Origin of the sequence: Simiduia aestuariiviva (assembly GCF_014192475.1) — a bacterium.
Classification (GTDB): domain Bacteria; phylum Pseudomonadota; class Gammaproteobacteria; order Pseudomonadales; family Cellvibrionaceae; genus Simiduia; species Simiduia aestuariiviva.
Genome location: NZ_JACHXZ010000001.1, coordinates 56,204 through 113,874, shown reverse-complemented (window position 1 = coordinate 113,874; position 57,671 = coordinate 56,204). Strand labels below are relative to the sequence as shown.

General features: G+C 54.2%; 50 protein-coding genes (2 of these 50 running past the window's edge). 30 read left to right on the top strand and 20 right to left on the bottom strand.

Features of this window, described 5'->3' with window-relative positions; translation table 11 throughout:
* The 3 genes in view from ahcY to FHS30_RS00510 are tightly spaced (at most 54 nt apart) and all read left to right on the top strand, a layout consistent with a single transcriptional unit that may run on beyond the window.
* A protein-coding gene (gene ahcY, locus FHS30_RS00520) for an adenosylhomocysteinase (RefSeq protein ID WP_183907276.1) crosses the window boundary here: on the top strand, positions 1-573 show its end. It extends 852 nt beyond the left edge of the window; 573 of the gene's 1,425 nt are visible here — the last part of the coding sequence; its start codon lies off the left edge, out of view; it ends in the stop codon at positions 571-573.
* A gap of 54 nt (positions 574-627) precedes the next feature.
* On the top strand, positions 628-1,467 hold the full coding sequence (metF, locus tag FHS30_RS00515; protein WP_183907275.1) for a methylenetetrahydrofolate reductase [NAD(P)H]: 840 nt from the start codon (positions 628-630) through the stop codon (positions 1,465-1,467).
* Positions 1,468-1,470: 3 nt separating this feature from the next.
* Positions 1,471-2,196 (top strand): 16S rRNA (uracil(1498)-N(3))-methyltransferase, encoded by a 726-nt coding sequence (locus tag FHS30_RS00510; RefSeq protein ID WP_183907274.1) that lies wholly within the window; start codon positions 1,471-1,473, stop codon positions 2,194-2,196.
* Positions 2,197-2,229: 33 nt separating this feature from the next.
* Here the strand turns inward: FHS30_RS00510 and FHS30_RS00505 are convergent, their stop codons facing one another.
* The 9 genes from FHS30_RS00505 to pilG form a co-directional block, all read right to left on the bottom strand.
* The gene (locus FHS30_RS00505) at positions 2,230-2,697 is read right to left on the bottom strand and encodes a hypothetical protein (RefSeq protein ID WP_183907273.1); all 468 of its coding nucleotides are present in this window, start codon (positions 2,695-2,697) and stop codon (positions 2,230-2,232) included.
* Positions 2,698-2,760: 63 nt separating this feature from the next.
* Positions 2,761-3,252 carry a chemotaxis protein CheW gene (locus FHS30_RS00500; RefSeq protein WP_183907272.1) on the bottom strand — a complete coding sequence of 164 codons (492 nt, stop codon included), beginning with the start codon at positions 3,250-3,252 and terminating at the stop codon, positions 2,761-2,763.
* Positions 3,253-3,428: 176 nt separating this feature from the next.
* Positions 3,429-4,331 carry a chemotaxis protein CheB gene (locus tag FHS30_RS00495; protein ID WP_183907271.1) on the bottom strand — a complete coding sequence of 301 codons (903 nt, stop codon included), beginning with the start codon at positions 4,329-4,331 and terminating at the stop codon, positions 3,429-3,431.
* Between the two features lie 27 nt (positions 4,332-4,358).
* Positions 4,359-10,697 carry a hybrid sensor histidine kinase/response regulator gene (locus tag FHS30_RS00490; RefSeq protein ID WP_183907270.1) on the bottom strand — a complete coding sequence of 2,113 codons (6,339 nt, stop codon included), beginning with the start codon at positions 10,695-10,697 and terminating at the stop codon, positions 4,359-4,361.
* A gap of 19 nt (positions 10,698-10,716) precedes the next feature.
* A complete protein-coding gene (locus FHS30_RS00485; RefSeq protein ID WP_183907269.1) occupies positions 10,717-11,583 on the bottom strand; it encodes a CheR family methyltransferase in 867 nt (288 codons plus the stop codon).
* A gap of 18 nt (positions 11,584-11,601) precedes the next feature.
* Positions 11,602-13,782 (bottom strand): methyl-accepting chemotaxis protein, encoded by a 2,181-nt coding sequence (locus FHS30_RS00480; RefSeq protein ID WP_183907268.1) that lies wholly within the window; start codon positions 13,780-13,782, stop codon positions 11,602-11,604.
* 69 nt (positions 13,783-13,851) lie between these two features.
* Positions 13,852-14,406 carry a chemotaxis protein CheW gene (locus tag FHS30_RS00475; protein ID WP_183907267.1) on the bottom strand — a complete coding sequence of 185 codons (555 nt, stop codon included), beginning with the start codon at positions 14,404-14,406 and terminating at the stop codon, positions 13,852-13,854.
* Positions 14,407-14,437: 31 nt separating this feature from the next.
* Positions 14,438-14,800, bottom strand: a complete 363-nt coding sequence (gene pilH / locus FHS30_RS00470; protein ID WP_183907266.1) for a twitching motility response regulator PilH — start codon at positions 14,798-14,800, stop codon at positions 14,438-14,440.
* Between the two features lie 62 nt (positions 14,801-14,862).
* Positions 14,863-15,258: a twitching motility response regulator PilG gene (gene pilG, locus FHS30_RS00465; protein ID WP_183907265.1), complete on the bottom strand. Its 396-nt coding sequence runs from the start codon at positions 15,256-15,258 to the stop codon at positions 14,863-14,865.
* Between the two features lie 313 nt (positions 15,259-15,571).
* On the opposite strand from pilG, the gene gshB reads away from it, so the two are divergent.
* From gshB to ruvX, 4 genes are read left to right on the top strand one after another with little or no spacing between them, the layout of a single operon-like run.
* Positions 15,572-16,537, top strand: coding sequence for a glutathione synthase (gene gshB / locus FHS30_RS00460; RefSeq protein ID WP_183907264.1), 966 nt, complete (start codon positions 15,572-15,574; stop codon positions 16,535-16,537).
* A 3-nt stretch (positions 16,538-16,540) separates the two neighbouring features.
* The gene (locus FHS30_RS00455; protein ID WP_183907263.1) at positions 16,541-17,452 is read left to right on the top strand and encodes an energy transducer TonB; all 912 of its coding nucleotides are present in this window, start codon (positions 16,541-16,543) and stop codon (positions 17,450-17,452) included.
* 47 nt (positions 17,453-17,499) lie between these two features.
* Complete coding sequence (locus FHS30_RS00450) at positions 17,500-18,093, top strand: YqgE/AlgH family protein (protein ID WP_183907262.1); 594 nt, start codon at positions 17,500-17,502, stop codon at positions 18,091-18,093.
* Between the two features lie 21 nt (positions 18,094-18,114).
* Positions 18,115-18,537, top strand: coding sequence for a Holliday junction resolvase RuvX (gene ruvX, locus FHS30_RS00445; protein ID WP_183907261.1), 423 nt, complete (start codon positions 18,115-18,117; stop codon positions 18,535-18,537).
* 16 nt (positions 18,538-18,553) lie between these two features.
* Here the strand turns inward: ruvX and FHS30_RS00440 are convergent, their stop codons facing one another.
* On the bottom strand, positions 18,554-19,696 hold the full coding sequence (locus tag FHS30_RS00440; RefSeq protein ID WP_183907260.1) for a PilT/PilU family type 4a pilus ATPase: 1,143 nt from the start codon (positions 19,694-19,696) through the stop codon (positions 18,554-18,556).
* Positions 19,697-19,708: 12 nt separating this feature from the next.
* Positions 19,709-20,743 (bottom strand): type IV pilus twitching motility protein PilT, encoded by a 1,035-nt coding sequence (locus tag FHS30_RS00435; protein ID WP_183907259.1) that lies wholly within the window; start codon positions 20,741-20,743, stop codon positions 19,709-19,711.
* A gap of 121 nt (positions 20,744-20,864) precedes the next feature.
* Here FHS30_RS00435 and FHS30_RS00430 point away from each other — a divergent pair, with 121 nt between their 5' ends.
* The 3 genes from FHS30_RS00430 (at position 20,865) to FHS30_RS00420 (ending at position 23,038) form a co-directional block, all read left to right on the top strand.
* Positions 20,865-21,584 carry a YggS family pyridoxal phosphate-dependent enzyme gene (locus tag FHS30_RS00430; protein WP_183907258.1) on the top strand — a complete coding sequence of 240 codons (720 nt, stop codon included), beginning with the start codon at positions 20,865-20,867 and terminating at the stop codon, positions 21,582-21,584.
* Positions 21,585-21,627: 43 nt separating this feature from the next.
* Positions 21,628-22,443, top strand: a complete 816-nt coding sequence (gene proC / locus FHS30_RS00425; protein ID WP_183907257.1) for a pyrroline-5-carboxylate reductase — start codon at positions 21,628-21,630, stop codon at positions 22,441-22,443.
* Between the two features lie 64 nt (positions 22,444-22,507).
* The gene (locus tag FHS30_RS00420; protein WP_221197139.1) at positions 22,508-23,038 is read left to right on the top strand and encodes a YggT family protein; all 531 of its coding nucleotides are present in this window, start codon (positions 22,508-22,510) and stop codon (positions 23,036-23,038) included.
* Between the two features lie 116 nt (positions 23,039-23,154).
* Here the strand turns inward: FHS30_RS00420 and FHS30_RS00415 are convergent, their stop codons facing one another.
* Complete coding sequence (locus tag FHS30_RS00415) at positions 23,155-24,120, bottom strand: calcium/sodium antiporter (RefSeq protein WP_183907255.1); 966 nt, start codon at positions 24,118-24,120, stop codon at positions 23,155-23,157.
* Positions 24,121-24,370: 250 nt separating this feature from the next.
* Here FHS30_RS00415 and FHS30_RS00410 point away from each other — a divergent pair, with 250 nt between their 5' ends.
* The 8 genes from FHS30_RS00410 (at position 24,371) to FHS30_RS00375 (ending at position 33,738) form a co-directional block, all read left to right on the top strand.
* Positions 24,371-26,356, top strand: a complete 1,986-nt coding sequence (locus FHS30_RS00410; protein ID WP_183907254.1) for a dynamin family protein — start codon at positions 24,371-24,373, stop codon at positions 26,354-26,356.
* 89 nt (positions 26,357-26,445) lie between these two features.
* The gene (gene metX, locus FHS30_RS00405) at positions 26,446-27,597 is read left to right on the top strand and encodes a homoserine O-succinyltransferase MetX (protein WP_183907253.1); all 1,152 of its coding nucleotides are present in this window, start codon (positions 26,446-26,448) and stop codon (positions 27,595-27,597) included.
* Entirely contained in the window at positions 27,594-28,187 is a 594-nt protein-coding gene (gene metW / locus FHS30_RS00400) for a methionine biosynthesis protein MetW (protein ID WP_183907252.1), read from the top strand. Before metX ends, metW begins: the two co-directional genes overlap by 4 nt.
* 2 nt (positions 28,188-28,189) lie before the next feature.
* A complete protein-coding gene (locus tag FHS30_RS00395) occupies positions 28,190-28,669 on the top strand; it encodes a DUF4426 domain-containing protein (RefSeq protein ID WP_183907251.1) in 480 nt (159 codons plus the stop codon).
* Positions 28,653-29,249 carry an RdgB/HAM1 family non-canonical purine NTP pyrophosphatase gene (rdgB, locus tag FHS30_RS00390; RefSeq protein ID WP_183907250.1) on the top strand — a complete coding sequence of 199 codons (597 nt, stop codon included), beginning with the start codon at positions 28,653-28,655 and terminating at the stop codon, positions 29,247-29,249. The genes FHS30_RS00395 and rdgB overlap by 17 nt, the downstream gene beginning before the upstream one ends.
* Positions 29,250-29,274: 25 nt before the next feature.
* On the top strand, positions 29,275-30,078 hold the full coding sequence (locus FHS30_RS00385; protein WP_183907249.1) for an SPFH domain-containing protein: 804 nt from the start codon (positions 29,275-29,277) through the stop codon (positions 30,076-30,078).
* Positions 30,075-31,247 carry a radical SAM family heme chaperone HemW gene (hemW, locus tag FHS30_RS00380; RefSeq protein WP_343048892.1) on the top strand — a complete coding sequence of 391 codons (1,173 nt, stop codon included), beginning with the start codon at positions 30,075-30,077 and terminating at the stop codon, positions 31,245-31,247. Before FHS30_RS00385 ends, hemW begins: the two co-directional genes overlap by 4 nt.
* A gap of 94 nt (positions 31,248-31,341) precedes the next feature.
* A complete protein-coding gene (locus FHS30_RS00375) occupies positions 31,342-33,738 on the top strand; it encodes a response regulator (protein WP_183907248.1) in 2,397 nt (798 codons plus the stop codon).
* A gap of 58 nt (positions 33,739-33,796) precedes the next feature.
* On the opposite strand, the gene FHS30_RS00370 is transcribed toward FHS30_RS00375, so the two are convergent.
* Entirely contained in the window at positions 33,797-35,908 is a 2,112-nt protein-coding gene (locus FHS30_RS00370; protein WP_183907247.1) for an FAD-dependent oxidoreductase, read from the bottom strand.
* Positions 35,909-36,050: 142 nt separating this feature from the next.
* Here FHS30_RS00370 and ppk1 point away from each other — a divergent pair, with 142 nt between their 5' ends.
* From ppk1 to FHS30_RS00340, 6 genes are all read left to right on the top strand, one after another.
* Positions 36,051-38,126, top strand: coding sequence for a polyphosphate kinase 1 (ppk1, locus tag FHS30_RS00365; protein WP_183907246.1), 2,076 nt, complete (start codon positions 36,051-36,053; stop codon positions 38,124-38,126).
* A 157-nt stretch (positions 38,127-38,283) separates the two neighbouring features.
* Positions 38,284-38,610: a thioredoxin TrxA gene (gene trxA / locus FHS30_RS00360; protein ID WP_183907245.1), complete on the top strand. Its 327-nt coding sequence runs from the start codon at positions 38,284-38,286 to the stop codon at positions 38,608-38,610.
* A gap of 462 nt (positions 38,611-39,072) precedes the next feature.
* The gene (gene rho, locus FHS30_RS00355) at positions 39,073-40,332 is read left to right on the top strand and encodes a transcription termination factor Rho (protein ID WP_183907244.1); all 1,260 of its coding nucleotides are present in this window, start codon (positions 39,073-39,075) and stop codon (positions 40,330-40,332) included.
* 67 nt (positions 40,333-40,399) lie between these two features.
* Positions 40,400-41,215: a mechanosensitive ion channel family protein gene (locus tag FHS30_RS00350; protein ID WP_183907243.1), complete on the top strand. Its 816-nt coding sequence runs from the start codon at positions 40,400-40,402 to the stop codon at positions 41,213-41,215.
* A 50-nt stretch (positions 41,216-41,265) separates the two neighbouring features.
* Positions 41,266-42,741: a 4-hydroxy-3-polyprenylbenzoate decarboxylase gene (ubiD, locus tag FHS30_RS00345; protein ID WP_183907242.1), complete on the top strand. Its 1,476-nt coding sequence runs from the start codon at positions 41,266-41,268 to the stop codon at positions 42,739-42,741.
* Positions 42,742-42,744: 3 nt separating this feature from the next.
* The gene (locus FHS30_RS00340; protein WP_183907241.1) at positions 42,745-44,937 is read left to right on the top strand and encodes a patatin-like phospholipase family protein; all 2,193 of its coding nucleotides are present in this window, start codon (positions 42,745-42,747) and stop codon (positions 44,935-44,937) included.
* On the opposite strand, the gene FHS30_RS00335 is transcribed toward FHS30_RS00340, so the two are convergent.
* Entirely contained in the window at positions 44,934-46,352 is a 1,419-nt protein-coding gene (locus FHS30_RS00335) for a high affinity choline transporter 1 (RefSeq protein ID WP_183907240.1), read from the bottom strand. The two genes, FHS30_RS00340 and FHS30_RS00335, sit on opposite strands and share 4 nt — an antisense overlap.
* A 213-nt stretch (positions 46,353-46,565) precedes the next feature.
* Here FHS30_RS00335 and FHS30_RS17250 point away from each other — a divergent pair, with 213 nt between their 5' ends.
* On the top strand, positions 46,566-47,840 hold the full coding sequence (locus tag FHS30_RS17250) for a TonB family protein (protein ID WP_183907239.1): 1,275 nt from the start codon (positions 46,566-46,568) through the stop codon (positions 47,838-47,840).
* 308 nt (positions 47,841-48,148) lie between these two features.
* Here the strand turns inward: FHS30_RS17250 and FHS30_RS00325 are convergent, their stop codons facing one another.
* From FHS30_RS00325 to FHS30_RS00315, 3 genes are all read right to left on the bottom strand, one after another.
* Complete coding sequence (locus FHS30_RS00325) at positions 48,149-48,658, bottom strand: hypothetical protein (protein WP_183907238.1); 510 nt, start codon at positions 48,656-48,658, stop codon at positions 48,149-48,151.
* 169 nt (positions 48,659-48,827) lie between these two features.
* On the bottom strand, positions 48,828-49,145 hold the full coding sequence (locus tag FHS30_RS00320) for a hypothetical protein (protein ID WP_183907237.1): 318 nt from the start codon (positions 49,143-49,145) through the stop codon (positions 48,828-48,830).
* Between the two features lie 139 nt (positions 49,146-49,284).
* Complete coding sequence (locus tag FHS30_RS00315; RefSeq protein ID WP_183907236.1) at positions 49,285-50,205, bottom strand: cation diffusion facilitator family transporter; 921 nt, start codon at positions 50,203-50,205, stop codon at positions 49,285-49,287.
* 648 nt (positions 50,206-50,853) lie between these two features.
* Between FHS30_RS00315 and FHS30_RS00310 the strand changes: the two genes are divergently transcribed.
* The 3 genes from FHS30_RS00310 (at position 50,854) to FHS30_RS17425 (ending at position 53,589) form a co-directional block, all read left to right on the top strand.
* Positions 50,854-51,387, top strand: a complete 534-nt coding sequence (locus FHS30_RS00310; RefSeq protein ID WP_183907235.1) for a hypothetical protein — start codon at positions 50,854-50,856, stop codon at positions 51,385-51,387.
* 499 nt (positions 51,388-51,886) lie between these two features.
* A complete protein-coding gene (locus FHS30_RS00305) occupies positions 51,887-52,183 on the top strand; it encodes a hypothetical protein (RefSeq protein WP_183907234.1) in 297 nt (98 codons plus the stop codon).
* A 974-nt stretch (positions 52,184-53,157) separates the two neighbouring features.
* Positions 53,158-53,589 carry a DUF3592 domain-containing protein gene (locus tag FHS30_RS17425; protein ID WP_183907233.1) on the top strand — a complete coding sequence of 144 codons (432 nt, stop codon included), beginning with the start codon at positions 53,158-53,160 and terminating at the stop codon, positions 53,587-53,589.
* 436 nt (positions 53,590-54,025) lie between these two features.
* Here the strand turns inward: FHS30_RS17425 and FHS30_RS00295 are convergent, their stop codons facing one another.
* Entirely contained in the window at positions 54,026-55,015 is a 990-nt protein-coding gene (locus tag FHS30_RS00295; protein ID WP_183907232.1) for a transposase, read from the bottom strand.
* 139 nt (positions 55,016-55,154) lie between these two features.
* On the opposite strand from FHS30_RS00295, the gene FHS30_RS00290 reads away from it, so the two are divergent.
* Positions 55,155-55,631 (top strand): GNAT family N-acetyltransferase, encoded by a 477-nt coding sequence (locus FHS30_RS00290; RefSeq protein WP_183907231.1) that lies wholly within the window; start codon positions 55,155-55,157, stop codon positions 55,629-55,631.
* A gap of 233 nt (positions 55,632-55,864) precedes the next feature.
* Positions 55,865-56,332 (top strand): OsmC family protein, encoded by a 468-nt coding sequence (locus FHS30_RS00285; protein ID WP_183907230.1) that lies wholly within the window; start codon positions 55,865-55,867, stop codon positions 56,330-56,332.
* Positions 56,333-56,404: 72 nt separating this feature from the next.
* Here the strand turns inward: FHS30_RS00285 and FHS30_RS00280 are convergent, their stop codons facing one another.
* Together FHS30_RS00280 and FHS30_RS00275 are read right to left on the bottom strand one after the other, a co-directional pair.
* Positions 56,405-56,725 (bottom strand): hypothetical protein, encoded by a 321-nt coding sequence (locus tag FHS30_RS00280; protein WP_183907229.1) that lies wholly within the window; start codon positions 56,723-56,725, stop codon positions 56,405-56,407.
* A 36-nt stretch (positions 56,726-56,761) separates the two neighbouring features.
* On the bottom strand, positions 56,762-57,671 hold the 3' portion of the coding sequence (locus FHS30_RS00275) for a patatin-like phospholipase family protein (protein ID WP_183907228.1). The gene runs 1,037 nt beyond the window's last position; the window shows 910 of its 1,947 coding nt (coding positions 1,038-1,947); its start codon lies beyond the right edge, outside the window; its stop codon occupies positions 56,762-56,764.

The following is a 57,671-nucleotide window of genomic DNA, read 5'->3' as shown; positions in this document are numbered from 1 at the left end:
GGTCGTTTGTCAGACATCGACACGCAACTCATGTCGAATACAGATTTAATTGTCACCACCACCGGCAACGTCAACGTGTGCGACAGCGCCATGCTGCAATCGCTTAAATCCAGCGCAGTGGTGTGCAACATCGGCCACTTCGATAACGAAATTGACACCGCATTCATGCGCAAAACCTGGCACTGGGAAGAAGTTAAGCCACAGGTTCACAAAATCTACCGCGCCGCCACAAAAGAGGCCGCCCACGGCGATCACCTGATTCTTTTGTCGGAGGGTCGTCTAGTGAACTTGGGCAACGCCACCGGTCACCCCTCGCGAATTATGGATGGCTCTTTCGCCAACCAAGTACTCGCACAAATGTATTTGTATGAGAAAAAATTCGCCGAGCTGTCCGCCTCCGATAAAGCACAAAATATCTACGTAAAAGTGTTGCCTAAAAAGCTGGATGAAGAAGTGGCCAAGGATATGGTGGAAGGTTTTGGCGGTGTCATCACCAAGCTCACCGACACCCAAGCCAAGTATATCGGCGTCAAAGTCGAAGGCCCCTATAAACCAGAAAGCTATAAATACTAAACAGAAAAGGCGGCAGGGGCCTGCCGCCATTTTCGAGTCACAGGAATTAACACCATGAGCGATGAACTTCGCATCAGCTTCGAATTTTTCCCACCAAAAACGCCAGAAGGCAAAAACAAACTCTATAAGGTGCGCGAAGAACTTCAGCAATTTAACCCGGACTTTTTCTCGGTCACTTACGGTGCCGGCGGCACCACCCGCGACACCACACGCGGTGTAGTGAAGTCATTAATTGAGCAGGGTATAGATGCCGCCCCCCACCTCTCCTTCGGGGGCGATGACGAAGAAACAGTTGCCAGCCTGTTAAGCGATTATCAGCAAATAGGCGTCAAGCGGATCGTGGCCCTGCGCGGCGATCTGCCCTCGGGCATGGGCGGTCACTCGCAGCTGGTGTACGCCAATGAATTAGTGGCCTTTATCCGCGATCGGTTCGGCGATCAATTTCACTTGGAGGTCGCGGCCTACCCAGAAGTGCATCCTGAAGCAAAAAGTTACAGTGACGACATCAAGTTCCTCAAAGGGAAATTTGATGCCGGCGCCAACAGCGCCATCACCCAATACTTTTTCAACCCAGACGCCTACTTCCACTTTATCGATCAATGCCAGCAAGCGGGCATAGACGCGCCGATTTACCCCGGCATTATGCCCATCATCAACTACCGAAATTTGGCGCGCTTTTCCGACAGCTGCGGGGCGGAAATTCCACGCTGGCTGCGCAAGCGGCTGGAAAGTTTTGGCGATGATGTGGAATCACTGCAGGCCTTTGGCGTGGATTTGGTTTCTGAACTCTGTGAAACCTTGCTAGAAAACGGCGCACCGGGCTTGCATTTCTACACCATGAATCAAACCCAACCCACCGCAAAAATTTTACGCAACTTAAATGGCGACGACTAACCCATGCGCATCCCACGCCTGTTTGTTGACCAACCCCTCGCGAGTGGACAGATCGTCGATTTAGATCCCGCTGCTAGCCGCTACCTGGGTAGCGTGTTGCGCATGGAGACCGGCCGACCACTGATTGTGTTTAACGGCCAGGGTGGTGAGTATCTCGCCACCATTCACACCGCCAGTAAAAAGCAGGTCAGCATTGGCGTTGGCAAGTTCAACCCCGAAAATCGTGAATCACCGCTGCATATAGCGCTGGGTATCGGTCTCTCCAAGGGCGACAGGTTTGATTTGGTGGTACAAAAAGCCACTGAGCTCGGTGTTAATCACATCACCCCGCTGCTCACCAGCCGCGCGGAAGTAAAGCTCAACAAGGAGCGTGCGGAAAAGAAACTCGCACACTGGCGACAAATCGCAATCTCGGCAAGCGAGCAATGCCAACGCAATATTCCACCCACAATAGCGGCACCCCAGAAGCTCCAGGAATGGCTAGATAATCGAACAGAAGACCTCAGGCTGGTATTGCACCACCGCAGCGATAGGCTCCTAGCGCAGCACCTCAAGCCCAGTTCTGTGGCGTTGGTTATCGGGCCGGAGGGCGGCCTTGATGACGACGAGATTCAATTAGCGCTTAAGGTTGATTTTAAACAATTGACGCTGGGGCCCAGGGTGTTTCGAACGGAAACCGCGCCAATGGTGGCACTGAGTTTACTGCAGTACCAGTGGGGAGATTTTTAGTTACTCAACTAAGCGCTAAACACCAGAGTATCTTTAGCTCAGCCAAGACAAGGCTCCGTAGCAGAGTATTGACACAACAACGTATAGGCCATTAACGCTTCTGGTGTCGTAACCATGCAAAACAGCCAGCATTGCCTGCCTCAGCAAAAATGTGTACATCACGTAATAGGTGATCGGCACCAAGTGCCTAGAAAATCCGTAATCGGAAAACTGTTTATCGAACACTGATAGAAAAAGTTCGATTTCTAGAAAAACACCCCAAATCCCAAGTGCAACATTTACCACGATCCAGCCAATAACATCTATGCCAAATAGCGCGCGATAAAAAATAAGGTACCCGTAAATAGCAAAACCTTGAAATAAATACAACTCAATAACGCTGTCGGTCCAATAGGCGAAGTAGACACCTAGCGAACCAAATACCAACATGTGAAGCAGAAAAAAGCCGTAGACAATCTTAGGGTGGTTTGCCAACAGCTCGGGGCCCGTCAATCTGGACATGAGGTTTCCCGCGATGCAGCATTAACAGCGCATCTTGCCGGTAAAAATTTGTCGGGGAACGGACTAGATTTTTCCGCCATTGCGGCGAAAGTCTAGAATCACTTGCTCCATGGCCGCCACATCGGGAATGGCGCAAATTTCACCTTCGAGATCGACGCGAATACGCTCGAAAGGTTTTAACGCCACATTGGTTACTTCGTGAATGGAGGCCTCTTGCACGCGACTCAAGCGGGGAATACCGTACGTAGGCACCGCAAAAAATGGCAGGTCTTCACTGACACCGGTATTGTTAAATACGGCAAAACGGGATTTTTGACCGACATCACCCACCGCTTCTCCGCGCAACACTTCCAGTGATACCACAGGCACAGATTGCTTGCGCCATTCAATAGTGCCCAACAGCCAATCGGGGCTATCTTGTACCGGCGCGGGCCGATGGTAGGACACTATCTCGGCAATGGAGACCGTAGGTGCCAACATAAAATGCTCGCTCATGGGCAATATGAGACTTGGGATATCCAATGCACGTTGTTCGAGCGCTGCTTTTGCTTTCATATGCCTACCTAGTTTGTCATCGCGTGACCCACTAACACACTCTGTGGGACTCGGGCGCACTGCACCCTTGAATCATTTGTTGGGCCCATTTTTCAACGAGCCAAGCGTTTTTCGTAAATCGCTACAGTTTACCGCGCCCGCACACAATACTGCCCTGGCGGTCGCCTATAAAACTGTCAATATTTGGCAGCAATGTGTGCCGCCAACTCTACTGCAATGGCCTGAGGGTCGCCCACGTAAGTGACCGTACCCGTAGCAACCGCTTCGTCGGGCATGCTAGATACCGTGCAAGAATTTGCCTCTTGAGCCCAAATTTTTCCGCCCTGCTGTTTCATCAATTTCAACGCAGCGCTGCCATCATTGCCCATGCCCGAAAATACAATGGCTCCCGATCGCTCGCCATAAACCGAGGCCACATTTGCTATCACTTGATTGATGGCCGGCTGATAGGGGCCGGGCCAGGCATCATTGTGTACAACTAAGGTCCCGTTGGTTTGCACTTCCGCGCGCTGATCGGGCCGCACGATTAGTACGCTGTTTGCAGCCAGTGGTGAACCATGTGCAGCAAGCACTGCAGGATAGGCCGAGCCCTTGCTAATCACCTGCGCCAGCGTGACATCAAAACCGCCGTTAATGTGCTGGGCATAGACAAATGCAATATCGAGGCCCTCAGGCAAGGCCTGCAAAAATGCTTTTACCGCAGCGGGGCCGCCGGTCGAAGCCGCCAACACCCAAACCTCTTTGGGCTTTAACGGCTGAGGGCCCAAATTTATGACGCCGGCCAACTGTTGTAGCTTTATGCTCAACCGGCGCTGCCAGCCGTCTCGGGATTGGGCAGCGCCTTCTTCAAAAATTACCGGCACATCTAAATCGGCAAGCCACTGTGAAAACGCATCGTTCTCAATTGCAGTATCAGCCACAATCAACCAAGCATCTGCCTCTACCTCGGGCAAGGAGCCCATTTGCTGGCCACTGACAGTGGCCGCCAAACAGCATCCGTTTTGAGTGATTAACGCTTGATAATGTGAAATTTGCGCTGCGTCTTCCAGCATCAAACCCACGCGTAATAACTCACTCAAAATCCATCATCCTTGATTGCAATCACATTATTCCTGGTCTTCACCGCTCAACTCTCGGATGTTGGCCAACAGTGCATCCTCTTGGTAGGGCTTACCCATGTACTTATTCACGCCTAGGCCAAATGCTCGCTCGCGGTGCTTGTCACCGGTTCTAGACGTAATCATGATGATAGGAATGCCTTTCAACCGGCTGCTAGAGCGAATATTTTTCGCCACTTCGAAGCCGTCCATGCGAGGCATTTCGATATCCAACAACATCACATCTGGAATCGTATCTTGCAAAACACGCAAGGCATCGGCGCCATCTTTTGCGGTAATAACGTTATAGCCTTCGCGCTCCAGGAAGCGCGTGGTGACTTTACGCACGGTAACCGAGTCATCCACAACCATGACTAGGCGCGAGGTATCTTCTTCAACCTGTGCACTTGGCGCATCCAAAAGTTGCGCCTGGCCCAAGCTTAACAACGCCGCTTCCTTACGAATCATGGCGTGCAGGTCAAGGATCACTACCACTGAGCCGTCACCCATAACCGTGGCGCCCGACAAGCCTTGCACGGCACTGAATTGTTGCCCCAGAGTTTTAACCACAATTTCGCGGCTACCCATCAAGGTATCGACTTGTAACGCCACGGCGTGTTCTGAACTGCGCACCAATATGACCGGCAGAGGCAAGGCATGGCCCTCGAGCTTCGGCCGCAAATCCCGGTTCAACATATTGCCCAAATAACGCACGCGGTAGTTTTCACCGGCGTATTCGAAACGGGCATCAGCGTCCTGGTAGTAGTGCTCTAATTCGAAGGGGCTGACGCGCACAATACCTTCAATGGTATTCAATGGAATGGCGTAGCGATCCTCTCCAATCATCACCATCAAGGCGCGGTTAACGGATACCGTAAACGGCAGCCGGATAATAAACTCTGTGCCCTCGCCGTAGCGAGAGTCGATAAACATGGCGCCACCCAGCTGCTTGATCTCTGAATGCACCACGTCCATGCCTACACCGCGGCCTGAAATCTGGGTAACCTTTTCAGCCGTTGAAAAGCCGGCCGACAAGATAAACTGCATGATTTCTTGATCAGATAAGCGTGCATCGGCAGCCATTAGACCGCGCTCAATGGCCTTGGCCTTAACGCGCTCTAAATTAATTCCGCGGCCATCGTCCACTAGACGCAAAACCACATCGCCACCTTCGCGACCTAGGCTCAAACCAATTGTGCCTTCGGCAGGTTTGCCGGCTGCGAGGCGAGTTTCGGCATCTTCGATCCCGTGGTCCACGGCGTTGCGCAGCATGTGCTCCAGCGGCGCAACCATACGCTCCAACACCGAGCGATCCATTTCGCCTTCGGCGTTGTCCAGCTCAAAATTGACTTGGCGATTTAATTCACCTGAAACCTGACGCACGATACGACGCAAACGCGGCACCAACCGTGAGAAGGGCACCATGCGCGAGCGCATCAAGCCTTCCTGTAGATCGGTGTTAATGCGCGACTGCTGCAACAACAAGGTTTCCGCATCGCGGGTCTTGTCGTTCAAGGTGCTCTTGAGGTCGAGCAAATCCGAGGCAGATTCTATGAGTGAGCGGGACAATTGCTGCAGTTGCGAATAGCGATCCATTTCCAGCGGATCGAAGTCCTCTGCATCACCCAATTGCTCTTGACGGAAAATAACCTGCGCTTCCGTTTCAATATCGAGGCGGCGCAACTGTTCCTGCAAGCGATTAATGGTGGCTTCCATCTCATCGATGGCAAAACCGATTTCACTTACCTGCTCTTCCATGCGCCCACGGGAGATAGAGGTTTCACCGGCGAGGTTAACCAGCTCCTCCATTAAATCTGCAGAAATCTTTACCACTTCCTGCGGCTGATTGCGCTTGACCGCTAACTGCGCGGCTGGGCGGGCCGGCCCCTTATCGGCAATGGTTTTGCCCGCAACGGAGGGCGCTGGTGCACGCGGATTAAACGGGATGACGTCAGCCGAGGTATAGGATTTCTCCGCGGGCGCGGCGGGAGCAGCGGGCTTTGACACAGCGGCGGGCCGCTCGGGCTCTGCCGCTGACGGTTCGTTTGCCGCCTCAGATGTCGATTCCGGTGAAATCTCCGTCGCGTCGTTTTCTGCAGCTGCCTCACCATCGACCGCCTGCAAACCGGCTTGAGCGGATTGCTCAATGGCGCGCATTGCTTCAGCGAGGCCTTCCGGTTCGTAGCTGCTCACTGCTTGACGAACTTTTTCAGTGCCGTTCAATAAAAGATCTTGGTAGCGATGCATCACCTCAAACAGGCTATCGTCTACCGCCACCCGATCATTTTCACGATTGATCAAGTAGGTTTCAAAGTCGTGCGAAATGTCACCAAGGCCCTTGAGTCCTGCCAAGCGTGCGCCACCCTTGAGGGTGTGCAAAATACGCTTGAGCTCTTCGAGGTGCGCGCCATCATTCCAATCGTCAGACCAGCCGTTAATGGCGTGATCCACTTCTTCCAGCAATTCGTCGGCTTCTTCCAAGAAGATTTCAAAAATCTCTGGGTCAATTTCCTCTGCCGCAATCGCCTCAGGTTCTTCAGCAATAACGGGGGCAGCGGGGGCCTCAGCAACTGGTTCAGAAACAGGGGCTTCGGCTTCGGCTTCGGCTTCGGCTTCGGCTTCGGCTTCGGCTTCGGCTTCGGCTTCGGCTTCGGCTTCAAAAGTTTCTTGCTCGGCGAAATTTTCGTCGAGATCTATCGACGCTAAATCGTCATCCGCTGCACTGGGTGATTGCGAGCTATCTTCAACGACAAATGCATCATCTTCGTCGTCGTCACGGGCAACCTCTGTGACGTCCGGCAGGGTCAATTCAACGTCCTGCTCCAACTCATCCACGTCTTGTACAACATCCGGCGTAGGCTGAGGTTCGGCATCGGCAACTTCAAAGTCCGCTTCAGCTTCGGGCAAGGTAAATAAAATATCTTCGGCAGATTCAGGCGGCTGTTCATCCGCCGGTTCCACGCCTTCCGCTTCAAAGGGCGCAAGTGCAACCAGCGCAGCCATGACGTCATCGGCCACGGGGAGTATATTTTGCCCAGCTGCGACGGCGTCTACCATGTCTAACAGCGATTCATGCCCGCGGTGTAGCGTTGTGTATCCGGCATCATCCAATGTGAGCTGACCATCTCGCATGGTTTCGTAAACAACCTTTAGCTGCCCACTTAAACCACTCATCTGCACCAGGTTAGCGTGCTCGGCACCCTTCTCTAGATTGGCTAGCTCCGAGTGCAATGCACTTAACTGGCTTTGATCGATGTCCGATTTCTGCCACTGGCTTAACATGTCGTCGGCATCAAGCAGGAGGTTCATTTCCTCTGCCATGAAAATGGACAACAACTCGGGGTCTACTTTCTTTTTGCCCTGGGCCTCAGCCTCTTGCTGACGAATCAGCGGCGCAACTGAACGCTCTTTTAACTCCGCTACACGAGCAACAAATTGCTGTAATCGTGGAATTTCGACGGTGCGTCCGGCTTCGATATCAGCCAGCGCTTCACGGGTATAAGTCACCGCATCGCGCAGCAATTGCAAAATATCTTCGTCGATGTTGACCTGATATGAACGCAACTCTTTGACAAAACGTTCCAGAGGCGTAGCCATTTCAGCAATGGGCACAACGTCCGCCATGTGCGCGCTACCCTTGAGTGTGTGCAGAGCGCGCTGCATGGTTTCGCTCGGCGGCGTGTATAGCGGCGCCATTTCCTGCATTTCTTGAATAAACGATTCAAGTGCCTCTAAGTGCGTACTGGCTTCCGAACCAAAAATTTCCCAGAGCATGGTATCGGGTTCGGAATCGTCTTCTTCCGGCGCATCATCCGCATCAAGCGCACTGTGGTCTTCAGATTCAGCGCTCGATGCGCCTTCTACGCCAGCCAATAATTCTGCCGGAATATTGCCTTTCGATAGATCCTCTGCCCACGCTTGGTATTGATCGATCGTAGCCTTGTCAGGTATCGGCTGTTTATCTCGAAATGCATGGATCATAGAAGGCAACTTGCCAACGACCCGTTCGATCATATCTACGTGAATGCTATTGGGCTCAATGCTGCCGTCGATCACGCGATTCAGCATATTTTCGATTGACCACGCCAACTCACCAATGGCCATGGCCTTCACCATGCGCCCAGAGCCTTTCAATGTGTGAAATGCTCGACGGAATTCCGTGAGCGATTCCTCGTCATTGAAATCCTCTTTCCACCGGGGAAAGAATTCATTGATGGTCTCGGTAACTTCTTCAGCCTCTTCGATGAAAATCTCGAGAATTTCTTCGTCGATTTCTTCCTCTGGCTCTTCCTCTGCGACAGGTTCCGGCGCGGCTTCTGGCGCACTGGCAGGCGCAACTTCAGCCTCAACCGGCGGGTCTTCATTGGCAGCGTTATCGTCTGCGTCAGCGGTGGGCACTACTGAGGACACATCGCCGTCGAGGTTTTCGCTGAGCGACTCAAGCTCACTGGCATCTTCAACAACGTCCGACGTTGTTTCTTGCTCCGGCTCCTGCTCTGCCGCCGCTAGGTCGTCGGCCTGGACGGGTTCTGCTGCCCGATCCTGAACATCCGCTTCGGCGTTGTCGGGCACCGGAACATTCATGTCGACATCTTCAACGTCGACCATTTTCTTCAGTACCGACTCGGCATCAGAGCGAATCTCCGCGCCAGTTTTTGGTCTGCTGCTGGCAACGGCGTAGCCCAGCGCTTCCACGCTTTCTTCCGCGACACTCAGCAGGAGATCATCCTCCTCTTCCATGTCGCCACCGAGTCGCTCGAGGTAGTACTCCACGCTGGTAATAGCGTCCGCTAAAATATCAAGCGTGGACCACTCAGGGGGATGCTCAACACCGACCAATTTTTCTTCAACGAAACGCGCACAGGCCCCAATAATGCGCGCGGGTCTAGCCAGCGGCACCATATCCAAACCACCGCGAATTTCCCGCAGTAAATTCGGCACGTTGCCTAAATGTGATTGATCCCATTGGGACGCGATGTACTCAATAACCGCATCTTTGGCCTGCTCTAAGCCATTGCGACATTCGCGCAAAACTTGCTCTTGCGCTTCATTTAAATTGATATCTTGAACGGCACCCTTTCCATCGGAGGCACCCAGATTGCGGACTAAGCCCTGCAAACCGTTTTCGATGTCGATGATTTCGCCGGCAACACCCATGAGAACGTCGGCGGTAAGAGATTCTGGCGTTGCTTCAGCGTGCTCCAACACGGTTGCCTGAGCCAGCACCTGCTGACGCAAACTGCCTATGCCCAGCACTGCCATGGTGTCAGCAACACGCTGTAAAACCGGCAAGGCTTCGCGCACATGGGCACCGGAATCTTCGCCCGATAAACACATATCGAGCGCGTGCTTAACAATATCTAATTCATCACCGATTGCGGATACAACCGAGCGCATGGCTTCGCCGTCCGGCCCGGACAGTAAATCATCCTCGCCCAGATCTTCTACATTGTCTTTCGGTAGCGCCTCGGCCAGCCGGTAATTTTCTTTGAGTCGCGAAATGATCGGCGTAGACACTTCAGCGCGTGCTATGTAGTACAACAAGTTTTTTAACAACTCGTGTTGCGTACCCGCCTTCAGCGCTTTCAGCCCATACACGGCCAGCACTTTAATTTCGCGATCTAATTGACGCAGTAAATTTTTAACTGAAACGCTGGCTTCGATAGCATCGCTTTGCAACCCCTCAACCAAACCCAGCGCAATTTCCCAGAGCGGTTGACGCGGCGTCCCCTGCGTTAATTTGTGCAGCCGAGTAAAAACTTTTTGGAGGTATGCCAAACTTTCATCAGACTTAACACCGCGAATATAGCTTGCCGCAGCCACCTGAAACATCTGGCGAAGTTTCGTGACCATCTCTGCAAATTGCTTGGCATCTTGCGCAGCTGCAATGGGTTGGCCGGTTATTTTTTTCGCGGCCGACATGTCGGGGGTAAATAGCTGGGTTTCAGTCAGTAAACTTTGGCCGCGCACCGCGCGCAAGTCGTTTAAGAGTGGCAGCACCATGGCGGGCTGATCTTTACGACTGCTTTTTACGTGTTCGAGGTAAAGCGGTAGTTGCAAGATGGCGCGCATCAGCACCTCTTGCCCCTCGGGCTCATTTTTGACCGAGCCATTCATGAGCGCCTGGGCCAGCTGCTCCATCTCTTCGGCCATAAGTGCAGCGCCGTAGAACTCCACCATTTTTAAGGAGCCGTGTACCTGATGGATATGCGTCAGACAAAAGCGAATGCGCGTGGCATCCTTGGCGTTTTCCACATAGGCCTCGAGCGCCTGACGTGCTTCTTTCAGCGTTTCGCCAATTTCGCCAATGACCCAATCCAGGGCTGCAAAGTTACGGTTGTCTCCCAAGGGACCGTCCTCTTGTTATTTAGCTCTTGGCGGCGCCAGGAGCTGAGCGTTGATAGGCTTGAATTTCTTCACCGCCTACACGCTTCATTTTAGGGTGATTCCAATCGGTGATTTCGCCCAGTCCTACAATGAGAACGCCATTGGGCTTAAGTCGATCTACCAAATGATTCAAAATTTCTCGTCGCCGCCAACGGCGAAAATAAATCAGTACGTTTTGACAAAAAATCACATCCATGGGCACGGCTGGCATCTTGCCTAACTCCAGCACATTGCCGTGGGTGAAACACACCCGATCTCGTATTTTTTCAACCACCTGCAAATGCTGACCCGCGGGGCAAAAATAGCGCGCTCGCTCCTGCGGCGTTGCATGATCCACTTTGCGCGCGGGGTAGATTCCGGCGCGGGCCTTGTGCAGCGATGGCAAACTTATGTCGGTCGCCGTCACGCCAAAGTAAGGGTCGATAGCGGCCAATTCAAAACAATCGTTCACCGCCATGGCCAATGCATAAGGCTCTTCGCCAGTGGCGCAACCCACACTCCACACATCAAAGCTATCATCAAGCGCTTGGTTATCGATGCGCGATTGAACCAAGCGGCGAACATATTCGATGGACGGGCGATGGCGAAAAAAACTGGTTTCTTTTACCACCAATCGATCAACTAAGACCGACCACTCAACCATGCCCTGCAAACCTTCACGCACCTGATTCATGTAGGTGTTGTAGTCACCACACTCAAGTTCGCGCATGCGGCCTGCAATTTGGGTTTGCAAGAAGACACGCTGATGCGGGGCAATTTGTATGCCCGTACGATCTTCCAGCAGTTTGCTCCACTGCTGGAATTCGGTATCCGTTAGTTCGGGCAGCGCCCGTAACGACCACACCACGCTACGGCTACTCGCTTATCAGGCTCGATTCGGCTCATCTTCGTCTTCTAGACTACTGAGTTCAGCATTGAACTCACCATCTAGATCGAAGCTAACCTCTTCCTCGAGTTCTTCTATGCCGTCGCCCATGTCTTCAACGGTGTCATCCAGTGTCAGCGTGTCTTCACCGTAATTATCGTCCAGCTCTTCTGGCAGCTTGAAGCCCGCTACCGACTCCCGCAGATCGAGGGCCATTTCGGCCAGCGTACCAATCGATTGTGCGGTAGCCGATGTACCCGCGGAGGTTTGCGAGGTAATTTCTTGAATCACGTTCATCGTATTCGAGATGTGACCGGCCGATGAGGCCTGCTGACGTGCAGCGTTCGAAATGTTTTGAATCAATTCTGCAAGTGAGGACGATACGTTTTCAATTTCTTCCAGTGCCACACCCGCATCCTGTGCAAGGCGAGCTCCACGTACCACTTCGGCCGTGGTTTGTTCCATCGAGATTACCGCCTCGTTGGTATCGTTCTGAATCGTTTTAACCAGCGCCTCAATCTGCTTAGTTGCCGCCGCAGAACGTTCCGCAAGACGCTGTACCTCATCCGCTACCACCGCAAAGCCTCGACCTGCGTCACCGGCCATCGAGGCCTGAATCGCAGCGTTAAGTGCAAGAATGTTGGTTTGGTCAGCAATGTCGTTAATCAACGATACGATGTCACCAATTTCCTGTGACGATTCACCCAATCGCTTAATACGCTTCGAGGTGTCTTGAATCTGTTCGCGAATGGTATCCATCCCGTGGATGGTGTTCTGTACCACTTTTGCACCATTGCTCGCGATCGATACCGATCGCTCCGCAACCGCGGCCGATTCGGCGGCGTTGGCAGATACCTGGTCAATGGTCACGGCCATCTCATTTACCGCGGCCGATGCACCGGCAATTTCTTGCGCCTGGTGCTCAGAGGCCTCGGCCAGATGCAGTGCAGTTTGCTGGGTTTCCTGAGCGGCCGACGATACGTTCACAGCCGTTTCGTTGATTCGAGAAACCAACACCCTCAATTGGTCGATGGTGAAGTTAATGGAGTCAGCGATCGCACCCGTGAAGTCTTCGGTTACCGTCGCGGTGGTGGTCAGGTCACCGTCGGCGAGGTCAGCCAGTTCATCAAGCAGTCGCAAAATTGCGTTCTGGTTTCGCTCGTTGGTTTCTTCCTCAACCAGCAGTCGCTGGCGAGTGCCCTGGGCCCATTGGGCACCAATTAATACAATGGCCAACAAACCGATGGCACCGAGCACGGCGATGGTCAAGTTGTTGGGCTGGCGATTGCCGGCATTTTCCACAATCTTGTCTGACAGCGTGGTCAGGGCCTCGAGCAAGCGAGGTGAGTCATCCAAGATTTGGTTGGTGGCCTGACGGGCTTTAAACAGCGCAGGCGACGCTTCAAAGATTTCGCGGATGGAGCTGTTCACGAATTCGAACAGCTCAGAAATTTCGTTCAAGCTGCTCACAGCTTCAGGCTCAGTAACCCGTGAGATGCTCATGGCGAGGTCGCCACCTTTCATGCCCGACAGTACCTTACCGAACAAGTTTGCATCGAGGTTGAACTGGTCTGCCGCCTGGTCGGCATCGCCACCACCGCGCAACATTTTATCCACGTTTCGCCCGATACGCTCCGCACGCCAGGACTGCATCTGCGCAACCGACACTTGGTCGGCGGGAGCGCCGCTCTCCAGCAGGATTTCAACAATGTTGTTGTGTTCTGCCTGCAGTTCAGGCAGCGATTCATTCAGCGTGATCGCTACATCGTTTAGAAAGATAATGGTGTCTTTGTTGGTCACAATGCTGTTGGCATTGTTCTTCACGTTTTGGAAGATGGCATCGAAGCCCGCAAATTCTTCCGCCAGCGCGGTGCGCGTATCGATGTCGGAAGCGCGCAAACGTCCCCAAAGGCTGTCCATCTCGGCGATCACCTTCGCCAATTCGGGGAAGGCCTCCTCGTTGCCGGACGTCGATTCACGAGCCAGCGACGTCACCCGGAAAGACAGGGCTCGCAATTCAGCGGTAAGCTGCAGATAGCCTTGATCTTTGGCGGTGTTTTGTTGCACCAAGTAAAAGCTCACACCCATCAGCACCAGCACTACCAACAGTGCGGCTGCCAAAGCTGCCATCACTGGGTTGCCGCGCATGGATGCGACCAGGCCTCTTGTTTCGTTCTTCATGCTACGCTCCTGACCAACGTTGCGTGTTACTTAAAATAAAGCGGAAATTCCGCCCTGAAATAAAACGGCTCAATCTTCGGCCGCATTGGTAAATCTGGGTTCACCTGCGAGGCTCGCGGGGCTGAATACGTTCCACTGGTTTTCACCCTGGCGGTATGCACCACTTACAAAGGGCGCCACGGACTTAGGCAGCTCGCTGTTATCGTCGCTAAAGGTATCCACCGGAAAGTGCTGCATGCCAAAGACTTGATCCACAATTAACCCTGAATAGAGTTCATCGCGATCAAGGATTAACACCCTGCGCTGTTTGCGGTGACTGGAAATTTTGGAGCCAAAAAAGGCCGCCAGGTCGAACAGTGGCAGCAACCGGCCGCGCACATTTGCCACGCCCCGCACCCAAGGCTGAACGCCGGGTAGTCGGGTGTAGGGAGGGACTTCCAGCATTTCGCTGATTTCGTCCATGGGCGCCACAAAACGACGCCCCATCAAAGAAAAACCAATGCCGCTCCAATGTGGCTTGATAGCCACCTGAGCAGGTAGACCGCGAGCAAAGTGCTTACTGCGCCCAGCCAGCTCAAGCAGCGCTTGGAAAGCTTTTGATTCGTTCGCCTGTGGCTCCGTCATGCGTTCCCCGTACTATTGTTCGCCCCCATGGCTAGGCCATGGCGTCAGCGATGGCCTGCACCAAAGTTTTCTCGCTGATGGGCTTGGTCAGGTAGGCCTTGGCCCCCTGGCGCATGCCCCACACGCGATCAGTCTCTTGATCTTTGGTGGTCACAATGATGACGGGGATGTGCGCCGTTTCGGACGCCTTGCTCAGTTGGCGCGTCGCCTGAAAGCCGTTCAGGCCTGGCATCACGATATCCATCAGCACCAAGTCGGGTATTTCTTTCTTGGCGACAGCAACACCCTGCTCGCCGTTTTCAGCGGTGATGACCTCGTGGCCATTCTTTTCAAGAATGCTGGTAAGTTTGTAAGTTTCAGTGGGTGAATCGTCAACGATTAGCACTTTTGCCATAAGTCCCCCGGGAACATCTGTTTTTGTTATGACGGTCTGAGCCAATCAGGCCGACCTAAAGGTTACGAAGCTTTTGCCTGCCCTACGTGGGTTTGGATAGCACCCAGCAGTTCAGTCTTAGAGAAGGGCTTGGTCAAATATTGATCCGAGCCAACAATTCGGCCTTTCGCCTTGTCGAACAAACCATCTTTACTCGAGAGCATGATGACCGGTGTCGACTTGAATTCGCTGTTGTTTTTGATCAATGCACAGGTCTGATAACCGTCGAGGCGCGGCATCATGATATCTACGAAGATGATATCCGGCCGCGTATCGGCAATTTTCGCCAGTGCATCAAAACCGTCAGTGGCGGTAATCACCGTACAGCCGGCCTTGTTAAGGAGGGTTTCTGCAGTGCGACGAATGGTTTTACTATCGTCGATCACCATCACTTTCAGGCTTTCCAGATTGACGTCCATAATGAGCTATTGCCTTTCGCTTTATTTTTTACCTCGACCAGGCCGGGTCAATGGCGGATGATCGCCCAATCAGCATAGCAGCCGCGGATAGACAGCGGCAGCTGAGCCTGGAATTGCGGCGAAGACTACGCCGACTGGATGTTTTAACACAGTTGTTAAGGTTTCGCTATAAGCGACTGAATAAAATGGGAATTTACCATATCCGTGAGCCCGACTATAGCCCTCGACAGCCGATGGCGCTATCCTCACCGGCAAGTGAATATTGGTGCGCCGGTATGCCGCGCACCCACCCAGATTTCCCCAGAGGTAAGCCATGACCTACCGCGTCGGCATCGTGATGGACCCCATCCACAGCTTCAACCCCAAAAAAGACACCACATTGGTGCTCATGCAGGCCGCGCAAGCTCGGGGCTGGCAAGTACTGGCTTTTGAGCAGGGCGACCTCTGGCTGGATCAGGGCCGAGCCATGGGTGAGGGGCGCGCGGTACAGGTAGCTGACGATGCCCACCTCGGCCGAACCGACTGGTATCAGCTGGGTGAGCCGGAAGTCATGGCCCTGGGCACCCTCGATGCCCTGCTGATGCGCAAAGACCCGCCCTTCGACAGCGAGTATGTCTACAGCACCTACATCCTAGAGGCCGCACAGCGCGAGGGCTCGCTCATCGTCAACGATCCGCAGAGCCTGCGCGACTGCAATGAAAAAGTATTCGCCACGCAATTTCCGGCGTGCTGCCCGCCCGTTCTCGTGTCCCGAAACAACGGGCGCCTGCGCGCATTTCACCAACACCACCAAGACGTCATCTTTAAACCCCTAGACGGCATGGGCGGCAGCGGCATTTTCCGCGCGAAGGCCGACGATCCGAATGTGGGCGTCATCCTCGAAACACTGACCCGGCACGGCCAAGAAACCATCATGGCCCAGCGCTACCTGCCCGAAATCAAAGACGGCGATAAGCGCATCTTGGTGATCGACGGGAAGCCTGTTGACTACAGCCTCGCCCGCGTACCCAGCCAGGGCGAGACCCGCGGCAATCTCGCCGTCGGCGGCACCGGTCGCCCACAGCCGCTGTCTGAGCGCGACCGCTGGATAGTGGCGCAAGTGGCCCCTACGCTGGTGGCGAAGGGGCTGTTGTTTGTGGGCTTAGATGTCATCGGCGACTACCTCACCGAAATCAATGTCACCAGCCCCACCTGCGCCCGCGAGATCAATACGGCCTACCAAACTGACATTGGCGGCCTGTTGATGGACGCCATAGCCCTGCGGCTCGAGGCGCGCTAACCCATGGCCACCGGCTCCCTGCTGCAAACGCCCAACGATAGCCAGGGCGACCGCCTGACCTTTACGCTGTTCGTCGCGCTGGCTATTCACGCGCTCATTTTGTTTGGCCTAACGTTTAAAGTGGACGACGGCAGCGGCAAACTGCCGACGCTGGAAATTACCTTGGCCAACCACAAAAGCGCCAAAGAGCCGGACAAAGCCGACTTTCTGGCGCAACAGAACCAAGAGGGCAGTGGCACCATCGAGGAGGCCAAGGCCCAGACAACCGATCAGTCGGCAGAGTTTTTTGCGCCGGTGATCAACGACGTCAACCCCACGCCCCAGCAGCGCCAGATTAAGCCCAGCGAGCGACGCGACGAACAACTGGTAACCACCACCAGCGCCAGCACCCACAGTGCCAGCCTCCGCTTAGATCAGCCCACCCCCGAGCAGGAGGAGCGCCAGGGCGAGAATCAAGAGCGCCCCAATAGCCACGACGAAATTGCCTCGCTCATGGCCCAAATCGATCGCCAGCGCCAGCAATATGCCAAGCGGCCGCGCATTCGCCACCTCACTTCGGTGGCCACAAAAAGCTCTGCCGAGGCGGCCTACCTACTCAAATGGACCGACAAGGTCGAGTACGTTGGCAACCGCAACTTTCCTCAGGAGGCCTTAAAGCAGGAAATCTTCGGCGCTGTGACGCTGGCGGTGCGCGTGCGCCCCGATGGCAGGCTCGACCAAGTAGAGATCACCCACCCATCGGGCTACAGCCTGCTCGACGATGCTGCGCTCAACATTATTCGCGACAGCTCACCCTTCGCGCCCGTACCCCACGAGGTCTTGCAAAATCACACCCACCTCGAGATTGTGCGCACTCTGCGCTTTGAGATTACCGGTTTAAGCTCCGGCGAGGCCGGCCCACAAGCCTCCCGCTAATAGTCTTAGACCTTGTTTTTCCCACGCCAAACCCCATACTGAATCGTATGAAGAAGTTGAATGATCCACCCCGTACCGAGCTCACAGCCGGCTCCCTCAAGGGCCAGTTTTTGGTATCTATGCCCAGCCTGCGCGACCCGCACTTCAATCACTCGATTACCTTGATCTGCGATCACAGTGCCGATGGCGCCATGGGCTTGGTGCTCAACCACCCGCTGGGCGACATCACACTGGGCGACATTTTTGAGCAAATGGGCCTCGAAACCGACCCCGAAACGGGCAAGCTGCCCATTTTCGCCGGTGGCCCAGTGCAGCAAGAGCGCGGATTTGTGGTGCATCCCGCATCCCAGCGCTGGGAATCCACCGTCGATGTGTCACCGGCGGTCGCACTCACCGCCTCGCGCGATATTTTGGAGTCAATGGCAGCCGGCCAAGGCCCTATGAATGCCATTGTGGCCCTGGGCTATGCCGGCTGGGAAGGCGGCCAACTGGAAGACGAGATAGCCAACAACGCATGGATAACCCTGCCGGGCGACACCGAGCTGTTATTTGATACCCCCGCAGAACAACGCTGGTCGGCGGCGGCAAAATTACTCGGTTTTGATTTGAATTTGATATCCAGTCATGCTGGCCACGCCTAACACCCAGCCAACGAGCCCTCCGTGACCCAAAGTCTACTCGCCTTCGATTTCGGCACCCGCAACATCGGCTTGGCCTTCGGCCAAACCCTCACCCAAACCGCCCGCGAATTGCCCGCCATCAAGGCGCGCGACGGCGTGCCCGAGTGGGCGGCCATCGAAGCGTTATTGAAAGAGTGGCAGCCAGACCTGCTCTTGGTGGGGTTGCCGCTGAACATGGACGACACCGAATCAGAATTGGCCGCGCGGGCGCGCAAGTTCGGCAACCGGTTGCACGGCCGCTTCGGTTTGCCGGTGGTCATGTGGGATGAGCGATTGAGCACCCGAGAGGCAAAACAAGAGGCCCGCGAGCGGGGCCACAAGGGCCACTATAAAAGTGACCCCATTGACTCCATCGCCGCGCGCTTAATTCTCGAAAGCTGGCTGAGTTCGCAGGCCAGCGCTTAAGCTGGCATTGTCACACTCAGAACAACTTGTTGCCTGAGTTCTCGTCTTTTTGAATGGTCAACTCGTCTGCAGCGTTGCTTAAATAATCGGCATCGGTTTCCGAACCTAGCTTGATCAACAGGCGCAAATCGTTGGGCGAGTCGGCGTAAGACAAGGCATCTTCGTAGGTGATTTCGCCGCGATCGTACAAATCGTAGAGCGCCTGATCGAAGGTTTGCATGCCCAGCTCGGTGGATTTTTTCATGAGCGGCTTTAGCTCATGCACCGCACCTTTGCGAATTAAATCCTGCGCCAATGGCGTATTGAGCAACACTTCCAAACAGGCGCGACGACCGGTGCCGTCCGGCGTGGGAATGAGCTGCTGTGCGATGATGCCGCGCAGATTCAGCGCCAAATCCATCCACAACTGGGAGTGGCGATCGGCGGGGAAGAAATGAATAATGCGATCCAATGCCTGGTTCGCATTGTTGGCGTGCAGGGTACACAAACACAGGTGACCGGTTTCGGCAAACGCGATGGCGTGTTCCATCGTTTCGCGCGAGCGCACCTCGCCAATCAAAATGACATCAGGCGCCTGTCGCAAGGTATTTTTGAGTGCCACTTCAAACGAATCCGTATCAATGCCCACCTCGCGCTGGGTGACAATGCAGCCCTGATGCTGGTGAATAAATTCGATGGGGTCTTCAATGGTAATGATGTGGCCTTTGGAATTTCGGTTGCGATGACCAATCATGGACGCCAGCGATGTCGATTTACCGGTGCCCGTTGCCCCCACAAACATAATCAGCCCGCGCTTGGTCATGGCCAGCTCTTTGATGATTTCTGGCAGTCCGAGGTCATCTACTTTCGGAATATTAGTTTCAATCCTACGCAGCACCATACCCGCTAAATTGCGCTGATAAAAAGCACTGCAGCGGAAGCGACCAATGCCGCGCGCAGATATCGCAAAATTTAATTCTTTGTTCTCTATAAATTCCGTGCGCTGTTTTTCATTCATCACCGACAGCACCACTTCGCGGGACTTTTCCGGTGACAGCGGTGTGGTGGTGACCGGCACCACTTTGCCGTGCAGCTTCATTGACGGCGGCACGCCCGCGGTAATAAATAAATCCGACGCGCCCTTTTCCACCATCAGGCTCAATAAACGATCAAAATCCACAGCCTGATCCCCTTAAAAGTTTTCTGGAATTTTTGCTTTTTCTCGGGCCACTTCGCGCGTGATGACGCGCCGCGCCACCATGTCTGCCAAGCATTGGTCCATGGTCTGCATACCCACGGAGGCGCCGGTTTGAATAGCCGAATACATTTGCGCCACTTTATCCTCGCGAATAAGGTTTCGGATCGCCGGCGTGCCGCGCATAATTTCGTGGGCCGCCACTCGGCCACCGCCGTTTTTCTTCAACAAGGTTTGCGAAATCACCGCCTGCAGCGACTCCGACAACATGGAGCGCACCATGGCTTTTTCAGCCGCGGGAAATACGTCGATGATCCGGTCGATGGTTTTGGCCGCCGATTGGGTATGCAGTGTGCCAAACACCAAGTGACCCGTTTCGGCTGCCTCAAGCGCTAACTTGATGGTTTCCAAGTCACGCATCTCACCCACCAGAATGATATCGGGATCTTCACGCAAGGCAGAACGCAACGCCGCCGAAAATCCGTGCGTATCGCGGTGCACTTCCCGCTGGTTAATCAAACACTTTTTACTCTCATGCACGAATTCGATGGGATCTTCGATAGTGAGAATATGTTGGTATTTATTGTCGTTAATGTAATCCACCATGGCCGCCAAGGTGGTGGATTTACCGGAACCCGTTGGCCCCGTCACCAAGCAAATACCCCGTGGCGTGTTGCAGATATCGCGAAAGCCCTGCCCCATGCCCAGCTCTTCCATGGTCAGTACTTTTGACGGAATGGTACGGAACACGGCGCCGGCACCGCGGTTTTGGTTGAAGGCGTTCACACGAAAGCGCGCGACCCCAGGCACCTCAAAGGAGAAATCCGTTTCCAGAAATTCCTCATAGTCTTTGCGCTGTCGGTCATTCATGATTTCATAGATAAGCCCGTGCACCTGCTTGTGCTGCATGGGCGGCAAATTGATGCGGCGCACATCGCCGTCCACGCGTATCATGGGTGGCAGTCCAGAGGACAGGTGTAAATCCGAGGCGCCTTGTTTTGCGCTAAAGGCGAGAAGTTCCGTAATATCCATACGTCAACCTTATTTTCAATGTATTGCAGAGCACGCAAACTTACCGATCACTGCGCAACTACTAATAAAATCGTGAGTTAATTAATCGCGTTTTCCGATCAACGCTTTACCATTTCAGAATATGCACATGATTGCCGACAAACTAATGCAGGTCGAGGCCCGTTTGCAACAGGCAAGCCAAACCTCGCACCGCAGCCGTGACGAAATCGCCCTATTGGCGGTCAGCAAAACCCAGCCCGCCGAGCGCCTGCGTGCGGCCTTCGACGCCGGCCAACACCGCTTTGGTGAAAACTACCTGCAAGAGGCGCTGGACAAACAGCGCGCACTGGCTGATTTAGCCATTGAGTGGCACTTTATCGGCCCCATTCAATCCAATAAAACCCGGCCCTTGGCCGAGTCGTTCCAATGGATACACAGTGTAGACCGGTTAAAGATTGCGCGGCGGCTGAGTGAACAGCGCCCCGCCGAGCAGCCCCCCATCAATATCTGCCTGCAGGTCAATATCGATGCCGAGCCCAGTAAAGCCGGTGTCGACGTCGCCGCACTGCCCGAGCTGGCGCACGCGGTGGCGGCACTGCCAAACCTTCGCCTCCGCGGCTTGATGGCCATACCTGCACCGCGCACAGACCCCACCGCGCAGCGCCAGGCCTTTGCCCGAGTGCGCGCGCTGCTAGAACAGTTAAATCGCGAGGGCCTAGCCCTAGATACCCTATCCATGGGCATGTCCGGCGATTTAGCAGCGGCGGTGGCCGAAGGTGCCACCATTGTGCGCGTCGGCACGGACATTTTTGGCGCGCGCGCCCAATCGACAATGAACGGCGGCCAGACTGGAAATTCCTAGGTCTGCCCCCACCATTAGAGAAACATTCAACACAGGAAGCCCCATGAGTTATCGCATCGGATTTATCGGCGCCGGCAACATGAGCGCCGCCATTTTGGGCGGCATGGTTAAGCAGGGCGTCGCGCCCGACCGCATTATTGCCAGCAACCGCAGCACCCCCAAGCTCGAGGCCCTCGCCGGCGAGTTCGGTATTCAAACCACCACCGATAACCACCAAGCCGCCGGTGCCGACGTAGTCGTCTTGTCCGTCAAGCCGCAGATGATGAAGGACGTGTGCCTCGACCTCGCGCCCCACCTCGACCACAAGCCCACCATCGTCACCGTGGCCGCCGGCATACCCATGGCCAGCTACGAGCAATGGCTGGGCCGCGATCACGCCATCGTGCGCTGCATGCCCAACACCCCCTCACTCGTGGGCAAGGGCGCCAGCGGGCTGTTTGCCAACGCGCAAGTGACCGACGCACAGCGCCAGCGCGTTGAGTCTATGATGCAGGCCGTCGGCATTACCGCATGGGTCGAGCAAGAAGCCCTCATCGACGCGGTCATCGCCGTGGCGGGCTCTGCGCCAGCCTACTTTTTCCTCATGATGGAGGCGATGATCGACCAGGGTGAAGCCATGGGCTTAGACCGCGCCACGGCGCGCGCGCTCACACTGCAAACTGCCGCCGGCGCTGCCGAGTTAGCGGCCACTGCCGATGTGCCCGTGGACGAGCTGCGCCGCCGCGTCATGTCGCCCGGCGGCACCACCGAGCAAGCGGTATTTTCCTTTGAGGCAGACGACATTCGCGCTATTGTGGCCCGCGCAATGACCCGCTGCGCCAACCGCGCCGCGGAAATGGCTCAAGAAATGGGGAACTAATGCCGTGGATACACTGGTAAACATTTTAATTTTTCTGGTGAAGACCTTGGGCAGCTTGTACCTGATGGTGGTGCTGTTGCGCCTCATGTTGCAAATAGCTCGCGCCGATTTCTACAACCCGCTGTCCCAAGCAGTGGTCAAAGCGACCAATCCTCTGTTGCTGCCATTGCGCAAGGTCATCCCTGGCATCATGGGCATCGATTTCGCGTCCATTGTGCTGGCGCTGCTGTTGGCTATGGTGCTGGCGCAAACCATCGTCTGGTTTAAAGGCTTTGGCTTCTTAAACCCGCTGCTGCTGTTGGCCTGGTCGGCGGTGATGGTGCTGGCGAGCTTGGCCAGCCTGCTGTTTTGGGCGCTGATCATCATGATCATCGCGAGCTTTATCGCGCCGCAGAGCTACCATCCAGCGCTGCTGCTCATTCGCCAGTTGCTGCACCCATTGATGGGGCCCATTCAGCGCCTAATTCCGCCCATGGGCGGCCTAGACTTCAGTCCGCTGGTGGTGATCATCGGCCTGCAAATTATCAGCAACTTCCTGATTCCCGAGTTCGCACAGCAGTTGGGCATGCCGCGCTGGGTATTTTTAGGCTACTGATGCGCGCATCACGCGGCAGTGATCATAAAAAATAACCATAAAAAAAGGGTCGCATTGCGACCCTTTTTTTATGCTGCCGAGCTATTTTATGTGCCGACCTATTTTATAGAGCCGACTTAGCCCAACACCGACATGGCCAAGGATGCGTTGTAGCCCAAGTAGGCGGCCACCAACAGGGCACCGTGCCAGCGCTGTATGGCCCCGCGTCCCACTGCGCGGTAACACAACACCGCCAACGCACCCGACAGCAGCACCATCACCAAGGCATCGCGCCCCAGCGCATCGGCAGCCACGGCACTTGGGTGAATCAACCCGGCGATGCCCACCACCCCCAAAATGTTAAACACGTTGGAACCAATCACATTGCCCACGGCCATATCGTGTTGCTGTTTGCGCACACTGGCGATACTCGCCGCCAACTCGGGCAGGCTGGTGCCTAAGGCCACCACAGTCAGACCGATAATCAATTCACTGATGCCCAGCGCCATGGCAATTTCCGTGGCCGACCACACCAATAGGCGCGAGCTCGCCAGCAATACCAAGAGGCCGAATACCAATGCCAGCGTCGCCTTCCAGCCATTCTGCTCATGGGAGATGCTGTCATTGGCTTCGTCAGCGAGGGAGTCATGGGGTGAACGAATACTTTGCCACACGCCGAAGCCGATATATGCGGCCAGGCCACCCAGCAACAGCAGCGCGTCGCCCCGCCCCAACCAATCGTTAGTAAGCGCCAACACACCCAATCCCGTGGCCACCAACATCAAGGGCATTTCCTGCGACACCACGCGCGAGTGCACGGTGATGGGTGCCAGAATGGCAGTGATACCCACGATCAACCCAATATTGGCGATGTTGGAGCCCAGCGCATTGCCCAGCGCTAGGTCGGGCTCCCCCTGTAATGCGGCGATGGCCGACACCAACATCTCCGGCGCAGATGTGCCAAAACCGACGATGAGTATGCCCACCAACAAGGGCGACATCCCCAACAGTTGAGCCACGGCAGCGGCACCGTCAATGAATTTATCGGCACTCCAAGTCAACAGCACTAGACCTACAATCAGGCCACCCACAGCTATTAGCACGCTTTACCCCTTGTTTGGTTTGGATTACAGGGCGCCATTGTATGCGGGCGATCGGCAAATAACACGACCAGCGGCGGAATTGGCACACCAAAAAGCATAAAAATGACCTAATGAAACGAAATCGTTATAACCAGAACTTTGAAAGTGGGCGTTATTCGGTTTTAATGGGCCGCTAAAAAAACAATGATAAAAACAACGATAAGGTGCCACTCGCCCTCGGCGACAATCACCATAGCAACCAGGTCGTACTATGGATCACGCATCACTCTACCGTCAGCTGTCTGGCTTCCAGCGCTGGAAGCAAGAACTCAATACGCAGCTGCAGGCTTTTATGCAATGGCTTGAAGCCCACAAAATCACCTCTAAAGCAGCCGCGCAGAGCCTCCAGCACGCGCGCGCCATGCTGGCCGAGGATCAATTCACGCTGGCCTTGGTGGGTGAGTTTTCCCGCGGCAAGACGGAGTTGATCAATGCGCTGCTGTTTGCAGAATACGGTCACCGACTACTGCCGTCGCAACCCGGCCGCACTACCATGTGCCCCACGGAAATCTACCGCGATCCAAACACGCCCAAGGGCTGCGTGCGACTGCTGCCCATCGAAACGCGCCGCTCCAATGTCGCGCTGGCGGCCTTTAAACGCATTCCCCAAAAATGGGTAACCGCGCACTTTGATCCACACGACCAACGCCAAGTGCAAAAGGCCATGGCGCGCATCGCCGAGGTCAAAATTGTGTCCGTGGCCGAAGCCGAGGCGCTGGGCTTTGAAATTGAAGGCTTGGTGCGCTCGCGCGAAAGCGTCGATAGGGTAGAGATTCCCGTCTGGCGCCACGCCCTTGTGAGCCTAGACCACCCGCTGTTGGCCCGCGGCCTACGCATTCTCGACACCCCCGGGCTGAACGCCTTAGGCAACGAGCCGGAGCTGGCACTGAGCACGCTGGCCAGCGCGCAAGCCATGCTATTTTTGCTGTCGGCCGATACCGGCGTGAGCGCCACCGACATGGAAATCTGGAACGAGCACATCAACATCCTGCGCCACACCCAGGGCACGGAAGTGATCACACTGCTCAACAAAATAGATACCTTGTGGGACGACCTACTGCCCCAAGAGGATGTATTGCTGGCCATCCACAAAGTCCGCGAGACCACCTCGCGCCAACTGCAACAGCCCCTCGAGCAGGTGCTCACGCTATCGGCCAAACAAGCGCTCATCGCGCACGCTCGAACCGACGCCACCCTGCTCGCGCGCAGTCAACTGCCCAAGCTGGAGAAACTGCTGTCGGAGAAGCTGATCGACAATCGCACCCGCTTGGCCAGCCACCGCTTAATCGGCGACCTGTTGACCATCATGGACGACACCAGCAACCTGCTGCGCGAGCGCCTCTATGCGGCCGATCGCGATTTAGCCGATGTGGAAGCTGCCAAAGGCGACGACGAACACAGGGCCACGCTCGTGTCACTGCGCGCCAACATCAAACGCATTCACCACCAATACCACAAGCAAAGCCTGTCACTAAAATCCAGTGAGCGACTGCTCTACCGGGAGCGCGACGCGCTGCTTGGCCCCATCAGTGAAGCCATCATCGAGCAGCAGATTAACGCCGCCCAAGAGGCTTTGGCCGCCAGCTGGCACACCTTTGGCGTCGGCAGAGTGGTGCAGGAATTCTTTGACAATGTGGATCACTGCCTGTCCAACTTGGGCCATCAACTGGTGCAAGCCAACAAGGTCATGCAGTCCATTTACAAGCGCGAAGATAGCAACGTCAATCCGGATCTGCTGCGCAACCACGAATTCAATTTGCGCCACTACCGAGCGCGCACCAACCAACTGCGCGCGCACAGCAAGCAATATTCGCTGGGCCTCAGCAACTTGCTGACCAGCAAGCAAAACCTGATGACGCGCTTTTTGGGCACAGTGGCCCAGGAGACGCGCAACCTCATGGCCGAACTGCGCAACGATCTCGACAGCTGGCTGAAGGACGCACTGGCACCACTCAATCACCGCAACCTGTACCAAAAGCAACTGCTGGACGAACAACTGCTGCAGCTGGCTAACCTCAACTTGCAAAACCACACCCAGCAAGAACAAGTGGCCATGCTCAAGTCGCAAATTGCCAATTTGGAATCTGCGCTGATGGACTTGGACGGCATCATCAGCAACACCCGCGCGCTGCAACCCGCCGACGACGCGCGCTCTAATGTTGTGAATTTACACGCCAAAAGCGCCTCAGCTCTTTAGCGAGGCGCCATTTTGGGAGCGCCCGCTTGCTCTGGCACGGGCGCATCCTTAGACTTGCGGCCACCCTAAACGCGACGGGATAACTGAACGTGCCCAAGTCTGACACCAACTCCGTTGGCCTAGTCACCCCCCAAATACTCGACATCGACGAGCCGTTGTCGCTGGCCTGTGGCCGGGTACTGCCGCGCTACCAGTTGATCTACGAGACCTATGGCCAGCTCAATGCCGATGCCAGCAATGCCGTGCTCATTTGCCACGCCCTGTCTGGCACCCATCACGCCGCCGGCTTCCACAGCGAAAGCGATCGCAAACCGGGCTGGTGGGACCACTACATCGGCCCCGGTAAACCCATCGACACTCGCCGCTTTTTCGTGGTGGCCGTCAACAATCTAGGCGGCTGTGCCGGCTCCACGGGCCCCACGAGCATCAACCCAGACACCGGCAAGCCTTGGGGCCCCGACTTCCCCACCTTGCGCGTGCGCGATTGGGTGCACTCGCAGGCCAAGCTGGGCGAGTCGCTCGGAATTCACACCTGGGCCGCCGTGGTGGGTGGCTCCCTCGGCGGCATGCAAGCCATGCGCTGGGCACTCGAATATCCGGACCGCGTGCGCCACTGCGTCGTCATCGCCTCGGCCATGAAATTGACGGCGCAAAATATCGCCTTCAACGAAACCGCGCGCAACGCCATTATGTCCGACCCCAATTTCTGCGACGGCGATTATCTCGCGCACCACACCAGCCCGAAAAACGGTTTAGCCACGGCGCGCATGATCGGCCACATCACCTACATGTCGGGCGATGGGCTGGGTGAAAAATTTGGCCGCGCCCTGCGCACCGGCAGTTTTGCGCAGGGCAGCGACGAATTGGTGGAGTTTCAAGTGCAGAGTTATTTGCGCTACCAAGGCGATGTGTTTTCCGACAATTTTGACGCCAACACCTATGTGCTCATGACGCGCGCACTCGATTACTTTGATCTGGCCCGCGAATACCACGACGATCCAGTGGCTGCCTTTGCACACGCCAGCGCGCGCTTTCTGGTGGTATCGTTTACCACCGACTGGCGCTTTTCACCGGAGCGCTCGCGCGAGATTGCGCACGCTCTCATGGCCGCCAATAAATCCGTTTGCTATGCGGAAATTGAATCAAACTTTGGGCACGATGCCTTCCTGTTGCCCAACCCCCGCTATGAACAAGTGTTCAGAAACTTCATGGACACCATCGACACGGAGCCGCGCACATGAGTCTACGTATCGATCACAGCATCATTGAAAAGTGGGTCGCGCCGAAAAGCCGGCTGCTGGATCTCGGCTGTGGTGACGGCAGCCTGCTCGAACTGCTGCGCGACAATTGCCGTGTGGAAGGTTACGGCCTTGAAATTGGCGCCGAAGAAATTAATCGTTGCATCGCCAAAGGCCTGAACGTGCTTGAGCACAACCTCGACGAAGGGCTGACCCGGTTTAACGACAAGAGCTTTGATTTGGTGATCATGACTCAAGCGCTGCAAACCATGCGCTTTCCGCACCTGGTGCTGGACGAAATGCTGCGCGTGGGCCGTGAATGCATCATCGCCTTTCCCAACTTTGGCCACTGGAAAGCCCGCTGGCATCTCGCCACCAGTGGCCGCATGCCCGTGTCAGATCTGCTGCCCTATCAATGGTACGACACACCCAACATCCACTTCTGCACCGTGCGCGACTTTGAGGTACTGTGTGCAGAAAAGGGCATTAAAATTTTGCGCAGGGAAGTTACCGGCGCGCACGGCACCCATGCCCTCATCGATCTCGCCCCCAATTTATTGGCGGTTAATGCCATCTACCACCTGAGCAAATAATTATGAAAGCTACCTTCGCGTTTATATTGCTAAGCCTGTTAATGGCAGCCAGCGTGCACGCCCAGCCAGAAGCGCCCATGGCGGTGCCCGTGGTCGAACAACCCTGGCACGATCAAGGCGACTATCGCGTGCACTTCAGCACCTTCACCAGCGACTTTTTGCAGCCTGCTGCGGCGCGCGCGCTCGATTTTACGCGCGCCAACAATCGCGTCATCGTCAACATCGCACTGACGCAAAAGCGCGCCGATGGCAGCTATGGCTTGGGCCAAGCCGCCACCGTAAAAGGTACCGCCACCAATTTGATGCAACAGCAAAAAACATTGGCCTTCAAACCGGTGGTTGAAACCGACGCCACCTACTACTTGGCCGAATTGCGCTTTACCAATGAAGAAGTCATGCACTTTGCCATAACACTGCAAACGCCCAGCGGCGACACCATCGACGTGAAATTTGCGCGGAAACTCTATGTCAACAATCAATGAATTGGTGCTCGCCAGCAATAATGCCGGCAAGCTGAAAGAACTGAGCGACATGCTCGCCGGCTGTGGTATTCGCGTGCAGCCGCAATCCGCGTTCGACATCCCCGACGCCGATGAAACCGGTTTGAGTTTCGTGGAAAACGCCATTTTAAAAGCGCGCCACGCCGCGCAATTATCGGGTCTGCCCGCACTGGCAGACGACTCGGGCCTCGCGGTCGACGCCCTCGGTGGCGCACCCGGCATCTACTCCGCTCGCTACGCAGGAAACCACGGCGACGACAGCGCCAACAACGCCAAATTACTTGAGGCGTTAAAAGACCTACCAGACGCCGAACGCGGCGCGCGCTTCCTATGCGTTCTGGCTTTGGTGCGCCACCCAGAAGACCCAGTGCCGATCCTTTGCCAAGGCGAATGGCGCGGGCGCATCTTGCACAGCGCGCAGGGCGACAATGGCTTTGGCTACGACCCGCTGTTTTGGGTGCCAGAGCGCAACTGCGCCTCAGCGGAACTGAGCAAAACAGACAAAAATGCGCTTTCCCATCGCGGCAAAGCACTCAAGCAATTGCTACAACAATTGCAATAGTCGAAACCCAGGAGGAAGTATCAGGATGAATTTTCGATTCGCGCTCGCGGTAATCATTTTAGCGCTCGCAGGCTGCTCTAACCCTAACACTCCAGCGGGTCATGAAGGTTATGTCTTCGAAAATCCTCGCGTGTTTGGCACCGGCGGTTTTAGAGGCGAACTTCAGGGGCCCAGCAACTATGGCGTTTCCCTTTGGCGCAATGAAGTGATCAATATCGATGTGCGCCCAGCCACGTACACCGAGGCCTTTCAAATTCTAGCCAACGATGACCTCAACATTAGCTTTAACTTTCATGCCGTTCTGTCTATCCACCCAGGCTCAATCAAAACGGTGGTTGACCGTTTTGGCGGCACCCATTGGTATCAGCGATTTGTAAAGGAAGCATTCCGTACTTACGTGCGCAACACAGTGCAAAAATTTGACAGTGGCGCACTCAAAGCAAACCGCGAGGTAATTGCCAATGAAGTTACCGAAAAAATGCAGGAGTATCTCTCAGGAACGCCATTTAAATTAACCAAAGTCGTAGTGGGCAATATCGACTACCCGCAAATCGTCGCTACCGCCGTAGAGAAAAAACTGGCCGCCCAGCAACTACTTGCCGAAAAAGAGACTCAAAAACAGATCGCTCAAAAGGATGCTGAAATTCGTATCGAAGAGGCGAAGGGCATTGCCCAAGCCCAAAAAATTATCAACGCCACCCTCACCCCCAATTACCTGCAGCATGAGGCGATTAACGCACAGCTGAAAATGGCGGAATCGCCCAACCACACGACGGTGTACATTCCAGTGGGCACCAACGGCATGCCTCTGGTGAAAAATACCCAGTGACAACCTTGCCGCCGCTATCGCTCTACATCCACATTCCTTGGTGTGTGCGCAAATGCCCCTACTGTGATTTCAATTCGCACAAGGCGGGGCACTCGCTGCCCGAGCAAGACTATGTGCGCGCGGTGCTGGCGGACATGGACGACGAGCGCGCGGCCATTGGCAATCGCCCCTTGGTCTCGATATTTTTCGGCGGCGGCACCCCGAGCTTGTTTAGTGCCGACGCCATTGGCGCACTTATCGAAGGCGCAGAGCGGCGTTTCGGTTTCGCAGAGGACATCGAAATCACCCTAGAGGCCAATCCGGGCACCGCCGAACAGCAGCACTTTAAGGGCTACCGAGCGGCGGGCGTGAATCGACTGTCGCTCGGCGTGCAAAGCTTTAATGCCAAACAATTGCACCACTTGGGACGCATCCACTCAGGGCAAGAAGCGCTGAACGCGGTAGACATGGCTCGTCGCGCCGGCATTGATAACTTTAATCTAGATTTGATGCACGGGCTGCCCGATCAGCGCCCAGAGGACGCCTGTGCAGACCTTGAACAGGCGCTGGCGCTGGCGCCCAACCACCTGTCGTGGTACCAACTCACCATCGAGCCCAACACGGAATTTTTTCGCCGGCCACCGACCCTGCCCGTGGAAGACGCACTGGCAGACATCCAAGATCAAGGCGCCGCCCTATTGGCGGCCGCCGGTCTGCAGCAGTACGAAATATCGGCCTATGCCAAACCCGGCAAGGCTGCGCGCCACAACCTCAACTACTGGCAGTTTGGCGACTATGTGGGCGTCGGCGCCGGCGCACACGGCAAGATCAGCCGGCGCGAGGGCGATGATTGGCATATCGAACGGCGCTCGAAAACCCGCCTGCCCGAACACTACCTAAACCGCCTCGCACCCGGCGAACGCATCACCGGGCACTTTCGCTTTGCCGCCCACAGTGACCGGCTAGCGCCCGCAGAACTGCCCTTAGAGTTCATGATGAATGCCCTGCGACTCACCGATGGCGTGCCCGAATCGCTCTTGGCAGCGCGCACGGGCCTGTCGCTGTCAGCGCTGGAGCCCGCACTGGGTCGCCTGCGCGAGCAGGGCTTGGTGGAGGCCCATCGGCTTCAGGCCACGGCGCTCGGCAGCCGCTTTTTGAATCGCCTACTGCTCGCCTTCGAAGCCGATTAGCACCCAGATTTAGCTGCTACACTTGCTGGGGCGGGCTGCGCTCGGTCAGCCACCGCTCGAGCCCAATGCCCGACCAAGGAATCTGCCTTCAGCAATGTTCAGTCTGACACGCTACCGCCGCGAAAACCCCATTGCCACGCGCTTGCTGGCGCTGATTATCATCAGTAGCTCAGCCATGGCGCTGTTCGCTATTTTGGTACAGCTCTATGTCAGCTTTCACGATGACATCGACGCCCTGAACAAACGGCTCGATCAAGTGCGTATTAGTACCTTGCCGTCCATCACTAAAAGCTTGTGGGGCTTCGACGAAGAACAACTCAACGTCCAAATCCAGTCGGTGCTGGAGGTGGAAGACGTGGCCCAAGTCACGGTCGTATGGCGCGATTGGAACAATGTGGACCAAGCCATGAGTGCAAGCTCCGGCAACGTCGACGTAGACACCAGCAGTGATATTAATCAACGCACCTTGGTGAAAGAGTACCCACTGGTGTATTCAGATCCCAACACTCCTGCACAAGAACTCGGCAAGCTGATCATCACCGCTAGCCTCAACAGCGTGTACAACAAACTCTGGGAGCGGGCCCTGTATATCGGCGCGCTGCAAGGTACGAAAACCCTGCTCATTTCGCTATTCATTTTGTGGCTAGTGCGCTCACTGCTCACGCGGCACATGGAAACCATTGCCCAATACGCGCGCCAATTGAGCTTGGACAATCTCTCCACGCCGCTGAAATTAAAGCGCCACAAAGACCCAGAGCAACCCGATGAACTCGACAATGTGGTCAACGCGTTTAATCAAATGCGCAACTCACTGCTGGAGGATATTGAACAGCGCCAAGCCATCGAAACCGCGCTGCTCACTGAGAAACAGCAGAAGATGGAATCCGAGCGGCAAAAGGCCGTGGCGGAAACGGCCAACCGCGCCAAGAGTCAATTCCTCGCCACCATGAGCCATGAAATTCGCACGCCCATGAACGGCGTGATCGGCATGGTTGAGCTACTGCGCGACACACCACTCAACACGACCCAACAGCACTACCTTGATGTCATCCACCGCTCCGGCGAGACGCTGATCGACATCATCAATGACATTTTGGACTACTCGAAAATTGAAGCCGGTAAGATGGAGCTTGAGTCGAGCCCCTTCAATTTGGAAGACCTGCTAGAAGACTGCGTACAATTGTTTGGAGCGACCGCCAATAAACGCCATATCGAATTAATTGGCAGTGTGGCACCGGGCACGCCCCTGCACCTATTGGGCGATCAAACCCGTTTGCGTCAGGTGCTGATCAATTTAATCGGCAACGCCTTTAAATTTACCAGCGACGGCTTTGTCATTGTGGAAGCGCGCTGGCTGCGCAAGCAGGGCGAAGAAGATCCACTCATTTGTTTCAGTATTCGCGATAGCGGCATTGGCATCAATGACGATGGCATTGCGCGGCTGTTCCAGTCCTTTAGCCAAGCCGACAGTTCAACCACCCGTAAATTTGGCGGCACCGGTCTCGGCTTAGCCATTTGCAAACGGCTCGCAGAAATAATGGGCGGCGAAATCGGTGTTGACTCCGCCGAGGGCGAAGGTTCCACCTTTTGGTTTACCGCGCGCTTCGCGCTCGCCAACTCACCCGAAATCGACCAGAGTGAGCTGCCCGCCGATTTGATGCGCGATAAGCACTTGCTAGTGGTGGAAGACAACAACTACCTAGCCGGTATCATCAATCAACATTGTCGCAGCTGGGGCATTGAAGTACATCAAACCACCAACGAGCCAGAAACCCTCGCACTGCTCGAAAGCGCCGACTGCCCGCCCTTGGATTTCGCCTATTTAGACAATGATATGCCGGATATCGACGCACTGGAGCTGAGCAAAAAGATACGAGCGCGGGTGACCAATAAAAATTTGCCGGTGGCTATTCAAACGGGCGGCGACACCATGCCCGACCCTGAAAAAATCGCGCAGGCCGGGGTCAAACAAGTTAGGCGCAAGCCGGTGACGCCCAAAAAATTAAAATTAATTTTAGCCGACCTGCTGGGCCATGCATCGGCACAAACGGCGGCAAAAATAGACAGCAATAGCAATTTATACGCCCACCTCAAAGTGCTGGTGGCGGAGGATAATCAAGTCAATCGCATGGTCATTACCGGCCTACTGGGCAAGTTTGGCATAACGCCTACGGTGGTAGAAAATGGTCGCATGGCATTGTCTGCAGTGACCGCACCCGACGCCAACTTTGACTTGGTATTAATGGACTGTGAAATGCCAGAGATGGATGGCTTCGAAGCCACCCGCTCCATTCGCGAATACGAGCGCCGCAACATGTTGCCCGACTCCATCATCGTTGCACTAACTGCCCACGCGATGCAGGAACACCGAGAGGCCGTATATGCCTGCGGAATGAATCACTACTTGAGCAAACCTGTGACGGTTGATGCGCTCAAGCAGGCATTCGAAAAAGTAGGGCTACTGAAAACCCACACGCAGGCCATGTTTTAACGCGAATACGGACATTTGCGCCATCGCTTTGCATTTTCAACGCCGACTGCGCGCCACCTTAGCGGCGAAACCGGTGGAACTTTTGCACCCAGTTAAGCAATGTTTCGGGTGCGTGGGCGCGCTTCCAATTACCTGCGGCAAACTTGTTGGCCTCGCTCACCGTTGGATAAATGTGGATGGTGCCCAAAATACTGTTCATGCCGTGCCCGTGCTTCATGGCCGACACAAATTCGGTAATCAAATCGCTGGCGTGGTAGCCAACGATGGCCGCGCCTAAAATGCGATCTTTGCCCTTGGCCGTCAAAACTTTCACAAACCCTTCGGCGGCGCCATCGGCCAGCGCGCGATCCAAATCATCCAAGCCATAGCGCGTCACTTCATAGGCAATGCCCTGCTGTTGTGCCTCCGCTTCGCTCAAACCCACACGCGCAACTTCTGGCGCAGTAAAGGTTGCCCAGGGCACCACGCGGTAATCAACCTTAAACGACTTTAACGGACTAAAGAGCGCATTTACCGCGGCGTACCACGCTTGGTGCGAGGCCATGTGGGTGAACTGGTAGGGGCCCACCAAATCACCGCAGGCGTAAATATTCGGGAAGCGCGTGCGCAACTTATCGTCCACAGCCAAGGTGCCTCGATCGGTCACCGCCAACCCCAAGGACTCGGCACCAAACCCCGTGACATTGGGCTGGCGGCCCACCGCCACGAGCAGGGTATCGAAGGCCAAGGTGCAAGTGTTGCCATCTTGTCTATAGGTGAGCAGCTTACCGTCATCCATCTGGCTGACCGCCTGCGCCTCAGCGCCCGTAATCACTGTGATCTGCTCTCGCGCAAACACTTGCGCGACAACCGCGGCCACGTCTTCGTCTTCGCGCGGCATGATGCGTGACGAGCGGCCCAGCAAAGTGACCTGCGCGCCCAAGCGTGCAAAGGCCTGCGCCAGCTCACAGCCGATGGGGCCGGCACCCAACACCAGCAGCCGGCCCGGATTGCGCCGCAAGTTCCAAATAGTGTCGGAGGTGTAATAGTCCACGGCATCCAAACCCGCCAAGGACGGAATGGCCGGCCGCGCGCCCGTGGCCAAAATAATGGCCCGCGTGCGGATAATTTGGCCGTTCACCTCGACTTCCCAGGGCGATCGCAACGTGGCGCTACCGGTGACGCAATCAACGCCCAACTGGGTGTAGCGCTCAATGGAATCGTGCGGCTCCACCTGTGCAATCACCTTGTGCACGCGCGCCATCACCGCCGCAAAATCCACCTCAGGTGCCACGGCTTTGACGCCAAATTGATCGGCGTCGCGCAAGCTTTGCGCCACGGCCGCGGCGCGAATCAATGCCTTGGACGGCACGCAACCGGTGTTGAGGCAATCGCCGCCCATTTTATGTTTTTCGATGAGCGTGACCTTCGCCTTCACCGCCGCTGCGATATAGGCCGACACCAAGCCCGCACTGCCGGCACCGATCACCACAAGATTGGTGTCAAAGGCCCGCGGCTTTGCGTAGGGGCCATACACGCGCCAGCGATTGATTTGCCCCATCAGGCCTTTCGCTAGCCAAGGAAAGGTCGCCAACAACACAAAAGCTAATAAAATTTCCTTCGACAAAATGCCGCTCACCGACAATTCATCGAGCTGCCCCAACTCTGCGCCCGCATTCACATAGACTGCCGTACCCGCCAGCATGCCCAGCTGACTCACCCAATAGAAAGTCCAGGTTTTTACGCGAGTTAACCCAAACACCAGATTGATAACAAAAAAGGGCACCAAGGGAATCAGGCGCAAGGTAAACAGGTAGAAGGCACCGTCTTTCTCCACACCGCGATTAATGGTGTCCAGCTGGCGTGCGAATTTCGCCTGCACCCAATCGCGCAACAGCAGCCGGGCTGTTAAAAACGCCAGGGTGGCGCCCACGGTAGAGGCGAAGGAGACAATCAACAGGCCCCAGCCCAACCCAAACAAACCGCCCGCGATCAGGGTCAATAGCGCGGCGCCCGGCAGCGATAGCGCTGTCACTAAAATATAAATCGCCGCAAATCCCAATGCTGCCATTAGCGGTTGTTGTTGTAGCCAGCGGCGGTATAGCTCCGGCTCTAGCAAGGCCTCGCCTCCCAGTCCATAAAAGGCGCCAAGGCCCAATACAATGGCAACGAGCAGCAATATTTTCTTCATAGGAATACACAATTTCTTTTAGGTGGGTGTAGGATGCGGCTGTTTTGACGCCGGTTCACTATACTTGTTACAGGCGCTGTTGGATCAGCCCCCACAAGATTGGCGCGTGCCGCCCACACACCCTAGCAAGCCTTGGTACCTCATGAACGATTTGGTCTGTGAATTTCTGGACAATCCCAGCTATTACCTCAACCGTGAGCTGAGCCACTTACATTTTAATCGACGAGTGCTAGACCAAGCATTAGATACCTCGCACCCGCTGTTAGAGCGGCTGAAATTCCTGCTCATCTGCTCCGCCAACCTTGACGAATTTTTTGAAATCCGCGTGGCAGGCCTGCGCCAACGCATCGCCATGGAACGTGAAATCACCGAGCTAGACGGCTCCAGTCCGCAGGAAGTCTTGGCCGCCATCAGCCAACAGTGCCACGAGCTGGTGGACGAACAATACCGCATTTTGAACGACGTCATACTGCCCGCACTGGCAGAAGAGCATATTCACTTTATCCCTCGCAGCCAATGGACCGAGGCCCAGAGTGACTGGGCCAATGCATTTTTTGAGTCCGATGTGTTGCCCATCATCAGCCCTATCGGCCTCGATCCCGCCCACCCGTTTCCACGGCTGGTGAACAAAAGCCTGAATTTTATTGTGTCGCTGGAAGGACAGGACGCCTTTGGTCGCGAGACGGGGCTGGCCGTTGTGCCCGCCCCCCGATCCCTACCACGCATCTTGAAAATTCCGGACGAGCTGGTGGAGGGCGGCGATAATTTCGTGTTTCTATCGAGCATCATTCACGCCAATGCCGACAAGCTGTTTGCCGGCATGACCATCAAGGGCTGTTATCAGTTTCGCATCACCCGCAATGCCGACCTGGATTTTGACACCGAAGGCGTGGCCGACCTGGCGCGCGCATTGCGCGGTGAACTTCACTCGCGCCGCTTTGGTAACGCGGTGCGATTGGAGGTGGTCGACGACTGCCCCGAGCCACTGATTCACTTCCTGTTGCGCGAAACCGGGCTCAGCCAGCAAGAGCTGTATTTGGTCAACGGGCCGGTGAATTTTAAGCGCTTGATGGATGCCGAAAAAGAACTCAACCGGCCCGATCTGCAGTACACGCCGTTCGTGCAAACCATTCCCAAGGGGTTAACGCGCAAAGACAACATCTTTCAAGCCATCGCCCACCGCGATCAACTGTTGCACCACCCCTTTGAATCGTTCACGCCGGTGGTGGAGCTGCTGAGCCAAGCCGCCAAAGATCCCGACGTGCTGGCCATTAAACAAACCCTGTACCGCACCGGCTCTAGCTCGCCCATCGTGGACGCCCTGCTGGAAGCCGCACGCAACGGAAAAGAAGTCACCGCCGTGGTGGAATTGCGCGCGCGCTTTGACGAAGAGGAAAACCTCGAACTGGCGAGTCGCTTGCAAGAGGCGGGCGCGGTGGTGGTGTACGGCGTCGTGGGCTATAAAACCCACGCCAAAATGATCCTCATCGTGCGGCGCGAAAACGGCAAGCTGCGCCGCTACGTGCACCTGGGCTCAGGCAACTACCACAGCGGCAACGCCCGCTTGTATACCGACTATTCGCTGATGTCTGCCGACGAGGTGTTAGGTGCCGATGTGCACATCATCTTTCAACAGCTCACCGGCATGGGCAAAACCGAGCGCCCACAAAAATTGCTGAATGCCCCCTTTACCCTCAAGCGCCAACTGCTGCGCATGATCGATGCCGAAATCAAAGCCGTCGAAGCGGGCGGCGAGGGGCGCATCATCATTAAGTGCAACGGCCTGACCGAGCCCAAGGTGATTCAAAGCCTGTACCGCGCCTCCCAGGCTGGCGTTCAGGTAGACCTCATCATTCGCGGCATGTGCTGCCTGCGGCCCGGCGTCGCTGGCGTCTCAGATAACATACGTGTCACCTCGGTGGTGGGTCGCTTTCTGGAACACAGCCGGGTGTTTTATTTCGCCAACAGTCAGCCCGGCCTCTATTGTGGCAGCGCCGATTTAATGGAGCGCAACTTAAATCGGCGCGTGGAGGTTTGCTTCCCCGTCGAAGAGCCTGCCCTGGTGCGGCGCTTGATGGCCGACCTCAATAGCTACGTCGCCGACAACCACCAAGGCTGGCAGCTAGCCACCGACGGCTCGTACATTCGCCTGCAGGCCGCAGAGGGCGAGCAGCAACCCTCAGCCCAGCAGTACCTGCTGAGCGAGCTGACAAAATAAAGCCCTTTAAATACCCGATTTTGACCCCATTATCTCTGCTCTTACCGCAAATACTCGGTCGAAACGGAAAAGCCAGCTTGTACGGACTACGCTCTGACTTTATGATGCTCGGCTTAATGACTCGGTGTACGACCTTAGAACCAACGGAGATTTCCCAATGAGTGACGCTATCGTTCACGTATCCGACGCTAGCTTTGAAGCTGACGTACTCAAGGCTGAAGGCCCAGTTCTGGTGGACTTTTGGGCAGCCTGGTGCGGCCCGTGCAAGATGATTGCCCCGGTACTGGACGAACTGGCTGGCGAGCTAGCCGGCAAGATCACCATTGCCAAAATGGACGTTGATGCCAACAAAGAAACCCCAGCCAAGTTCAACATTCGTGGCATCCCCACGCTGATGATCTTCAAAGACGGTCAGATGGACTCCATGAAAGTGGGCGCCCTGTCTAAGTCTCAGCTGGTCGAGTTCATCAACTCTGCACTGTAATCCCTGTAGCGCCGCTTAAAAAAGCGGCGCTCAGTTTTTGCACTATTGGAAATATGCGTTTATACTCAGCCCAACTTTGAGTATCCCGTCTGTACCTTCCCCCGATCGCTACGTAAGAACAAAGGGCCCATCCGGCCACAAAACCGCTCGGAACTACCCTGGGACAGCTACAGATTATTGGCATTTGCGCCTACCCCCGAACGCGCACCGCCTATTGCTCCAGCACACCGTCTGATCATTGGCTACAACCTGACTGACGACAGCCGGACGAATAACAAATCGAAAACCGATTAAACATTTGTAAATAAAACAAACTGTTAATAAAACAAAGAGTCACTCCCGATTAATTCAGCCAGCTGTTTTATATTGAATATTTTTTTAACTTCTTTTTTAAAGCAAAAGCCTCCCGCCGCGCACAACTTGCGGTAACGGCTTCCCTTATCCCCCATAAAGCACTTTCTTATGAATCTTACCGACCTTAAAACAAAACCCATCGAAGAGTTGCTAGAAATCGCCAAAGGCATGGGCCTCGAAAATCTGGCGCGTTCACGCAAACAAGACATTATTTTCAACATCCTTAAACGCCACGCCAAAAGCGGCGAAGATATCTACGGCGACGGCGTGTTAGAAATTTTGCAAGATGGATTCGGTTTTTTGCGTTCGTCAGACAGCTCCTATTTAGCCGGGCCCGATGATATCTACGTATCACCCAGCCAAATTCGCCGCTTTAACTTGCGCACCGGCGATAGCGTCTCCGGTAAAATCCGCCCGCCCAAAGAAGGTGAGCGCTATTTCGCACTCTTGAAAGTCAACGACATCAACTTCGACAAGCCCGAAAACTCGCGCAATAAGATTCTGTTCGAAAATTTGACGCCTCTGTTTCCCAACGAGCGCTTAGTGCTGGAAGCGGGCAATGGCTCCACCGAAGATCTCACCGGTCGCATCATCGATTTGATTGCCCCCATCGGCAAAGGCCAGCGCGGCTTGATCGTAGCACCGCCGAAAGCCGGTAAGACCATCATGATGCAGAACATCGCACAGGCCATTACACGCAACAACCCAGAGTGCCACCTGATCGTCCTGCTGATTGACGAGCGCCCAGAGGAAGTGACCGAAATGCAGCGCAGCGTGCGCGGCGAAGTGGTGGCCTCAACCTTCGATGAACCCCCAGCCCGCCACGTTCAAGTGGCCGAAATGGTGATCGAAAAAGCCAAGCGCCTCGTAGAGCACAAGAAAGACGTGATCATTCTGCTGGACTCCATTACCCGTCTAGCGCGCGCCTACAACACCGTCATCCCATCCTCCGGCAAAGTACTGACCGGCGGTGTCGATGCCCACGCACTGGAAAAACCCAAGCGTTTCTTTGGTGCAGCGCGCAACATCGAAGAGGGCGGCAGCCTGACAATCGTCGCCACCACGCTGGTCGATACCGGCTCAAAAATGGATGAAGTCATCTACGAAGAATTTAAAGGCACCGGCAACCAAGAGTTGCACCTAGATCGCAAGATTGCCGAAAAGCGGGTCTACCCGGCCATCAACATTCGCCGCTCCGGTACCCGCCGCGAAGACCTGCTGATGAAAGAAGACGAAATGCAGCGCGTGTGGATTTTGCGCAAGCTATTGCACGATATGGAAGATCTGAGCGCCACCGAATTTATGACCGACAAGCTCAAAGGCTTTAAGTCTAATGACGAGTTCTTCATGTCAATGAAACGCAAGTAACAAAAAGCCCGCAACCGCGGGCTTTGTTTTTTTGGACAGTTTTTCACCCCGATGAAAGGAGCTAACGATGGATTGGATGAGTAAACTTGAAAGCGTCGCAGTCACCTATGGCCCCAAGGCTCTGTTGGCGCTATTGGTACTCTGGATTGGCTGGAAACTGATTGGCGTACTGGTGAGCGTGCTCGACAAAGGCCTCGAAAAAAGTAATACCGAGGTTACGCTGCGAAAGTTTTTAGGCAGCCTGATCGGCTCAATTTTGAAAGTCATGCTGATTATCAGCGTGGCATCCATGATCGGCGTGCAGACCACCTCCTTTGTCGCGGTGCTCGGTGCGGCTGGCTTGGCAGTGGGCTTGGCACTGCAGGGCAGCCTGTCCAATTTCGCCGGTGGCGTGTTGATTTTACTGTTTAAACCTTTTAAAGCAGGCGATGTCATCGAGGCGCAGGGCATCTTAGGCAAGGTCAAAGACATTCAAATTTTTACCACCCGCATCGTCACTGGCGACAACAAACTCATCTTTGTCCCCAATGGCCCACTGGCCAACGGCAACATCATTAATTACTCAGCCCAATCGCACCGCCGGGTCGACATGGTGTTTGGCATCGGCTATGGCGACAGCATCGACAAAGCCCGCGACGCCATCCATCAGGTCATCGCCGGCAATGACATGATTATCAAGGATGAAGAGGGGCGCGAACCGCTGATTGCCATTTCGGCCCTGGCCGACAGCTCGGTCAATTTCAATGTGCGGGTCTGGACCAGTACCGATAACTACTGGCCGGTGTTTTATTACATGCACGAACACATTAAAAAATCCTTCGATGCCAACGGCATTTCCATTCCCTTTCCGCAGCGCGATGTGCACCTGCACCAGGCCTCTTAACCGCCTCTCGCTTGTGCTAAGGTATTGCCCTCTGTGAGAGGGCAATACTTTTGAAATACTCCGACTTACGCGATTTTATTCAGCAACTGGAAACACGCGGCCTGCTGGTGCGCGTCAGCCACCCTGTGGACCCCAAACTTGAAATGACTGAGATTTGCGACCGCACCCTGCGTGCCGGTGGCCCAGCCATTTTATTTGAAAATCCCGTGGGCTATGACATGCCGGTGCTGGCCAACCTGTTTGGCACGCCCGAGCGCGTGGCCTTGGGCATGGGTGAAGAGAGCGTGCAGCAGCTGCGCGAAGTGGGCAAAATGTTGGCCTACCTGAAAGAACCCGAGCCACCACAGGGCTTTAAAGACGCGTGGGAAAAGCTGCCCATCTTTAAGCAAGTACTCCACATGTCACCCAAGGTGGTGGGCAAAGCCGCCTGGCAGCAACAGGTGGCCACAGGCGCCGACGTCGACCTGTATCAACTGCCGATTCAAACCTGCTGGCCTGGCGATGCCGCGCCTCTGGTTACCTGGCCGCTCGTCATTACCCGCGGCCCACATAAAACGCGACAAAATCTCGGCATCTATCGCATGCAGTTGATCGGCAAAAATAAACTCATTATGCGCTGGCTTTCCCACCGCGGTGGCGCGCTTGATTTTCGCGAGTGGTGCAAGGCCAACCCCGGCAAAAAATTTCCCGTAGCCGTGGCCTTGGGTGCAGACCCAGCCACCATTTTGGGGGCTGTGACGCCGGTGCCCGACACCTTGTCTGAATACGCCTTTGCCGGTTTATTGCGCGGCGAAAAGACCCAGGTGGTGGATGCCGAGCTCAGCGATCTGCAAGTACCCGCGAGCGCCGAAATTATTTTAGAGGGCACCATTGATCCCACCGAGCTGGCCGACGAAGGCCCCTTTGGCGATCACACCGGCTACTACAATGAGGTGGATCGCTTTCCCGTATTCACCGTTGAGCGCATCTGTCAGCGTCGAGACGCCATCTATCACTCCACCTACACAGGCCGCCCGCCAGATGAACCGGCCGTGCTTGGCGAGGCATTGAACGAAGTGTTTGTGCCCATTTTGCAAAAACAGTTTCCGGAAATTGTGGACTTCTATTTGCCACCCGAAGGCTGCTCCTATCGCTTGGCCATCGTCACCATCAAGAAGCAATACGCCGGTCACGCCAAGCGCGTGATGATGGCGGTCTGGTCGTTTTTGCGGCAATTTATGTACACAAAATTTGTGATAGTGACCGACGACGACGTCAACGCCCGCGATTGGAACGACGTGATCTGGGCCATCACCACGCGCATGGACCCAGCCCGCGACACCACGCTGGTGGAAAACACGCCCATCGATTATTTAGACTTTGCCTCGCCCGTGTCGGGGTTGGGATCAAAGATGGGCATGGATGCCACCAACAAGTGGCCCGGTGAAACGGATCGAGAGTGGGGTGAACCCATTAGCCGCGATCCCGCCGTGGTCAAAAAAATCGACGACATTTGGTCGGACTTGGGCATACCCCTGAAGGATTAATTCATGTTGTTACGCACAATTCTCGCACTGCTCGCGAGCGCCGCGCTGTGCCTGCCCGCACACGCCAAAGATGCCGACGGCAAACGCATAGGCTTGGTTCTCAGCGGCGGCGCCGCGCGCGGGCTCGCCCACATCGGAGTGCTGCGGGCGCTTGAGGAACAGGGTATCGAAGTGGATATCGTCACGGGCACCAGCATGGGGGCTATCATCGGCGCCATGTACGCCAGCGGCTACAGCATTGAACAAATCGAGGCGCTGGGTACCGAGCTCGATTGGGGGCACGCACTCACCGATACGCCGCCCCGACAAGACCTCACCTTCAGGCGCAAACAGGACGATCGACGCCACCTTTTACGCACAAAACTGACGGTTGTGAATGGTGAAATTCGGTTGCCCGCGGGCGTACTCGACGGCCAGAATCTCGACTTGGTGTTGCAAGATATTTTTCGCCACACCAACGACATCAAACATTTCGATGAACTGCCCATTCCGTTTCGCGCCATCGCCACCGACTTAGAAACGGGTCAGCAGGTGGTGCTCGCCGAAGGCTCATTAGCGCAAGCCATTCGCGCCAGCATGTCGATCCCCGGCATGCTCACGCCCTCGCACTTGCAGGGCCGGCTCCTGGCCGACGGCGGCATGGCCAATAACATGCCGGTGGATGTGGCGCGCGCACTCGGCGCCGAGCGTATCATTGCCGTGGATATCGGTTCGCCCTTAAGTGCCGCTGAAGATTTGGGCAACGTGTTTGCCATCTCTAATCAAGTCACCACCTTTCTCACCATCAAAAACGTCAAGGAGCAAATAGCCAAGCTAACCCGCGATGATCGCCTGCTACAACCCGACCTGCAGGACATTACCTCGCTGGATTTTACCCGCGCAGTGGACGCCATTGAATTGGGCTATCAAGCTGCCATGGGCGCGCGCGAACACCTCGCCAGTTTGGCCGGTGGGCGCGCCGCACCCACACCGAGTATCGACGTTGATCCCGCGCCACTCATCACCGGCATCAGCTTGACCAACGACAGCTACCTCAACGATCAAGCGCTGTTGTCGTACATTCAACAACAAGTGGGTGCGCCGTTTGATCGCGCTACCTTAGAGCAAAATATCAATACGCTCTACGGCCTCGACTACTTCAACTCCATCACCTATCAACTCTTGAGTGACGGGCCGGGCAAGCAGTTGCACCTCGTCATGGAAGGCGACACGCGCCACAAGGGTTTTATTCGCTTTGGCTTCAATGCCAGCGATAACTTCACTGGCGACAACTATTACAACATTGCGCTGGCCTATAACCAGACGGGCATCACCGATTACGGCGCCGAATGGTTTAGCCAAATCCAACTGGGCAATGATATTCGCCTATCGTCAGAATTTTTCTTACCGATGAATTATCAGTCACCGGTTTATCTAAAACCGAGCGTGGAATATTTGGCGCGCGACATTCCTGTTTACGATAACGGACTTGATGCCCAGCGTTTGTTAGTGCGCGATCGCCGCATTACCGGCACCCTTTCCGGTGGCTATCAATTTAATCAATTTACCGATATCAGCGTAAACCTCGGCGCCGCCGATGGCCGCTTGAATGTCACAGCGGGCGTTTCCGACACCGAGCACAGCAGCTATCAACAATATTTCACCGATGTGGTGTTGCAGTACGACAGCGAAGACAACATCTACTTCCCTACGCAGGGCAGCCGCGTCAATTTGGCCTACCGGAAATACTACGATCAGGAATTCGAGCACGCCGACTACTTTGAAACGGAAGCGTTTTTGTCACACGCCCATACCGTTGGCAAAAATACATTCATCGCGCGCGCGCAAAGTGTGCGCGCCAACGGCGCCAATGCACTGCCGTCTAGCAATTATTTTCTCGGGGGTTTTGGGCGCATTTCGGGCATGCCAGAAAGTAGCATAGTCACGCAAAATCACGACCTGGGCGCGCTCTTTTATTTGCGATTATTAAATTCGCCGCTGCTGGTGTTCGACACCCGCTACTACTTTGTGGTATCGCTCGAATACGGGCGCGCGTGGAATAATCCCGGCAGCATCATCCCCTTTGACATGGGCGAAGTTACCGCCGGCAGCTTGGGCGTGGCCATGGACTCAGCACTCGGGCCGGTGCTCTTGAGCTACGGCTATAATTCCGCCGACCAGCAGTCCGTCTACTTCTCCATCGGCCGCTCCCTCTAGCGCGTCGCCGGTCGAAATAAACTGCCCGCAATTAAACACGCTGTGGCTGCCAAAAACCCAGAAAAGTGGGGCGGCACCACAGCGTCAGCCCACAACCACTCCGACACTATCCAAACAGACACGCCCACAATGAGGCCCAAGCCAACGCCGAAGCTGCTGGTCTTTTTCCAGTAGATACCCGCCAACAGCGGTGCCAATGCCATCACCATGGTGACCTTGTAGGCGTTCTCCACCATGTGGTGAATAGACGTGGACTGCTCTAGAGAATAGAGGGCGTAAAACGCCACCAGTATCGCAAACACCACCACCACCGCACGCGTCATCCACAAAAATTGGCGGTCGTTTAAGTAATCTTCAGGCAACATTTCCTTAATAATGTTTTCAGAAATGGTCACCGAAGGCGCCAGCATAGTACCCGACGCCGTACTCATAATGACCGACAACAGTGCGCCATAGAAAATCACCTGCGCATACAGCGGCAAATGATTCAGAATTAAGCTGGGCAAAATCTCCTGCGGATCCTTTGCCATTAGCTCCGTTGTCATTTGTGGGTCAATTACATTGGCCGAGTAGGCGAGGAACATGGGCACCGCAGCGAAAACGAAATAAATCACGCCACCTAACACCGTGCCCCACACGGCAATGTTTTCATTCTTGGCCGTGTTGGCCCGCTGAAAAATATCTTGTTGCGGCATGGAGCCCAGTGCCATGGTGAGCAGCCCCGCCACAAAGGTGATGATCGCCGCCCACTCCCATTCGGGCCAGAAATTAAATTTATCGGCGGCCCGTGCATGCTCGATAACCGGCGCCACGCCGCCCGTGAGGTCCGACACCAGCCAGCCAATCCACAACAGGCCCAACACAATCACCACCATCTGAAAGGAGGTGGTTAAAGCCACCGACCACATGCCGCCAAACAGCGTATAGAGGGTGACGATAAATGTGCCGAGCAAAATACCCTGCTCCATGGTGATCACGCCCTCGGTCAGCACGCTAAACACCAGCCCAAGCGCTACCACCTGCGCGGACACCCACCCCAAATAGGAGGCGGCAATGGCGAGGCTCACCGACATCTCAATGGGGCGGTTATAGCGGCTACGGTAGTAGTCGCCAATAGTCAGCAGGTGCATGCGGTACAGTGGTCTGGCCAAAAACAGCCCGAAGAAGATCAAGCACAAGGTGGTGCCAAAGGGGTCCGATATCAGGCCACCCAAATCATCGGCCATAAAGGTTGCGGGAATACCCAGCACTGTCTCGGCGCCAAACCAGGTGGCGAATACCATGGCCATCACCACCGCCAAGGGCAGGCTGCGGCCGGCGCTCACGTAATCCTCAGTGCTGCTAACCTTGCGCGACGCGTACAGCCCCAACGCCACAGACATCACCAAATACAGTGCAATAAACTCGAGTAGCATGAATCCGTCTCTCGGCTGTTATAAGAATGCGCACCAGTCTACCCAAGGGCCCGCGTATTCACACTCCCCCTTTTGGTTAGCCGGCCAGAGGGCAAACTTGCACAATAATTGTGCAGCAGCGAAAATGGCGATTGTCGTCTAACCTAAAGGCATTAGGCAAACCTGCTCAAGCCTCGCTGGGGCACCCTTGAATTCGCAACATAAGGCAACTGAATGAAGTATTTGAACCGTTTTTGGCAAGCCAACCAATTGTTAGTACTGCGCTTGCTATTAGCCGCAGCGGCAGTAGGCGGCGCCACCACTGCGGTCGCGCAAAACAATCAATATTCCGCATTAATTCAGTCTAATCAGCCCCAATTTGCCGCGCGCCTAGAAACCCCAGACAGACCTGATGCGCGCGAGCTGCTCGGCAAAACACCCGCCTCCACCATGGAGTACCGGATCATTTCCGACCGCATCAACAACCGCCGTTTTTTCAAATTGCTCGCCGATGCCATCGCGGTCAACACTGACGCCCAAAAGCTCGCCAAAAACGCCAGCTTCATCTCCCGCAGTCGCAGCGCACTGCCGGTGGAATTACAGCCCAATGATCACCTAGCATTTCACTTTGACGGCAATAGCAAAGTCACCATGCACCTCAATGGCGAGCAAGTGGCGAGCTTTGAAGCCCCAGATTACTACCGCATGCTGCTCTCTACCTGGATTGGCCAAGTGCCCATCTCCAGCCGCTTCAAGCGGGAGATTTTAGGCCAGGAAACTGCCGACGCCGACATCCGCGCCCTCTACGATGGGGCTAACCCCAGCGCCGACCGCCGCGCCCAAGTCGCCGCGGCCATACGCCAGCAAAATGCGCCGCAAGCCGTTGCCGCCAAACCTGCGCCAGCGCCGGTAGCCAAAGCCGAGCAACCCAAACCGAAAGTCGTCGCCGCCCCTGTGGCAAAGCCGGTCGCCAAGCCAGTTCCGCTGCCCGTCAGTAAACCTGCACCCAAGCCCGAACCCACAGTGACGGCCAAAGCGGAACCAAAAGTCGCAGCCAAGGCCCCCGCGCCTGTGGCAAAACAAACGCCTCAAGCCAAGCCTCAACCGAAGCCTCAACCCAAAGTCGAGCCCAAACCCGAGCCTCAGCCGGCACCCACAGTCGCCAAGGCGCAACCCGAGCCGACCCTAACGGAAGAACAAGAAGCCATTCGACTGCTATTGCGGCAAGATTATTTGATGCGCCTAAATCGTGAAATCAACGTCCACAAACACATTCCCCAGCGGGCGTTCACACGTCGCGCCGAGGGCTCAGTGCGCCTAGCCATTACCCTCGATAGCAACGGCACTTTGTTAAAAATAGATATCGTAGAACCCTCGAAGCACAACATGTTCAACGAGCAAGCGCTAGAAGCCGTTGGCAACGCCCAGCCGTTTACACCGCCACCCACGGGGCTAGAGGCCGATCCGTTCGAGTTTGAAACAACGCTCTACTACGATTTGCCACTCTAATCTTGCAGGCCATTGACAATAAAAAGGCGAGCACAAGGCTCGCCTTTTTATAGCTACAACTAGATTGCATTGGCTAAACGGGCCAACGGAACTTGGAAGCAGGAATTTCTACGTCAATCGAGTAAGATCTTTGCTGATCTGAATGTGTTAGTGACAGAATCTATAGAGACCAACAACACCATAAAAACGCATTAGTGCCCAAAGATAAGCTCCCGGAAAGTTGCACAGTAAACTGCGACCTAAATAAAGCCGTCACCAACAAAAACATTCAATGCATTTCAGGTTAGGGGGCTATCTGCCTACTACTATCAGCGGATGGTCGCCTGAAGCTTCATTTCTAATGGAAACTCCATAGCACATGGCTTGCCGTCACAAACGCCGGCATCAAATTTGGTTTCAAAAAGCACCGCCGACACTATTTGAGCAATCGTTTGATTAGGCGCTTTATACACGTCTACTTTACGTGTTCTCCCCTTACCATCGACTATGGCAATCGCAAAAATCTCACCATCACGCGGCATTCTTCGATGGGCTTCTAGAATGGGTAAATAAATTGACTCTAACCCCTTCGAAGGGAAAGGAGGTATTTGACTATCAGGAATTCCTGCGTAGTTTTCTCTAAATATCTGCTGCTGGCGCTCGGTTAACGCATGGTAAGCCTTGTTAAGCGGTATTCTAGAAACCAGCTCCTTTACCTTAAACTTGGTTCCTGCAGGCGCATCACCTTCGATGTAATATAACTGATCATCCGCGAATGATGATTGCACTGCTAGCACACTGAGCGCAACTATGACTAACCCCAACACTTTCTTTTTCATTAGATAATCCAGCCTGATAAATTTGCATCCTATTGATCTAACTTAACATACGCTAGGCAAATGAGATCAACTGAGTAAAACTAACGATTGGCAGCGTCGACCTAAGCGATGACGTGGGGAAGCCCGGCCGAATCAACCCTCCCCGCCAAATCATTAAACTTACAAATACTCAATGATGAGGCGTTAGAATGTCCAGAATCTCGCGGGTTTTTTCGTGCAGGCGTATGAGGCGGCCATCCACTTCAATGGTGACACTGCCATCACGGCCGATGGGGACCACCACGCGGCCACGGGCGTAAATATCGTCATTTAGCCTGTCTCCACGGGAGAGCTTTTTCTCCCAGCCTGGTGGCAGTGGCTTGCCTTGATTCACTTTCTTTTGCAAGCCCGGTGGCAGGGCCTCATTTTGGTCTTTATCTTTTTTGCCGTAGGCAATCGGGCTTGCCATGGCCAGGCAGATGCCTGCAATCATCAGGTGTTTGATCATGGTGTGTACTTTTTTACAAAACTTTTATAAATTGTTAATAATGCGTTTACCGGTTTCGTTCACCGGCAATCAAATTCATCACGATTAGCGTAGCTTGCATACCCTGCCGAAACATTGGCGCTATTAAAACAAATCCCTTTTAGTAAATCAGCGATTTATCCCGTACAAACAGTACATCCATCACAATCTCCGGGTTCCAGGCCTTCATTTGCCGGCTGCTTTCACGCCGAATATCATCGAGGGCCTCTATGGATTGCAGCTTAAAATCTGCCGCCACAAGCACATGCACCAGCAAGTAGGTATTGCGCCCACGCTTGTTCACGCGGTATTCAATGAGCTCGTGGGGCACGACCGCCAAGGTGGGGCGCAGCCGCTCGCCAATTTCATCCACCACCGATTCAGGCGGTGCCATCACTATAATTTCTCGCAGGCTGTCCAAAAAAATGCGCCCAGGGATGGGCAGTGCCAACAGGATAATACCGATCAATAAGATCGGGTCTACGTAAGGCGCCCAGTGGGCGTATTCAGTTTTGGTAAGGCCCCAGGCAAACAAAAACCCGAGCAACACAGAGGCGCTTAGCAGACTATCAACAAACCAAGCCTTGGATTCCACATTCACCAGGTCCGAGCGGCAATCACGCCCGTATTTACGCAACAGCAACGCCACCACAAAGCAGCCGCTCGTGGCTAGGCAACCATACACCACTGCCCAGCCGTAAGCCGCCTCGGTGCCGCCGGCCAGCAGTCGCTGGGTAGCCTCAACGGCGGCGTATACACACACCACGATGGTAATCAGGGATTTGAATAAGTTCAGCGTGGGTTCAAGGGTGGTGTAGCCAAAATGAAATTGATCGTCGTCCGGCCGCTCTGCGAGCTTCGCCACACGCATGGTCAGCAGTGCCGTGGCGAAAGAGATCAGTGAATAGATACCGTCGAATAAGATCGCATCCGACTTGGTGAAAATCGCAAAACCGAGCGCGAGCACCACAAAAAACACCACGCCCACGAGCGATATGCGCAGTGCCTTTTGCTCCTTGCGCATGCGTTTTTCTTTCTGCATAACCCGCTCCCGATGTTGTGATAGTCCGACCTCTACTGACACCAGTCTAGTCGGTTGTGCGCGACTGAGCACTGCCCCAACGGGATTAGGTGTTGGGGAGCTTGGGTATTAGTCAGGCTAGAAAAGTACGGGGTATAGGCAGCCCTATGAGTGAGTGATCCGTTTCATTGGTGGTGAGTGGATTGCACGACTGTAGCCAGTGCGTAAGGGGCGGAAAGGCCGCTCGCGTGATATATGTCTCGGAGGCGCATTATTTTACGCCCTACGAAATCAAATGTGGTAAGTTATTGAAAATTAACGGGAGTTTGGTCTGGTGCGAAAGTCCAGCTCTGGATATGTGCCTCGAAGGCGTAATATATTACGCCTTCGAGGCATTGAATAAGGCTGTTAAAGTGCTCTGCTTTATGAGATAGCTGCCAAGATAAATATCGGTAGTAAAATCGAAGTATCCGGTATCAGGAAGTGTGCCGCGTCAAAATCGCAGTTTCTCCCCGTGCCAAAATATGGTCCGTAGGTGCAGCAAGATTGTAGCATCTTTCGGTTTACCTTTATGGTTCCGCAGTAGTGCAAGTTGTGGCATTCTTGCGGTAAAAATAATCAAGGTGTGGCTTCGCTACCGCTTCGCAACGTGTTTCAAAGAGGCTGGTCGTGTCGCACCTTAACAAGGCAAAGCAGCAGGGACGCGCTAAACGCGCGCCCCTGTTTGCGGCGTTACATTCTATGAAGATATTACTCGCCATAATCGCAAGCCTTGTATCCAGCAGCGCACTGGCGAGTATTCTTTTTATCAATGTCACTCCTATTTCGTTTGAAGAATTAGAGAAAGATCACTATAGATTTGAGTTCATAAATCACGGACTATCTTGGTTGCCGGAGCCTGATCCTCCAAAAAATGTAGTGCTACATATACGCTATCGACCTGAGTGCTTAATAGACAACGCTATTAATTTTGGCCAAGTTTTAGATTCAAAAGTCCGGTATGCTAATTTTTTGGACTCAGTATCTAAGCTACGTGAGCAGCTAGGTACCGTAAAAGACAATTTAATCTTTGGGTTCGATGCTAAAAAGCTGAATAATGGTGAGTATGCAACGGAAAATTTGAGAGTTCATACTGGCCATATGAGGCAAAGCGAGGTGGTGTGGGCTGTGGGTTCAAATTTCCTACGCAAGCACTGCAACTGAATGTAACAAGGCCAGCCAGAGGGACAAAAACCGCCGCTTCGCTCTGGCTTTTGCCCCTGCTGTCGGCGTTATGAGCTGGAGCGCTGGGGGAAGTATGCGCAATCATTTAGTTTTTAGATTGCTAAGGATCGCACCGTTTGTTTTCGTTGCGTCACTTGTTGTTGGTGTGATTATATCTATTGTCTTTAACGACGGCTCCCCCACCGACAAAGTCCTTGCTTCCTGGGCAGTTTTTGGTTCGATATATTTTCTTGTCTATATTTTGAGTGGGGCAATAAATGGAGAAATCTATCTATGGTCGGCTGGAACATATACTAAGAAATCCGATCCAATAATGTTTAAAGTATCGATATATTTATATTCTTTGCTAGCTGTTTTGGCTACTTTACTCGGTATAGCAGAAATAGTTAATGGCTCATAACAAACGCAACCAAAACGGGCTGTCGCCCTCGACTCGCTACGCTCGCGTTTGTTGCGGGCGTTATGTGAAATAAGGAAGGTGAGTATCCGTAAATTCATTGCTTTATCAGGCCTTTCTTATCTGGTTTCATTTATAGCTATTGTGCAAACTGGGCCAGAGCTAAGCCTTCGCCTGAATCAGCTATTCCTAGCAATATCTTACTTGCCATTTCTTGTAGTTCTGGCTTGGGCGGTTTTTCTAGGTATGGCTTATTTCGCTTCGAACTTACCCTCGCCAAAGCAAGCTTTAATTGCTTTTGGTATTAATGCCGTTGTCTTTGTTGGTTGGCTTTCGGTCTTATTGGTTCATTTCAGTATTTTTAGGCCACATGTATAAACCACATAACCAAGCAATCAAGCGGACCTCCGCAAACTGTCACTTTTTTTGCGGGGCAAAAAAACGCCATTTTGCTCCGGCAGCTTATTGCGGCGTTAGTTTTTTATGAAGATATTTTCGATTCTTATTCTGGTCCTTACGCTGTCTTTCAACTGTACGGTCACTGCAAGTGAACCATCCAAATGCAATGGTAGTCCTGATAAGATTGCGGATTCACTTAGATTGATGTTTGATGAATTGGTTGAGTATTACCAGCATTTGGAGAGCCCTAATGCTGAATATAGAGACTATCCAGGGCTACCAGATGCTATTAAAGATGGTGCGATTCTTTATATCAAAGACAGAGGTAACACATTTGGCTTCGGACATGTAAAGGTTCTATCGATTGAATGTGTCATAGAGTTCTTGCCAAATTCATCTTATAGCTCACTAGCATGTGGAATCGCGGCAAAGGATGGTCCTTTTATGTGTAGACAAAGCGGCCTTATACATGTTGATCAAAACTAACAAGGGTGGCCAATTCGCGGCTATCGCCGCAGGACTCGCTTTCGCTCGCCCTTGCCACCGGCGTTATATTTTTTGAGCGATGAGCTGCCGCGATGAGTCAAACATGCCCTAAATGTCAATCCGGCATCGGAGATGAACCAGTTTCAGTAGCAGGATCCATTGGTGCCTATGTCACATTTGAATTGTTGATTTGGATTGTTGCGGGAATTCTGGCTGCAATTTTTTCTATATGTGATTTTGGTAACGCGCTTATATTAAGTGTTTTGGTGGTGGTGACGTCAGTTGTAGTGGGTTACTACTATTGCATGCAAATTACCTGTAAAGGGTGCGGTACTAGATATACTCGCAATGAATTAAGAAAATATAACAAGCGGTTGTAGGTTCGCCGCACAAAAGACGTGCGGCTGCGACGGCTTACGCTTCGCTCCAGCCGCGCCTAAACCGGGCGTTAGCTCTACATTAGAATTATGGACTTAGGAATACACGGAAAAATACTGTTTTGGATACTTTCGATAAGTATTTTCTTATACGAGGTATATCAAATCCTGTTGGGAAAATCATCCAAAAGCTGGAAGAGCCACCCAGCTAAAGTAATCGAAGTAAAGATCGAAACACGAACCGACGAAGGAACCGAAGAATCTAGTCCGAAGATAAAGTATCAGTATAGATATATGGGTGCTTCGTATATAGGTAATAAGGTTAAATACGGAGATTTATGGTCTACAAACTATCGCAGTTCAAACGACCTGCTTCGTGGCGTTGTTAAAGGCAGAGACGTCAATATTTATGTTAACCCTAACCGCCCAAATCAATCCGTACTGCATAGAGGCTATGAGGGTAACATTTTATGGTTCTTAGTGTTTTTTTGTGTCTTTTTCGCTATTGCGTTCAAGAGCTAACAAAGCGGTCAAGCCTGACAGCCATTCCGTCGCTTGTTTATGTGGCGGGCGCTACGCTGCCACAACACAATCAACTACATAGCCACAGCTTACCGCGGCGTTATTGAGCCTTACCTTTTTTACGGTAGGTAAGTAAGGGATTTGAATTCTAGCGCGTGCAACTAATCGGCATGCCAGCATCAAGGAATGTGCTGTATCACCAACGCAGTTCCTTTCTTGGTGCCAGTAGTTTGCTCGCAGGGTTGAATAAAAAGGACAGCCACGTTTAAAAATCATTCTTCAAATTCATTGAAAAATGGACGCATAGCTTGCATCCACTTCAGTAAACAGCTGTTTTGAACGCGCAAAGGAACTTGAATTGCTAAAAGGGCAATCTCAGGACGTCACGAAGCCCCGTGATCGGTAGGAATAACATTGAGTAGAGATTGTGTCCGCTTCAGCTAAGCAATCGGCAATTACTGAGCCCCGGGATTCGCTGATACCCCAATTTATGACATACTTGCTTCAGCTTATAGACCCCGCCAACCAATCCCTTAAACCGACTTTCAAACTGTGTAGCACTATAGATCCAATGCTTCTGGTCTATGTTGAGCCGCTCCAAAATTGGAGGTAGTTCTGCGTCGATAGCTCCCCGTTTGTTTGCGCGTATTTGCTTGCCTGTCCAATCCAGAAGTTCCAGATAATCGGTTAATCGAAAAGGTAATCCGGCGGGCATATCCTGTCTGGGGTTTCCCACAAAGGGTCTGAGTGATTTTGGCTGTTGCTGGTGATGATTGGGGCTGTGGGCGCGTTTGGCTTTAGTGATGCGCTGTTTCGCGCTAGTGTAATCTGACTGCTCCGGTGTCTTTGCCATTTTCGCTCTGATGGGATTTAAGTCTACATAGGCCATGCAGGCGGCTAACGCTTTTTCATCTAGCAGTGCTTGGGATTTGAAACGGCCTTCCCAGAAACGGCCGGTGCATTGATCCTCATGATTTGCCTCACGCGCTATAGCTTCATTTATCTGGCGCATAAACCAGCTGATATCCGCAAGTCGGTTGCGCCACACGTCTACACAGGTATTCAATACATCGCGTTCGGCCTGTGTTAGTGATTCTCCTTTGATGTGGCGTTGACTAAATAGGTTTCCTTTGAAAATCATGTGCCAGCGCTGAATCACTTCTTCCGTTGTCCAAGCATCAGATTGCGCGGCATCGATCTCTAGAACTAGGTGGTAGTGATTGGACATGACGGCATAGGCACATACATGAATTGCAAAGATCTGCGGCAAGGCGAGAATTTTGTCTTCTATCCATTGCCTCCTGTGTTCAAAATTATTGCCTTGAGAATCTATGCCGCATAGAAAGCTTCTGCGTACACAACGCGAGACGATATGGTAATAGGGTGTTGTGGTTGCATCTATCAGTTGTTTGCGCGGTTTTGTCATCCTTGATCTCCGGCTTGTTGAAGTGCATTTATAGCGAACAAACGGCGTGTCGCCCACGGTCTATTAGTATGGTTTCTATCTTGCGGGTTAATGATAATCGCTTATGATGGATGTCCCAGTAAAAAAGTGCTTATGATGGATGTCCCAGCAAGAAAGTGGATTTGGAATCGCTCAGAATTGGAGCCGGGAGGGTTTGGTGATCACCTATCTACCGTGTAGGAATTTGCAGGCATCTGCGAAACTTACCTATCACAATATGCAAATGTACTACGAGAAATACGCGCCGGAATGGGATGACGTAAAGGTATACGAGCAGATATCGCATTTAGAAAATTGGGATATTGTGGATGGCGATCAGATTGTCGGCGCGATAAGAATTTTCTTCGATAGCAAGTGCTGTTATCTTCGAGATCTTCAGGTATGTGCGGTGCGACAGAATAACGGTATTGGCGCCAAAGCTATCGCTCATGTCTGCAAGCTAGCAGCACAGGGTGGCGCTAATTTGCTTGCCTTAAAGGTATTTAAAGTGAGCCCTGCAAGCAGACTCTATATAAGAGAGGGGTTTGCAACTGTCAATGAGGATGAGCGCTTCTACTATATGGAGAAGCATGTTTGATGACAAACCCATGCGTTAACACACGGTACTTCGCATGGTTTTGAGCATGGTATTGATCGCGACAATATTGTTTACTTTATCGATCTTTGAAAATGCCACTGTCAAAGCTTGATCGATCACGAGCGGGTAAGCGTTTTGGGTAGGGGTTTTATATTTCGCCGCTGGGATGTTTATCAAGCGGACATTCGTTCCAAATATGGTGGTGTTATTTCAGGCCCGCGTAAGGAGGCGCCATGTCAGATTATTTCGCTAAGGTTCATTGGGCGCGCCAAGCCCATGAAGTGTTTGTTGATAATAGTTACAGTCGCGGCCACCAATGGCAGTTTGATGGGGGCGTGACGGTGCCGGCGTCGGCCTCACCAAACATCGTGCCGTTGCCGCATTCAGTGGCGGAGAATGTCGATCCCGAGGAGGCGTTTGTGGCGTCGCTGTCGAGCTGCCACATGCTGTTTTTTTTATCCATTGCCGCCAAGCGACGCTATTGCGTGGATCGCTATGTGGACGACGCCGTGGGAAGCATGACCGCGGGCGAGGATGGGCGGCTGTGGATGTCTAGCGTGGTGTTGCGCCCGGAAGTGGTGTTCAGTGGTGAGCGCCAGCCGGATCGCGCGGCCATTGAAAAGATGCACCACCTAGCCCATGCACAGTGTTTTATTGCCAATTCCGTGCGCTCGGAAGTAAGTACGGAGCCGGTGTTTTAGTAAGGCAGCGCCTCCCATAAAAAATGCCACCGTTGGGTGGCATTTTTTATGGCTTATGATCGCACGGTCGCGCTATTGGCCGTCGGCCCCTTCAGCGGGCTCAATGGGCGCTTGAGGTTCTGCGCTTGCCTGCTGGCACTCCCAGCCCCAACCGGCTTGCTTTTCGGCGAAGGCGCTAGCTTGGGCTTCGCAGTAACCGCCCTCGTTGTCGGCGCGCCAGAGGGTTTGGCTCTCGCCTTGTTTGGTGTACTGCACTTCACAGGGAACGGCCTGGCCGGGTTCGTGATAGACCACGGTAATGCTGCGCTCCATGCCGCCGTGGGTGCAGACGTAGGAATTGGCCAGCGCGCCGGTGGCGGTGAGCAGGGTGATGGCAAAAATAACGGTTTTCATGGGCGTCTCCTTTGGTGGGTGGCTGAAAGCTTATGCCTACTTGGCCAAAGCTGCCAGCGCCGACTGCATGTTTTCAAAGCCGAGTCTACGATAGGCATCGAAGTGCTGTTCGTTGTAAAACTGATTGTCAGTGCTGTCGTTGGGAAAGCTCCGATCAATATTGGCGAAGGCTCGCACCTGGGCGCTGCTGTGCAGGGTAAGCAGCGTTTTCACGAACAGCAATGTGCCAGTTTTGCCTGAGGCGTAGTGAATCTGACCGGTGGCAAAGCAGGCGTCGTGGAGGCCATCTTCGGCGCGCAACAGGGGCTCTACATCGATGCTGATTTGGCAGTTGAAATCAGCTTCTGCGCGCTGAATAAGCAGCCCTAAGTCCGACAGGCTAGTGTGCGGGTCGGCGCCGGCGTCGCCAGAAATAATGAGTGGTACCTCGCGCCGGAGCAATTCATACACACCCAAATTTTCAAAGTGGCCACCGTCACTGAGGTGTAGATTTTGATACTGCTCGCCCAAGCCACAGCCGAACATTTCACGGCCGATCAGCCAATAGGGCATGCGCGTCCAATGGTTGCGCGGCGCGCGCGGTGCTCGCACCCAAAAGCCGAGCCGTAAATTCAGCAGTGCCATCAAAAAGCTGAGACTGCGGTTGGCTGATTGCGCGGTATCCGGGTCAACGGCGGCACCGGAGGTGGCCATGGCCTCGCCCAGCGTCAAGCGGCCATACTGAAAGGCGCTGGTGGGCGCAAAGCCCGTGGCCGGCGCGCCGCAGTACAAGGGACTCAGTGTGAAACTGGCCCCTAGGCGCGCGCGCCACAGCGATTGCGGTGAATTGCGCGTGCCGAGGGTGGTGTTGATTAGCGGCAGTGGCGCGCCGGTGGAGGGGGAAATAGTGGCCAGCAAGGTGTCATTTTGGCGCTCGGGTACGCCAGCGACGGGCGCAAAAAAGGCG

Coding starts and splice junctions, on each gene's coding strand:
- FHS30_RS00315 (WP_183907236.1), bottom strand. CDS start 50,205: ATGCAGAAAGAAAAACGCATGCGCAAGGAGCAAAAGGCACTGCGCATA.
- FHS30_RS00435 (WP_183907259.1), bottom strand. CDS start 20,743: ATGGATATTACGGAACTTCTCGCCTTTAGCGCAAAACAAGGCGCCTCG.
- FHS30_RS17425 (WP_183907233.1), top strand. CDS start 53,158: ATGGACTTAGGAATACACGGAAAAATACTGTTTTGGATACTTTCGATA.
- FHS30_RS17250 (WP_183907239.1), top strand. CDS start 46,566: ATGAAGTATTTGAACCGTTTTTGGCAAGCCAACCAATTGTTAGTACTG.
- FHS30_RS00420 (WP_221197139.1), top strand. CDS start 22,508: ATGGTGGTGCTGTTGCGCCTCATGTTGCAAATAGCTCGCGCCGATTTC.
- FHS30_RS00480 (WP_183907268.1), bottom strand. CDS start 13,782: ATGAAGAACGAAACAAGAGGCCTGGTCGCATCCATGCGCGGCAACCCA.
- FHS30_RS00325 (WP_183907238.1), bottom strand. CDS start 48,658: ATGAAAAAGAAAGTGTTGGGGTTAGTCATAGTTGCGCTCAGTGTGCTA.
- FHS30_RS00430 (WP_183907258.1), top strand. CDS start 20,865: ATGCACATGATTGCCGACAAACTAATGCAGGTCGAGGCCCGTTTGCAA.
- FHS30_RS00455 (WP_183907263.1), top strand. CDS start 16,541: ATGGCCACCGGCTCCCTGCTGCAAACGCCCAACGATAGCCAGGGCGAC.
- FHS30_RS00410 (WP_183907254.1), top strand. CDS start 24,371: ATGGATCACGCATCACTCTACCGTCAGCTGTCTGGCTTCCAGCGCTGG.
- FHS30_RS00295 (WP_183907232.1), bottom strand. CDS start 55,015: ATGACAAAACCGCGCAAACAACTGATAGATGCAACCACAACACCCTAT.
- FHS30_RS00475 (WP_183907267.1), bottom strand. CDS start 14,406: ATGACGGAGCCACAGGCGAACGAATCAAAAGCTTTCCAAGCGCTGCTT.
- FHS30_RS00320 (WP_183907237.1), bottom strand. CDS start 49,145: ATGATCAAACACCTGATGATTGCAGGCATCTGCCTGGCCATGGCAAGC.
- FHS30_RS00280 (WP_183907229.1), bottom strand. CDS start 56,725: ATGAAAACCGTTATTTTTGCCATCACCCTGCTCACCGCCACCGGCGCG.
- ppk1 (WP_183907246.1), top strand. CDS start 36,051: ATGAACGATTTGGTCTGTGAATTTCTGGACAATCCCAGCTATTACCTC.
- FHS30_RS00370 (WP_183907247.1), bottom strand. CDS start 35,908: ATGAAGAAAATATTGCTGCTCGTTGCCATTGTATTGGGCCTTGGCGCC.
- gshB (WP_183907264.1), top strand. CDS start 15,572: ATGACCTACCGCGTCGGCATCGTGATGGACCCCATCCACAGCTTCAAC.
- pilH (WP_183907266.1), bottom strand. CDS start 14,800: ATGGCAAAAGTGCTAATCGTTGACGATTCACCCACTGAAACTTACAAA.
- rdgB (WP_183907250.1), top strand. CDS start 28,653: ATGTCAACAATCAATGAATTGGTGCTCGCCAGCAATAATGCCGGCAAG.
- pilG (WP_183907265.1), bottom strand. CDS start 15,258: ATGGACGTCAATCTGGAAAGCCTGAAAGTGATGGTGATCGACGATAGT.
- FHS30_RS00385 (WP_183907249.1), top strand. CDS start 29,275: ATGAATTTTCGATTCGCGCTCGCGGTAATCATTTTAGCGCTCGCAGGC.
- FHS30_RS00505 (WP_183907273.1), bottom strand. CDS start 2,697: ATGTCCAGATTGACGGGCCCCGAGCTGTTGGCAAACCACCCTAAGATT.
- metF (WP_183907275.1), top strand. CDS start 628: ATGAGCGATGAACTTCGCATCAGCTTCGAATTTTTCCCACCAAAAACG.
- FHS30_RS00375 (WP_183907248.1), top strand. CDS start 31,342: ATGTTCAGTCTGACACGCTACCGCCGCGAAAACCCCATTGCCACGCGC.
- FHS30_RS00340 (WP_183907241.1), top strand. CDS start 42,745: ATGTTGTTACGCACAATTCTCGCACTGCTCGCGAGCGCCGCGCTGTGC.
- rho (WP_183907244.1), top strand. CDS start 39,073: ATGAATCTTACCGACCTTAAAACAAAACCCATCGAAGAGTTGCTAGAA.
- FHS30_RS00335 (WP_183907240.1), bottom strand. CDS start 46,352: ATGCTACTCGAGTTTATTGCACTGTATTTGGTGATGTCTGTGGCGTTG.
- FHS30_RS00290 (WP_183907231.1), top strand. CDS start 55,155: ATGTCCCAGCAAGAAAGTGGATTTGGAATCGCTCAGAATTGGAGCCGG.
- FHS30_RS00510 (WP_183907274.1), top strand. CDS start 1,471: ATGCGCATCCCACGCCTGTTTGTTGACCAACCCCTCGCGAGTGGACAG.
- trxA (WP_183907245.1), top strand. CDS start 38,284: ATGAGTGACGCTATCGTTCACGTATCCGACGCTAGCTTTGAAGCTGAC.
- FHS30_RS00350 (WP_183907243.1), top strand. CDS start 40,400: ATGGATTGGATGAGTAAACTTGAAAGCGTCGCAGTCACCTATGGCCCC.
- FHS30_RS00285 (WP_183907230.1), top strand. CDS start 55,865: ATGTCAGATTATTTCGCTAAGGTTCATTGGGCGCGCCAAGCCCATGAA.
- FHS30_RS00500 (WP_183907272.1), bottom strand. CDS start 3,252: ATGAAAGCAAAAGCAGCGCTCGAACAACGTGCATTGGATATCCCAAGT.
- metW (WP_183907252.1), top strand. CDS start 27,594: ATGAGTCTACGTATCGATCACAGCATCATTGAAAAGTGGGTCGCGCCG.
- FHS30_RS00450 (WP_183907262.1), top strand. CDS start 17,500: ATGAAGAAGTTGAATGATCCACCCCGTACCGAGCTCACAGCCGGCTCC.
- FHS30_RS00395 (WP_183907251.1), top strand. CDS start 28,190: ATGAAAGCTACCTTCGCGTTTATATTGCTAAGCCTGTTAATGGCAGCC.
- proC (WP_183907257.1), top strand. CDS start 21,628: ATGAGTTATCGCATCGGATTTATCGGCGCCGGCAACATGAGCGCCGCC.